The organism is Pseudarthrobacter woesei, assembly GCF_055412745.1.
Window position 1 is genome coordinate 1 of the sequence record NZ_JBVAYU010000010.1, and the last position, 57,671, is coordinate 57,671.

Sequence of the window (57,671 nt, forward strand, 5' to 3'; positions counted from 1 at the left end):
GGCTGGAGGAGGAGGCCATCGAGGCCGCCAACGAGGCCAGCCGCGAGCACCCCTGCCGGATCATCGTCCTGGCCGACGCCGGCGCCACGGCCCCGACCCGGCTCGACGCCCAGATCCGCGTGGGCGGCGATGCCGGAGCGTCCGAGGTCATCCTGCTCCGCGGCTACGGCGAGCTCGCGGAGGAAAGCGAGTCGCTCGTGGCGGCCCTGCTGCTGCCGGACGCGCCGATCGTGGCCTGGTGGCCGCACGGCGCCCCGAAGAACGCGTGTGAGACCTCGGTCGGCCGGATAGCGCACCGCCGGATCACGGACTCGGGCAACGAGGCCGACCCGCAGCGNGGCCCTGGACAATATCCGCCGCACCTACAAGGCCGGCGACACGGACCTGGCGTGGACCCGCCTGACGAACTGGCGGATCCAGCTGGCCGCGGTCCTGGACCAGCTGGACGACTCTCCGGTCACGGCCGTCGCCGTCGAAGGCGCCTCGGACTCCCCCAGCACCATCCTGCTCGCGGCCTGGCTCACACTGGCCCTGGACGCGCCAGTGACGATCGTGGAGGACCCGGCCGGCACCGGAATCCGGCGCGTGCGGCTTACCCGCACCGGCGGAGACGTGCAGCTGTTCCGGCCGGGCCTCACCGTCGCCGAGCTGACCCAGCCGGGCCAGCCCGCCCAGCGCATTTCTTTGCCGCGCCGGAGCCTCAAGGACTGTCTGGCCGAAGAACTGCGCCGGCTGGATCCTGACGAAGTATTTGGTGAAGTGATTACTATTGGACTGCCCCGTACCAACCTAAGGAGTGTCCGTCCCAGTGAGCGCTGACCCCAGAGTAAGCATCCATCCCGACTCGACCGTGCTTATGGCCGCCATCGCGGCACGCCTGATAACCAAACTTGTGGATATCCAGGACAAACACGGCGAGGCGACGGTGGTGCTGACCGGAGGCACGATGGGGATCGGATCGCTGAGGGCCGTCGCGGAGTCGCCGGCGGCACCTGCCGTCGACTGGTCCAGGGTCAACTTCTGGTGGGGTGACGAGCGCTTCGTCGCAGCCGACGACGCCGAACGCAACGCCCGGCAGGCACACGATGCGCTGCTTTCGCACATCGGCGCAGATCCGGGCCGCATCCACGTGCCCGGTTCCCCTGACGACTTCGGTACTCCGGAAGAGGCCGCCGCAGACTACGCTGCCCGGCTTGCCGAGGCGGCTGCGGCCGAGCACGCCGCCGACACGGCCGACGACCGGCCGGAGTCCCCGGGACGGCTGCCCCGCTTCGACATCGTCCTGCTGGGGGTCGGCCCCGACGCGCACGTGGCGTCGCTGTTCCCCGAGCAGGCCGGCATCCGCGAGAAGGAACTGACCGTGGTGGGTGTCCGCAACTCGCCCAAGCCCCCGCCGGGACGGGTGTCCCTTACACTGCCGGCGATCAACACGGCTTCGGAGATCTGGATGGTGGTGGCCGGCGAGGACAAGGCCGGTGCGGTGGGGCTGGCCCTGGCGGGCGCCAACCCGGTCCAGGTTCCGGCTGCCGGCCCGCGCGGCCGGAATGAAACTCTTTGGCTCATCGACGAAAACGCGGCGGCCCGGGTCCCGGCACAGCTGGTCCGGAAGAGTTAGTCCGGAAGGTTCCGCCCGGCCCGCAGCCGCTCAAGCGCTCCGGCCAGTACGTCTTCGGCGTCCTGGCTGGAGCGCCGTTCTTTTACGTATTCGAGGTGGCTCTTGTAGCCCTCCGGCGGGATGTCCTCGAGGGCGAACTGTGCCTCGTCCCGGGTGGCCGTGCCTCCGCAGCGGCGGCAGTCCCACACCCCGGGGATCTGGTCTTCGGGAAGCCGGGCGAACACCAGCGGCGTTTCGTGGCCCTTGGCGCACCGGTAGGAGACCCGGATGCGGGGCTGCCGTGCGCCGGCGCCGGCGAGGGGTTCCTGGCGGGGCGATGCCCCTTCGGTGGCTCCTACGCGGATGCCTTTGAATCCGGAAGCAGAATGCAGCATCGGGAGCTCCTGGCTACTCGGCGGACGGAATGCGCGTGCAATCAGCCACAGTGTAGTTCGGAGTTCCCGATGCCGGGAGGGCCACAAGGACCCCATATCCAGTTATTGCGAAGACGAGTTAGGAATCGGCGCCGGCGCTGAAGCGCATGATCAGGCCCAGGGCAATGATCACGATGCCCCAGGTGATGCCGAGGATGACGGTGAAACGGTTGAGGTTCCGTTCCGCCACGCCGGAGGAGCTGAGTCCGGAGCTCATGCCGCCACCGAACATATCGGACAGACCGCCTCCACGTCCTTTATGGAGCAGGATGAGCAGGGTCAGCAGGAGGCTGGTGATGCCCAGGAGTACCTGCAGAATGACATGAAGAACGTCCACGACGGCCTTTCAGAAGATTTGGATTGCGGGGGCCCAGCCTGTGTCCGGACTAATCCGTCAGCAGGTGACTCTCGAACCTCACAATATTAGCAAACTCGGCCGCATCCAGGCTGGCACCGCCGACGAGCAAGCCGTCCACGTCGCGTTCCTTGAGGATCGAGGCCGCATTGTTGGCCTTGACCGAGCCGCCGTAAAGCAGCCGGGTCTTGCCGGCGACGTCCGCTCCGAAGAGGGTGGCGAGCTCGGCACGGATGGCGGCGCACATTTCCTGCGCGTCGCCGGGACCGGCGACTTCGCCGGTTCCGATCGCCCAGACCGGCTCGTAGGCTACTACGAGTTCGGCAGCCTGCGCAGGGGTCAGGCCTTCGACGCCGGCGCGGAGCTGGGCGAGCGTGTGCGCCACGTGGGTGCCGGCCTGCCGGATGTCCAGGCCTTCGCCGACGCATAGGACGGGGGTGACGCCGTGGCGGAACGCGGCCAGGGTCTTGGCGTTGAGCACCGCGTCTGACTCGTGGTGGATGGTGCGGCGTTCGCTGTGGCCCACGAGGGCGTACCGGCAGCCGAGCTTCGATAGGAACTGGCCGGAGATGTCGCCGGTGTAGGCGCCGGAATCGAACTGGGACAGGTCCTGCCCGCCGTAGACGACCTTGAGTTCGTCGCCCTGAACGAGCGTCTGGACGCCGCGGAGATCCGTGAACGGAGGGAAGACGGCAACCTCCACCCGGCTGTAGTCGTGCTTGGCGTCGGACAGGGTCCAGGCCAGCTTCTGCAGGAGGGTGATGCCCTGGACATGGTCCATGTTCATCTTCCAGTTGCCTGCGATGAAGGGCGTGCGGTCGAATTTACCGTTGGTTGACGTTGTCACGTGATCTCCAAAAGATTCGTAGCAGTGGAACAGCCGGCAGGATGCCCACGATACTGGGCGCCCTGCCGGCTGGATGTTTTAGCGGTCCAGCACGCTCAAGCCGGGGAGTTCCTTGCCTTCAAGGTATTCAAGGCTGGCGCCGCCGCCGGTGGAAATGTGGCCGAACTGGTCATCGGCGAAGCCGAGGGTCCGGACCGCGGCGGCGGAGTCGCCGCCGCCCACGACGGTGAACGCTTCCGTCTCCGTGAGCGCCTGGGCGATGGCCCGGGTGCCGGCGGCGAACGCGGGGAACTCGAATACGCCCATCGGGCCGTTCCAGAACACCGTCCTGGCGCCCTTGATCCGTTCCGCGAAGGTTGCTGACGATTCGGGTCCGATGTCCAGGCCGATGCCCCCGGCGCCGAAGCTGCTGCCCTCTATGGCCTCGGCCCGGACCGTTTCGTGGTCCGCGTCGGCGGCGAACGCGCCGGCCACCACGACGTCGGTGGGAACCACGAATTCGGTTCCGGCGGCCGCGGCGCGCTTGAGGTACGCCTGGACGACCGGGATCTGGTCTTGTTCCAGCAGGCTGCCGGCCACCTTGTGGCCTGCGGCTGCGAGGAAGGTGAACAGCATGCCGCCGCCGACCAGGATGGTGTCCGCCTTGCCGATCAGGTTCTCGATCACGGCGAGCTTGTCCGAGACTTTGGAACCGCCGAGTACAACGACGTAGGGGCGCGGGGTGTCGGTGGTGAGCTTGCGCAGCACCTCGATCTCCGTGCGGACCAGATCGCCCTGGTAGGACGGCAGCCGGGTGGCGACGTCGAACACGCTGGCGTGCTTGCGGTGCACCGCACCGAAGGCATCGTCCACGAAGGCGCCGCTGGTTCCCGTGAGGGCCACCAGCTCATCCGCGAACGCGCCGCGTTCGGCGTCGTCCTTGCTCGTCTCGCGGGCGTCGAACCGCACGTTCTCCAGGACGAGTACTTCGCCGTCCGCCAGCGCGGCGGCGGACGCCTTCGCCGACGCCCCGACGGTGTCCTCCGCAAGGGAGACCGTGAACGGGGCAAGCTCGGCCAGCCGCGCCGCGGCGGGCTTGAGCGAGTACTTCGCGTCGGGGGCGCCCTTGGGGCGGCCGAGGTGTGCCGTGACCAGTACACGGGCACCGGCGTCCGTCAGCTTCGCCAGCACTGGCAGGGAGGCCTTGATCCGGCCGTCGTCAGTTACTGAAGAGCCGTCGAGCGGCACGTTCAGGTCACTTCTGACCAGAACGTACCGCCCGCGGACACCATCAGCGATCAGTTCGTCGAGGGTGTGGAATGTCATGAGTCTTACCCTAGCCCAGCTTGGCTGCGACAAGCTCCGTGAGGTCCACGAGTCGGTTGGAGTAGCCCCATTCGTTGTCATACCAGGCAACAACCTTGACCTGGTTGCCGATCACCTTGGTCAGGCCGGAGTCGAAGATGGAGGACGCCGGGTCCCCGACGATGTCCGAGGACACGATCGGCTCGTCGGTGTAGGTCAGCAATCCCTTGAGGGCTTCCGTCTCGGACGCTGCCTTCAGTACGGCATTGACTTCCCCGACGGTTGTCTCGCGGGACACAACGACGGTCAGGTCCGTGGCGGAGCCGGTCGGCACCGGGACGCGGATGGCGTAGCCGTCGAGTTTGCCCTTGAGTTCCGGCAGGACCAGGCCGATTGCCTTGGCCGCCCCCGTGGAGGTGGGGACCATGTTGATGGCGGCGGCGCGGGCACGGCGGAGGTCCTTGTGCGGGCCGTCCTGCAGGTTCTGGTCGGCGGTGTAGGCATGGATGGTGGTCATCAATCCGCGCTCGATGCCGAAGGCGTCGTTGACGACCTTGGCCAGCGGGCCGAGGCAGTTGGTGGTGCAGGAGGCATTGGAGATGATGTGATGCGCCGCCGGATCGTACAGCTCATGGTTGACACCCATCACGATCGTGATGTCCTCGTCGGAGGCGGGAGCGGAGATCAGGACCTTCTTGGCGCCGGCGTCGATGTGCTTCTGCGCGTCGGCGGCTTTGGTGAAGAAGCCGGTGGATTCAATCACGATGTCGACGCCGAGTTCACCCCAGGGCAGCTTCGCGGGATCGCGCTCGGCGAGGACCTTGACGGTCTTGCCGTCGACGATGAAGTTGCCGTCCTTGACCTCAATGGATTCCTTCAGGCGGCCGCCGACGGAGTCGTACTTAAAGAGGTGGGCCAGGGCCTCCGGGCTGGTGAGGTCGTTGACGGCAACGATCTCGAGGTCTGCGCCCTGGGCGAGTGCGGCGCGGAAGTAGTTGCGGCCAATACGGCCGAAGCCGTTAATACCAATACGGGTGGTCACGTTTTCAGTCTCCTTGGTGCTCTTGCAAGCACGACTAGTTGAGAAGGCGTTCAAGCCAACTAACAGATCCCGCACGCCATTGGGCAGAGATGATTAACAGATCGGAGGGCGACCAGCCACATTGCTGAAGGCTAACCGCCTTCCGTGATCTATCTTACGTTTAACTGGGTCTGCCCCCGCAAGTGCGGGGGCAGACCGTCCACGATTCGAGCCGAACGGCACGATATGTGCGCTTTGTTACAGCCGCGTGAACGGCTTCCGCGCAGTGGAACGGTTCTTAGAGCGTGATAAGGCCGGTGGCGTTCGTGCGGGCCGCCTCGAAGCGCTGCGCGACGTCGGCCCAGTTGACGATGTTCCAGAAGGCCTTGACGTAGTCGGCCTTGACGTTGACGTAGTCCAGGTAGAAGGCGTGCTCCCACATGTCCAGCATCAGCAGCGGGGTGGTACCCACGGCGACGTTGCCCTGCTGGTCGTAGAGCTGCTCGATAACCAGGTTGCCGCCGATCGGCTCGTAGGCCAGGAATGCCCAGCCGGAGCCCTGCAGGCCCAGGGCCGCCGCGCTGAAGTGGGCGCGGAAGGCGTCGAAGGAGCCGAACGCGTCGTCGATTGCGGCCGCGAGCTCGCCAACTGGTTTGTCGCCGCCGTCCGGGGAGAGGTTCTTCCAGAACACGGAGTGGTTGATGTGGCCGCCGGTGTGGAACGCGAGGTCCTTGGAAAGGCGGTTGATGTTGGCGAAGTCGCCCTTGTCGCGCGCCTCGGCGAGCTGCTTCAGGGCGTTGTTGGCGCCGGCCACGTAGGCAGCATGGTGCTTGCTGTGGTGCAGCTCCATGATCCGTGCGGAAATGTGCGGCTCCAGCGCTGCATAGTCATAGCTGAGGTCTGGCAGTACGTACTCGGTCACAAAATCCTCCAATGTCGTGGACTGGTTGTCCGTTTTGGTATCTCTCGGATTGTGCATCCGGATGTTGTGGCACCCGGAAGTCTCTGGATCGGAATCCAGTGGGCATAGCCTCCGGTCCCCCTGAGGTATTCCCGCCGTCCCGATCCGATTCTGCAGTTGTTTCCGGGCGGAGGCTACTCGTCCAGCATTTCGGGCGTCACATTGGCCTCCGTGCCGGGGATGCCGAGGTCCTGGGCGCGTTTGTCTGCCATGGCCAGGAGCCGGCGGATCCGGCCGGCGATGGCGTCCTTCGTCATTGCCGGATCCGCGAGCCGGCCAAGCTCATCGAGGCTGGCCTGCTTGTGCGCCACGCGGAGTTCGCCGGCGTACTTGAGGTGGTCCGGGACGTCGTCGCCAAGGATCTCCAGGGCACGGTCCACGCGGGCGCCTGCGGCGACGGCGGCCTGCGCGGAGCGGCGCAGGTTGGCGTCATCGAAGTTGGCGAGCCGGTTGGCGGTGGCGCGGACTTCCTTGCGCATGCGCCGTTCCTCCCAGACCATCAGCGCGTCGTGGGCGCCCATGCGGGTCAGGAGGGCGGCGATGGTGTCGCCGTCGCGGATCACAACGCGGTCCACTCCCCTGACCTCGCGGGCCTTGGCCTGGATGCCCAGGCGGCGGGCGGCGCCGACGAGGGCCAGGGCGGACTCGGGTCCCGGGCAGGTGACCTCCATGGCGGAGGACCGGCCCGGTTCGGTCAGCGAGCCGTGGGCCAGGAACGCGCCGCGCCAGACAGCCTCGGCGTCGGCGGCGGAGCCGTTCACCACCACTGACGGGAGGCCGCGGACCGGGCGCCCGCGGGCGTCCAGCAGGCCGGTCTGGCGGGCGAGGGCTTCGCCGTCGCGCACCACCCGGACCACGTAGCGGCTGCCGCGGCGCAGTCCCCCGCCGGAGACGACGATGATCTCGCTCTGGTGTCCGTAAACTTCGGCGATGGCCGCACGCAACCGCCGCGCGGTGGAAGCGAGGTCGACTTCGGCCTCGATCACGATCCGGCCGGAGATGATGTGCAGACCGCCGGCGAAGCGAAGCATGGCGGACACTTCAGCCTTGCGGACCGAGGACTTCTTGATGTCCAGCCGGGAAAGCTCTTCCTTGACTGATGCTGTCAGTGCCATGGCACCTTTCCTACCTGTTCCCGAAAATGTCGTGGTACGCCGTTGCCAGACGCAGCGGGTCGTGGATCGGCCGGCGGCTCGACGCCCCCACTTTACCCAACACCACCTCGGCACCGAGCATCCCGGCGGCCTGTTCGAAATCGGGGAGATCCGGCACGGACGCCGGATCGGCCAGGACGACGTCGATCGTGAAGTCCGGGGCGTACTCCCGCAGCACCCGCAGATGGTCCGCGGCTGACATGCCCAGGGTTTCCTTGGTGTCCGTCGCGAGGTTCATGGTGAGGCAGCGCCGGGCGGCCGTGTTGCAGAGCGCCTCCCGCATTTCCGGCAGCAGGAGGTGCGGCAGCACCGAGGTGTACCAGGATCCGGGGCCGAGGATCACCCAGTCGGCCAGTTCAATCGCGGTGAGCGCCTCGATGCAGGCGGGCGCGTTCTCCGGCAGCAGCCGGACCCGTTCCAGCGAGCCGGCGACGGCGCATTTCGCCTGGCCGCGGAGGGTCTGCAGTTCCGTGCTGCCGTCGGGCGCGGTGACGCGGATCTGCCCTTCGATGGTCAGTGGGATGCTGGACATGGGCAGGACCTCCCCGCGGGCGCCCAGCAGTGCCCCGGCCCATTTGAGCCCGGCGACGGTGTCGCCGAGCAATTCCCACAGGGTGACGATCAACAAGTTGCCCATGGCGTGTTCGTCGAGGGAGCCGCCGCGGCCCTTGCCGGGCTGGAAGCGGTGCTGCATCACGTCACGCCAGGTGCGGCCCCAGTCGGTGTCATCGCACAGCGCGGACAGCGCCATGCGCAGGTCTCCGGGCGGGAGGACGCCGTACTCCTCGCGCAGCCGGCCGGAGGAGCCGCCGTCGTCCGCGACTGTGACGATGGCGGTCAGTTCGGAGGTCAGCAGGCGCAGGGCGGACAGCGAGGCGGAGAGGCCGTGGCCGCCGCCGAGCGCGACGACGGAGGGACCCTTGTCCTGCTGGCTGGCGAAGGCCGCGCTGGCCGGCGGAACCAGGGGCAGCGGCCCGGTGAGGAGCGCCATTATTCCCGGCCCAGGTCCCGGTGCGTGGTGGTCACGGTGACGCGCGGGTACTGCGCCAGCCGGCGGGACAGTTCGACGGCGACCGCCACCGAGCGGTGCTTCCCGCCGGTGCAGCCGACGGCGATGGTTGCGTAGTGCTTGTTCTCGCGCCGGTAGCCGTCCAGGACCGGTTCGAGGGCCAGGACGTAGCGTTCCACGAAGTTGCTGACGCCCTGCGCCGCGAGCACGTAGTCGCTAACGTCCTTGTCCAGGCCGGTATGCGGCCGCAGCGCCGGGACCCAGTGCGGGTTTGGGATGAAGCGGGCGTCCGCGACGAAGTTCGCGTCCACGGGGAGGCCGTATTTGAAGCCGAAGCTCATGACGTTCAGCCGGAGGGCCACGGGCCCGGTCTCGCTGAACAGCTCGGTGATCGCGGTGGCGAGGCCGTGGACGTTCAGCGGGGAGGTGTCCAGGACGATGTCAGCGGAATTCCGGAGCTCGTGCAGCAGTTCACGCTCGGCGGCAATGCCGTCAAGAATGCGGCCGCCGCCCTGCAGCGGGTGGGGCCGCCGGCCCTGTTCGAAGCGGCGGACCAGGACGTCGTCGTTCGCGTCGAGGAACAGCACCCGGAAGGTGACACCGCTGGCCTCAAGGTTGCGGAGGGCGGCGCGGATGTCGGCGAAGAGGTCCTTGCTGCGGACATCCATGACGACGGCGAGCTTGGAAATGGATCCGGGCGAGTGGGACACAAGTTCGGCGAGGGTGCCGAGCATCTGTGGCGGCAAGTTTTCCACGACATACCAGCCGTGGTCCTCCAGGGCGTCGGACGCGGTACTGCGGCCTGCTCCTGACATGCCGGTCACCACGAGCAGTTCCGCCTCAACGGGTTTAACCGGCGTCATGCCGTCCGTATCCGGTCCGGATCCTGCCGTCGACTCTGCCATCAGTGAAGCCCCATTCTGCTGTGCGGTTCTGCTTTTATTCCTGCGTCTGTCCGTGCCGGGGCGCAGCCGCGCGCTGTCTTGCCCGCGCGGGCCGCTTCCCAAGTCCTTACCCTAGCTAAGATTGCCGGCGCTAGCTAAGTTTCGAGGATTTCGCCGGTGGCCATGTTGACGGCGCGCACCGTGGCCGCCCCGCCGGGGTCCTGGTCGAAGTGCCGGACGATCGCCGCGGCCAGCGACGGCCCGATCCCTTTGGCGCCGGTGAGCTCCTCCACAGAGGCAGCCTTGATGCTCTTGACCGAGCCGAACCGGGCCAGCAGCGCCTTGCGTTTGGATTCGCCGAGGCCGGGCACCCCGTCGAGCGCGGAGACGGTCATCGCCTTGCCGCGCTTCTGCCGGTGGAAGGAGATCGCGAAGCGGTGGGCCTCGTCGCGGATGCGCTGCAGCAGGTAGAGCCCGGCCGAGGCCCGGGGCAGGATTACCGGGAAGTCGCTGTCCGGCAGCCAGACCTCCTCGAGGCGTTTGGCGAGCCCGACGACGTAGACGTCCTCGATGCCCAGTTCGGCCAGGGCACGGGCCGCGGCGCTGACCTGGGGCTTGCCGCCGTCGACCACGACGAGGTTCGGCGGGTAGGCGAACCTGGTCCGGGGCGCCGGCGTCGTGGTGTCCGCGATCGAGACCGCCACGGCGGCCGCCAGGGCAGCCTGGTGGCCCGGTTTCCGCGCGGCTTCCGCCTGTTCGGCCTTCTCCTGGAGGTAGTTGCGGAAGCGCCGCGTCAGCACGTCATGCATGGCGGCGGTGTCGTCGTTCGCGGCGGGGCCGGTGACGGAGAACTTCCGGTAATCGGACTTCTTCGGCAGCCCGTCCTCGACCACCACCATGGACCCGACCACGTTGGTGCCCTGGACGTGCGAGATGTCAAAGCATTCGATCCGCAGCAGGGCCACGGGCAGGTCCAGCGCCTCCTGCAGTTCCTGGAGGGCCTGTGACCTCATGGTCAGGTCGCCCGCGCGCCGCGACTTGTGGAGCTTAAGGGCATGTTCGGCGTTGTCCCTGACGGTGGACAGGAGTGCGGCCTTGTCCCCGCGCTGCGGGACGCGGACGTCCACGCGGGCCCCACGCAGGCCGCCGAGCCATTCCGCGAGCTCGACGGCGTTGCTGGGTTCCGTGGGGACGAGGACCTCGCGGGGCAGCCGGCCCTGCACTCCTGCTTCCTCCCCGTAGACCTGCTGGAGGAGGTGCTCCACGAGGTCCGGGGTGGTGGAGTCCTCGACCTTTTCCACCACCCAGCCGCGCTGGCCGCGGATCCGGCCGCCGCGGACGTGGAAAACCTGGACGGCGGCCTCAAGCTCGTCCTCGTGCAGGGCGAAGACGTCGGCGTCGGTGCCCTCGGCGAGGACCACGGCGTTGCGCTCGAACACCTTCTTAAGCGCGACAATGTCGTCCCGGACGCGGGCCGCGCGCTCGTAGTCGAGTTCCGCGACGGCGGCGGCCATGTCCTTTTCCAGCCGGGTGACGAAGGGCTTGGCTTCGCCGCCCATGAAGGTGCAGAAGTCTTCGGCTAGGGTGCGGTGGTCCTCCGCCGAAATCCGGCCGACGCACGGGGCGGCGCACTTGTCGATATAGCCAAGCAGGCAGGGCCGGCCGCTGGCCTCGGCGCGTTTCAGGACGCCGGCGCTGCAGCTGCGGACTGGGAAGACCCGCAACAAGGTGTCCATGGTGTCCCGGATGGCGCCGGCGGTGTACGGACCGAAATAGCGGGTGCCCTTGCGGCGCTCCCCGCGCAGGACCTGGACGCGGGGGTACTTCTCCGCCATGGTGACGGCGAGGTAGGGATAGCTTTTGTCGTCCCGGAACATCACATTGAAGCGGGGCTTGAACTCTTTGATCCAGGTGTATTCGAGCTGCAGGGACTCCAGTTCACTCCCGACGACGGTCCATTCGACGCTGCTCGCCGTGTGGACCATCGCATAGGTTTTGGGCAGAAGACCGGCGGGGTTCGTGAAGTACGAGTTCAGCCGGGAACGGAGGCTCTTGGCCTTGCCGACATAGATGACGCGCCCGTGCGGGTCGCGGAAGCGGTACACGCCCGGATTGGTCGGAATTTCACCCGTCTGGGGTCGGTAACTCGCTGGATCTGCCACAGTCCAAGTCTACTGAGCCGGCAGCGGTGCCCCGGACGGGGGCGCCCCGGGTGGCCAGGCGCCGGCCAGGCGCTCCGCAGCACCGCAGGCGAAGCAGATGACCAAGCGGCGGGTGAAGCGGCGGGAACGGCCGGCGGTGCTGCCGCAGTCGATGTGGGAGCCGCCGCGAGAGTAGCGTCACCTTGCCCGGCGGCCAACGGCCGCGGACGTTCTCGCCTAGTTTGCCCGGCGCTGCCGGATCATTTGTCGCGGAACCGTCAATCCCTGAAGGCGTTCAGCCCGGCCTTTTTGTCGCTGCCTCGTTTTAGGCTGGGTGTATGGAAAGAAGGACAGTGTGGAGCGCGGACAGCAGGGCGGCCCTGGCGGCCGTCGCCGCGTCGGCTGCCGTGCTTGCTGGCCTCACCGGCGCCGCCGCTGACCACTCGGATCCGCCAGGCGCCGTCCCGCTGCGGGACACCGATCCGCCCGACGCCGATCCGCTGCGGGATCTGGCCGACAGTTGTCTGGACGGCCTCGCCGAGGTGGCCCGGCTGGAGGCCCGGACCGCCGCGCTGAAGGTGCGGCTCGCCGCGGACTACGTGCAGGCCACCAGGGCCCTGGCACCACCGGGAGCGTCCCCGCAGGAACACACCATGCAGGAGATGGCCCTGACCGCCGAGGTCGCCTGTGTCCTGACCGTCAGCGAACGAACCTCCCGAACCCTCCTGGCCGGCTGCCAGGCCCTGGTCACGGGACTGACGCTGACCCTGGGAGCCCTGCAGGCTGGGACGATCTCCTGGGCCCACGCCCGGATCATCATCGAGGAAACCAGCACCCTGGACGCGGCCGGGGCGGCCGCACTGGAAGCACACTTCCTGGACCCCGGAGCACCGGACCCCGCCCGCGGATGCCCGGCCGGGGACCTCGTCCCGTCCCGGTTCCGGGCCAAAGCACGCACCTGGCGCGAACGCCACCACCCGGCCAGCATCGAAGAACGCCACACCACAAGCACCGAAGACTGGCGGGTCGACTACACCCCGGACCGGGACGGCATGGCCTGGCTCTCGGCCTACCTCCCGGCCGATACCGCCGCAGGGATCTGGGACCGGACCACCGCCGCCGCCCGCGCCCTCCAAAACCCCCACGAGGCCCGCACCCTCACCCAACTCCGCGCCGACATCACCGCCATCTGGCTCCTCACCAGCGGAACGGCCGAGGACGGCATGGCCGGCGGCGGCAGATGCATGGCCGGCGGCGTAACCGGCATGGCCGGATGCGTCCCCTCCCCCAGGGCGCAGGTCCTGATCACCGTCCCGGTCCTGTCCCTCCTGCGCGCCACCGACGAACCGGCCGTCCTGGACGGATACGGGCCCATCCCGGCCTCCATGGCCCGCCGCCTGATCGCCGACGGCGCCGGCTCCTTCCACCGCGTCCTGACCGACCCCCGGGACGGCGCACCCCTGGAAATCGGACGCACCAGCTACCGCCTCACGAAAGCCCAGCGTCAATGGCTCCGCCTCCGCGACGGCAAATGCCCCTTCCCCGGCTGCAACAACCACTCCCTGGACAACGAAGCAGACCACCTCCTGGCCTGGGCCGACGGCGGCACCACCGGCATCTCCAACCTCGGCCAAACCTGCCCCAGACATCACCGGCTTAAACACGGCTCCGCCTGGACACCCACCGGAGCCAGCAAAGACCACCCGCCCGGGTGGACCTCACCGTCAGGACGGCACTACCCCAGCGAACACCAGGACTGGGAACCACCCCACTGGCCACACCACGTCCTGACCGCGGAGACATGCCCGGACCAAGGCCTGCCCCCGGACCCAGGACATCATCCGGACCAGGCACCCACCCGGCACCCCAGCCAGGAACCCCGCCCGGGTCCCGGTATGGGTCCCGGACCGGAGCTGCCCCCGGATCCCTTCCCGGACTGGCACCAGTTCACCACCGCGCATCCGTTGACCGCGGCGCACACGGACGATCCGGGCCGGCCAACGCCCCTCGACGACCCCTACCCGGAATGCCTCCTGCTCCACTGCGTCTGATCGACTAGTTGGAGGCCGTGTCAGCGCCGTAATCCGACCATGTTGGTGGCACACGGGCACCAGGCCGTGGAGTGTCTCTCACGTGGTTCGTGGCGGCGTTGGCATGCTGGAACCATGCCGCGCACTGGCGTCCTGGCGGATGCCAACTGGGGGCGGATTGGATCGTTAGTGCCAGTTCCGGCGGGGAGCCGTGGACGGCCGTTCAAAGACCACCGTCTGATCGTCAAGCGACGAAACGTCGTCGAACAATCCCTTCAATATCTTGAGGCAATTGCGCGGCCCCGCCACTGGATACGACAGGCTCACCCTGACCTACCCCGACCGGGTCGTTCTCCAAGCCATCACCACCTGGCTCAAGGAACCAGGAGACATGCCCTATTCGACGGTTTTGCTCTGGTTGTAGCTCGTAGACCGTTCCTGGCCGCTCAGCTCGGCGATAGCATCCATGATGCGGTCGGTGACCTGGCGGCGGGCGGGAAGCGAATGGTCCGGGCCGGTCTTGTCGAAGTACAGCGGTTCGCCAACCTTCATGGTGAAGTGCTGCGCTTTGACGAACTTGCTGTCCGCCGGTTGCAGGTTCTCGGTGCCGATCAGGCCCACCGGAATCACCGGGGCTCCGGTGGTCAGGGCAAGCCAGCCGACGCCGGTGCGGCCACGGTACAGGATGCCGTCGCGGGAACGGGTGCCCTCGGGGTAGATGCCGATGCCCTTGCCGGCGTCCAGGATCTCCAGCAGGGTCTTCAGCGCCTGAACGCTGGCCGCCTGCTCGCCCCGCTCGACAGGGATGGAGCCGACGGCCTCGAAGAAGGACTTCATAACCCTGCCCTTGACACCGCCGGTGGTGAAGTATTCGGCCTTCGCGAAGAACGCCACGGGGCGGGGCATCAGCGCCTGGACGATCACGCTGTCCAGGAACGAAAGGTGGTTCGGCGCCACGATGAACGGGCCCTCCTTGGGCACGTTTTCGAGTCCGATGACCGTGGGGCGGCACGTCGAGGTGACGAGCCCGCGCGTGGTCCAGCGGATAGCGTCAAACATTGCCATTGGTGGGAACCTCGTTCAGGGTCTGCAGGTCGTCGGTGTTGAGGGCAGCGGCCCGGATGGTGTCCAGCCTGACAATGGTCGTGTGGAGGGCCGCGGTGGTGTGCACAACCGTCACGGCGCCGGCCCCGCGGAGTTCGCCGTCGGGCGCAAAGCCCCAGCCTACCCCGATGCAGTCAAGGCCGTTGGCGGCAGCCCCGGCGACATCCTGCGCCCGGTCCCCCACCATGACGGCGTGTTCCATGCCCGGATCGGACAGGGTGTTCAAGTCAGCCAGCGCGGCGGCAACAATGCCGGCCTTGCCGGCCGGACCGGCCGCTGCTGCCTCGTCGGCGGCCGAACCCCGGATGGAGTGGAAGAGGCCGGCGATGCCGTGGTGCTCCAGCACGGTGCGGGCGAGGCCCTCGGGCTTCTGGGTGGCAACAGCGATTGGCCGGCCGGCGGCGACGAAGGCTTCCAGCAGGGCCAGGATGCCCGGGTAGAGCCGGCTTTGCGCGATGCCGGTCGCGAGGTAGTGCGCCCGGTAGATCCGGATGGCGTCGTCCAGCCGGGCGGCCGGCACCCCGGCGATCTCCGTCAGCGAATGGCTGAGTTTCGGGCCGATCATCGCATCCATCCGGGCCTTGTCGGGAACGCTGAGTCCGAGCGCCGTGAGGGCCGCCGCGATTCCGTCCGCTATGCCCCCGGCCGGATCGACAAGTGTGCCGTCCAGGTCAAAGATCACGGGCACTGTTGAATGGGTCACCGGCCTAGTTTCTCACGAGTGAACGGATGCCAGAAACTCGCATTCTCCAACTGGAATACATCCGTGGATTCCTGGGCGGGTACTTCCCGCAACGGACAGGGAGGCCGGCGGCGCCCGGTCCGGTACGGGCAATGACCGCGTTGAGCCTAGGCCAGGATGTCGGCCAGGAAGGCCGCCGTGTGGCTCTCCGTGGACTTGGCCACCTGCTCCGGGGTGCCGGAGGCGACGATGCGGCCGCCGCCGGATCCGCCGTCGGGCCCGAGATCCACCACCCAGTCCGCGCTCTTGATCACGTCGAGGTTGTGCTCGATCGTGATGACCGTGTTGCCCTTGTCCACAAGGCCCTGGAGCACCAGGAGCAGCTTGCGGATGTCCTCGAAGTGCAGGCCCGTGGTGGGTTCGTCCAGCACGTAGATGCTGCGCCCGTTGGAGCGCTTCTGCAGCTCTGCCGCAAGCTTCACGCGCTGGGCCTCGCCGCCGGAGAGCGTGGTGGCGGGCTGGCCCAGCCGGACATAACCGAGTCCGACGTCGACGAGGGTGCTGAGGTGACGGGCGATCGGCGAGAACGCCGCAAAGAACTCGGCGCCTTCCTCGATCGGCATGTTCAGGACATCGGCGATGGTCTTGCCCTTGTAGTGGACTTCCAGGGTTTCGCGGTTGTAGCGGGCGCCGTGGCACACCTCGCAGGGCACGTAGACGTCCGGCAGGAAGTTCATTTCGATCTTGAGGGTGCCGTCGCCGGAGCAGGCCTCGCAGCGGCCGCCCTTGACGTTGAACGAGAACCGGCCGGGCAGGTAGCCGCGGACCTTGGCCTCCGTGGTCTCGGCGAAGAGCTTGCGGATGTTGTCAAAGACACCCGTGTAGGTCGCCGGATTGGACCGCGGGGTGCGTCCGATGGGGCTCTGGTCGACGTGCACCACCTTGTCGAGGTGCTCGAGGCCCTGGATGGACTTGTGCCGTCCGGCCACCTGCTTGGCGCCGTTGAGCTTGTTGGCCAGCACCTTGTAGAGGATCTCGTTGACCAGGGTGGACTTGCCGGAGCCACTGACGCCGGTCACCGCGGTGAAGAGGCCCAGCGGGAAGGTGGCATCCACGTTCAGGAGGTTGTTCTCCTTGGCGCCGACGACCTTCAGCTCACGCTTCCTGTCGTATTTGCGCCGCTTCTTCGGGATCTCGATTCTCTTCCGCCCGGAGAGGTAGTCGCCGGTGAGGGACTCGGTGTTCTCCAGCAGTCCCTGATAGGAACCGGAGTGCACCACCATGCCGCCGTGTTCGCCGGCGCCCGGTCCGATGTCCACCACCCAGTCGGCCTCCTGGATGGTGTCCTCGTCGTGCTCCACCACGATCAGGGTGTTGCCGAGGTCCCGCAGCCGGGTGAGCGTCTCAATCAGGCGGCGGTTGTCCCGCTGGTGCAGCCCGATGGAAGGCTCGTCGAGGACGTAGAGCACGCCCACGAGGCCGGAGCCGATCTGGGTGGCCAGCCGGATGCGCTGGGCTTCGCCGCCGGACAGGGTGCCGGAGGGCCGTTCCAGGTTGAGGTACTCCAGGCCGACGTCGAGCAGGAATGTCAGCCGCGCCTGAATCTCCTTGAGGACCTGGTTGGCGATCTGGGCTTCGCGGCCGGTGAGGATGAGGTTGTCGAGGAAGTGCGCGCATTCGCGCATCGGCAAGGCCGCGACGGCGGCAATGGACTTCCCGTTGATGAGCACCGAGAGTGAGGCCGGGTTCAGCCGGGCGCCGTTGCAGGCCGGGCAGGGAATCTGCCGCATGTATTCCTCGTAGCGGTCCCGGGCCTTGTCGGAGTCGGTTTCGAGGTGTTTCCGGTGGACATACTGGATCACGCCTTCGAAGCCGGTGCTGTACTTGCGTTCCCGGCCGAAGCGGTTGCGGTATTGCACCACCACCTTGTGGTCCTTGCCGTGCAGCACCGTTTGGCGGGTGTCCTCCGTGAGCTTGTCCCACGGGGTCTTCATCGAGAATCCGAGTTCCTTGGCAAGTCCGCCGAGCAGCCGGTTCCAGTATTCCGTCGTCGCGGTGCCGAGCGACCACGGCGCTATGGCGCCTTCGGCGAGGGACAGTTCGCCGTTCGGAATGATGAGTTCCTCATCGACTTCGAGCTTCGTGCCGATGCCGCTGCAGGCGGAGCAGGCGCCGAAAGGGTTGTTGAAGGAGAAGGACCGGGGTTCAATCTCGTCGATGGCGAGGGGATGCTCATTGGGGCAGGCCAGGTGCTCGGAGAACGCCCTGATCCGTTCCGGGTCGTCTGCGTCCAGATCGACGAATTCGGCGAGGATCCGTCCCTCGGCCAGGCCGAGCGCGGTTTCTACTGAGTCGGTGAGCCGCTGGCTGATGCCTTCCTTGACCACGAGGCGGTCCACCACCACTTCGATGGTGTGTTTGAACTGCTTGCCGAGCTTGGGCGGGTCGCTCAGCTGGATCAGCTTGTCATCCACCCGGGCGCGTGAGTAGCCCTTGGCGGTCAGCTCCTTGAACAGCTCGACGAATTCGCCCTTGCGTCCGCGGACAACGGGGGCCAGCACCTGGAAACGGGTGCCCTCCGGCAGTTCCAGCAGCTGGTCCACGATCTGCTGGGGGGTCTGCTTCGCGACGGGCTCCCCACAGATGGGGCAGTGCGGGCGGCCGACACGGGCCCACAGCAGGCGCATATAGTCGTAGATTTCGGTGATGGTGCCCACCGTGGAGCGGGGATTCTTGCTCGTCGACTTCTGGTCGATGGACACCGCGGGCGAGAGGCCCTCGATGAAGTCGACGTCGGGCTTGTCCACCTGGCCAAGGAACTGCCGGGCGTAGGCAGAGAGCGATTCGACGTAGCGGCGCTGGCCCTCGGCGAAGATCGTGTCGAAGGCGAGGGACGACTTCCCGGAACCGGAGAGCCCGGTGAAGACAATCATGGAGTCGCGCGGCAGGTCGAGGTCCACGTTACGCAGGTTGTGCTCACGCGCGCCCTTGACGATAAGCCGGGACATGTCCGGACGCTTCACCTCGGGGCGGGATTCGATCGCACGGCCCGGTTTCGCGGAGCCCGTCGGAACCGCGCCCATCGGAACTGCGCTCTCCGGAACTGCGGGGGGTTGGGTATCAACGGCTGGATCTTCAGCTACGGCTTTAGGCACGCTACCAATGCTAATCGAAAACTTCTTCGAATATCCATTCCCTGCTGTGTCCCGGGCCGGGGAGACGGGCCCGGTGTGTTAATGGCTGCTATTCGCGGTCGTACGCGGCGGCGAGCAACTGCACGGCCTCCGCGAAGCTCGCGCCCCTGGCCTTCGCCGAGGCGGCGAACTCGGCCGCGGCGGCGGATAGCGAAATCCAGGCCTCGTCGCGGGCGCAGACAACCGTCCCGTTCCGGCCCCGGGTCACAACGACGCCGGCAGCCTCGAGTTCCTTGTAGGCGCGCGCCACTGTATGCGGGGCGACACCGAGCTCGCCGGCGAGGCTTCGCACCGCCGGGAGCTTGGTTCCGGGCGCCAACGTTCCGTTGTCCGCCCGTTCAATGATATTGAGCCTGAGCTGTTCAAAAAGGGGCACGGAGCTGGCCCCGCTGGGCCGCCAGGCACCGGGGAAAGGCTTCGTTGACGTTTCTGTGGGACTCACTGTTCCGGCTCTCCTGGACCTTGCGGCTGTTCGCGGCCGGCGAACTGTGCCTCGTACAATTTCGTGTAAAGCCCTCCGCGGGACCTCAGCTGCTGATGGGTCCCGTGTTCAACGATCCGTCCTTGATCCATGACCAGAATTAGATCAGCGTCACGCACGGTGGACAAGCGGTGGGCAATCACGAAGCTGGTCCGGCCCTGCCTCAGCCGCTGCATCGCCTGGCGGATTTGCACTTCGGTCCGGCTGTCAACGGAGCTGGTGGCCTCATCGAGGACCAGGATGCTGCGGCCCGCCAGCTGCGCCCGGGCGATCGAGATGAGCTGGCGCTGCCCGCGGCTCAGGGAATCGCCGTCGTTGCCGAGCATCGTGGCGTAGCCGGCCGGCAGGGACCGGACGAACTGGTCCACATGGCTGGCCTGTGCCGCGGCGACGATCTCGGCGTCGCTGGCGCCGGGCCGGCCGTACTCTATGTTTTCCCGGATGCTGCCGGTGAAGAGCCAGGCATCCTGCAGTACGGTGCCGAAGGCTGCCCGCAATTCATCCCGGGGCAGCCCGGCGATGTCCGCTCCGTCGACGGTGATCCGGCCGGAATCAAGCTCGTAGAACCGCATCAGGAGGTTCACGACGGTGGTCTTGCCGGCCCCGGTCTGGCCGACAATCGCGACGGTCTGCCCGGGCTCCACGGTGAACGAGAGGTCCTGGACAACGGGGGTGCCGGGGCTGTAGCCGAAAGTGGCATGCTCAAAGGTGACACGGCCCTCGGACCCGGCGCCGCGCATTGGCCCTGGCACCGGGACCTGCGCCGTAACGCTGGCCGGGACGCTCCCGCGGACCGAGGCGGGGTGCTCGGCCGGGATCTCCGGAGCGTCGAGCAGGGCGAAGACTCGCCCGGCGGAGACCAGGCAGGACTGCAGGAGGGCCAGCATGCCGCCGATCTGCCCCATCGGCTGGCTAAAGAGCCTGCTGAACTGGATGAACGCCTGGATGCCGCCGATCGTCATGGCCCCGGCGGTGATCTGGAGGGCACCGACCACTGCGACGGCGATGTAGTTGAGGTTGGAGACGAAGACCATCAGCGGCTGCACGACCCCGGACATGTACTGGGCGCGGGCGCTGGCCCGGCTGAGCTTGTCGTTGCAGTCTTTGAAGCTGGCGGCGGACGCTTCCTGCCGCCCGAAGGCCTTGATCACTTCATGGCCGGTGAAGATTTCTTCCAGCTGGGCATGCAGTTCCCCGGTGCTCCCCCACTGCTCGGTGAAGTGCGCCTGCGATTTCCGGGCCACGAGCACCGTGATCAGGGTCGAAACCGGGACTGACACCAGCGCGATCACGGCCAGGACCGGTGAAATCCACAGCATCATGGCGAGTGCACCGGAGAGCATCAGGACGGACATGATCAGCTGGTTGAGCAGTTGGCTGAGCGCCTGCGAGATGTTGTCGACGTCGTTGGTCGCGCGGCTCAGCACTTCGCCGCGGTGCTGCTCGTCGAAGTGGCTGGACGGGAGCACATGCAGCTTTTCCTCGACGGCGGCCCGGAGATCGTAGCTGAGGCGCTGCACGGCCCTGGCCGTCAGGGCACCCTGGATCCAGCTGAAGAGGGAGGCGGCGAGGTACATCAGGGAGACTGCCGCCAGCAGTGCCGCGAGTTTCGCCTGGTTGAAGGTGCCGCCAACGACGCCGTCGACAACGACGTCGGTGGCGTCACCCAGCACCTTGGGTGCCGCCACGTTCAGCGTCACAAAAGCGCAGGTGGCCGCCATAACGCCGGCCATCCGCCATTTCGAGGGGCGTAGCAGGCCGAGCAGCCGGCCGGTGGTGCCCAACCTGGACGGTGCCCTGCCCCCGGCCCTGCCCCCGGCCCTGCCCCCGGCCCCGCCCCCGGCCCGGGTCCGGTCCGGTCCGTTCGCCGTACCCATGCTGACGTCCCGGGACCCGGCCCGGACGGCGGTGTCAGCCTCGGCCACCGAGGCGGTCCAGGCGTCGAGGGCCGGTTTCCGGCTCACGGGGTGTCCTCCAGGACGAGCTGGGAGGCGGCAATCTCCTGATAGCTCGGGGAGGAATCCATCAGTTCCTGATGCGTGCCCTGTGCCACCAGGCGGCCGTTGTCCAGCACCACGATCAGGCCGGCGTCCACGATCGTGGATACCCGCTCGGCCACAATCAGCACGGTCGCCGATCCCAGCAGGGGCACCAAGGACTTCCGGAGCCGGTGGTCGGTGCCGTAGTCCAGTGCGGAGAAGCTGTCGTCAAAGAGGTAGACGGGGGCCTTGCGGAGCAGCGCGCGGGCGATGCACAGCCGCTGCCGCTGGCCGCCGGAGAAATTGGTGCCGCCCTGGCTCACGGGTGAGTTCAACCCCTGCGGGAGCCCGCGGACGAACTCCTCGGCCTGCGCTGTTCCCAGCACCTGCCAGAGCTCCGCTTCGGTGGCGTCCGGCGCCCCCATTCGCAGGTTTTCCGCGAGGGTCCCGGAGAACAGGTAGGAATGCTGCGGCACGACGGCGATGTGGCCGCGGAGCGCCGCCAGCGGAAAATCGCGGATGTTGCGGCCGCCGACGCGGATCTCGCCCCCGGTGGCGTCCAGGAAGCGGGGCAGCAGATTCAGCAGCGTAGTCTTTCCGCTGCCGGTGGCGCCGATTATCGCCGTCGTGGTGCCCGGCACCGCCGTGAACGTCACGCCGTCGAGCACGGGCGCCTCGGCACCGGGATAGGCGAAGGTGACGCGGCGGAACTCCACGTTGTTGTTGGCGGGGCCGGTATCCGGGCCCGGTCCGGGGCCGTCCGCGATGGCGGGGGCCGTGTCCAGCACGGCCTGGATGCGTTCTGCGCAGGCGGCGGCACGCGGTGCCGTCATAAAGACGTACATGGCCATCATGATTGCAATCAGGATCTGCAGGATGTAGGCGATGAACGCCGTGAGGGCGCCGAGCCGCATCTCGCCGGACTGGATCCGGAATCCGCCGAACCAGACCACGCCGACGGAGGACAGATTGACCACCAGCATGATCAGCGGCATCATCCCGGCGACGATCAGCGCCGACTGCAGGTTGTTTCCGGTGAGGTCCCTGTTGGCACCATCGAAGCGGCGGATCTCGTGACTCTGGCGGACAAAACCGCGGATGACGTTGGCGCCGACAATCTGCTCCCGCAGGATCCGGCTGATCCGGTCCAGAAGTTCCTGGCCCTGCCGGTAGAGCGGAATGAGGCGGCGCACGATCACGGCCATAATGACGGCCAGCACCGGCACAACCGCCGCCACAAGGCCGGAGAGGGCAATGTCCTGGTGCACGGCCAGCGCTATGCCGCCGAGGAAGATGGCCGGCGCCGCGATGAGCATGGTGAACACGAGGACCGCGAGGTTCTGGATCTGCGAGACGTCGTTGGTGGCCCGGGTAACCAGGCTCGGTGCGCCGAAGGCCCCGACTTCCTGGGAGGACAGGGACTGCACCGTGTCGAACAGTTCCTCCCGTAATTTCCGGCCAACTTCCATGGCCACGACGGCGCCCAGATAACCGGCCGCGACGGCGGCCAGGACCTGGACCGCGGCGATGCAGGCCATCCAGGAACCGAGTCTTAGGATCTCCGCAGTATCGCCGCCGACGATTCCGTCATCGATGATGGCCGCGTTCAGGGTGGGAAGGAGCAGGTTGGCGGTGGTCTGCACGAGCTGCAGCAGGACAATGGCCAGCACCGTCACCTTATGGGCGGATAACAACCGCCCCATCAGGCCAATTAGCACCGAACCTCCATCACTAGGCAGGGGCCCGGCTCCGGAATCGCGAGGCGGCCGCCCCACGCCGCCCCGTCATTCTAAGCCCCGCCACAGGCCGATTTGTTGTCACACGGCTCCCGGGTTTGTCCCCGGCACCGAATGCCCTCCGCGCTGCTCAGCCCCGTTTCCGGGCGACGGCAAAAATCCGGCGGAAGGGAAACACCGTTCCGTGCGCTGCGGCCGGGTATGCCTCGTCCAGCCGGGCAGCGTATTCGGCTTCGAACTCGCGGGCGTCCCCGGCGGACAGGGCCGCAAGGACTGGCCGTAGCCCCGTGCCGCGGACCCACTCCAGCACGGGGTTCTCCCCCGGCAGCAGCTGCTGGTAGGTGGTCTCCCAGGCGTCTGCGTCACAGCCGGCGTCCAGCATGATGTTGAGGTAGTCGGCAGCCTCCCCCACGACGTCCTCGTGGCGGAGCACCCCGGCGAGCCGGCCGGACCAAGCCTCGGACTCGGCCAGCCCGCGCATCAGGGTGTGCGAGGGGGAGGCAAAGTTCCCGGGAACCTGCAGGGCGAACCAGGCGCCGGGCTTGAGCGCGGCAAGCCAGCGCGGCAGCAGCTGCCGGTGGCCGGGAACCCATTGCAGGGCGGCATTCGTCACCACGACGTCGGTCCCGTCGGGCGGGGTCCACCCGACGATGTCGGCGAGGCTGAACGACAGATTGGCCGCCGCCCCGGCGTAGGCACCGGACTTGGCCAGCATCTCCGGCGAGGAGTCCAGGCCCACGATTTCGGCCTTGGGCCAGCGCACCGCGAGGGTGGCTGTCAGGTTGCCGGGCCCGCAGCCGAGGTCGACGACGTGCCGCGGGGCGTCCGCGTGAATCCGGCCCGTCAGGTCAAAGTAGGGCCTGTCCCGGTAATCGCCGAACTGCACATATTTGGCGGGATCCCATTTCATGTCTTCCTCCAGTCACCGGCACGCACGCAACCCTCGTAGCCTAACCCCGGCCGGAGGCCGGTCCAAGGAGGCACACCCGGACCGCCGGCACGGCTCTCGGGCCGGGCCTCACATTCGGGCGGCCGCGGGCGGTGCCCGGCGGGGCGTCCCGGCGGGGCGGCGGCCACTAAGCTGGAGAGTAATGAAACTCGTTGATCAGCTCCCCGCCCCGGCCGCCCGCGTCCAAGGCCGGACCGGCCTTGATCCGGACGAGCTGTACACCCGCTTCGTCGAATGGACGGAGAGCCGCGGCCTGGCCCTCTACACCGCCCAGGACGAAGCCATCATGGAGCTAGCTTCCGGCGCCAACGTCATCCTGGCGACCCCCACCGGCTCCGGAAAGTCGCTCGTCGCGATCGCGCTGCACTTCCAGGCCATGGCCCGCGGACAGCGCAGCTACTACACCGCGCCGATCAAGGCGCTCGTGTCCGAGAAGTTCTTTGCCCTGTGCGAGATCTTCGGGGCCGAGAACGTCGGGATGATCACCGGGGACTCCGGCGTCAACCAGGACGCCCCGATCATCTGCTGCACCGCCGAAATCCTCGCCAACACCGCCCTCCGCGAAGGCGCCGCCGCCGAGCTTGGCGCCGTCGTCATGGACGAGTTCCACTTCTACTCCGACCCGCAGCGAGGCTGGGCCTGGCAGGTCCCGCTGCTGGAGCTCCCGCAGGCCCAGTTTCTGCTGATGTCCGCGACGCTCGGCGATGTCAGCCGCTTCGAATCCGGCATCAGCGAGCTGACCGGACGCCCGACGACGACCGTCAGCTCCGTGGAGCGCCCCATCCCGCTGCACTACTACTACGAGCAGACCCCCGTGCATGAGACCCTCGAGGAACTGCTCGCCACGAAGCAGGTCCCGGTCTACGTGGTGCACTTCAGCCAGGCCGAGGCCATCGAGCGGGCCCAGAACCTCATGAGCATCAACGTCTGCACCCGCGAGGAAAAGGACAAAATCGGCGAGTTAATCGCCGGCTTCCGGTTTGCGGCCGGGTTTGGCAAGACCCTGAACCGGCTCGTCCGGCACGGCATCGGCGTCCACCACGCCGGCATGCTGCCGAAATACCGCCGGCTCGTCGAGCAGTTGGCCCAGGCCGGCCTACTCAAGGTCATCTGCGGCACGGACACCCTCGGGGTGGGCATCAACGTGCCCATCCGCACCGTGCTGTTCACGGCTTTGAGCAAATACGACGGCGTCCGCACCCGGCTGCTGAACTCCCGTGAATTCCACCAGATTGCCGGCCGGGCCGGGCGCGCCGGGTATGACACCGCCGGCACCGTGGTGGTCCAGGCGCCGGAGCATGTCACCGAGAATGTCAAGGCGATGGCGAAGGCCACGGCGAAGTTCGGCGACGACCAGAAGAAGCTGCGCCAGGTGGTCCGGAAGAAGCCGCCCGAGGGCTTTGTATCGTGGGGCGAGCCGACGTACACGCGCCTGGTGGAGTCCGTCCCGGACCCGCTGACGTCCAGCTTCGCCGTGACCCACTCGATGCTGATGAACCTGATGGAACGGCCGGGCGACCCGTTCACGGCCGCCCGCAGGCTGCTCACCGAGAACCACGAGCCGCGCTCCTCCCAGCTGCAGCTGATGAAGAGGGCCCTCGGCATCTACCGGGAGCTCCTGGCCGCCGGCGTCGTGGAGCGGATCCCGCTTCACGAGCAGGGCCGGGACGGCCGCACCGTCCGGCTGACGGTCCACCTGCAGGCCAACTTCGCACTGAACCAGCCGCTCTCCCCCTTCGCCCTCGCGGCGCTCGACCTGCTGGATCCGGAGTCGCCGTCGTATGCCCTGGACGTGGTGTCCGTGATCGAGTCCACCCTGGAGAAGCCGCGGCAGATCCTCTCCGCGCAGCAGAAGAAGGCCCGCGGCGAGGCGATCGCGGCGATGAAGTCCGACGGGATCGACTACGACCAGCGCATGGCCATGCTCGAGGACGTCACGTATCCGATGCCGCTCGCGGAGATCCTGGGCGAGGCGTTCGAGGTCTACCGCAAGGCCGCCCCGTGGATCGGTGACTTTGAACTCGCGCCCAAGTCCGTGATCCGGGACATGTACGAGCGCGCCATGAACTTCGGCGAGTTTGTCCAGTTCTATGGACTGGCCCGCTCCGAAGGCATCGTGCTGCGCTACCTCGCGGACGGCTTCAAGGCCCTGCGCCAGACCGTGCCGCAGGACGCCCTCCGCGAGGACCTCGAGGACCTCATCGCCTGGCTCGGCGAACTGGTCCGCCAGGTGGACTCGAGCCTGCTCGATGAATGGGAGGAGCTCACCTCCGGTGCGGCGCCGACCCCGCACGACGCCCCGCCGCCCCCGCCGCCGTCGCTGACCTCCAACGTCCGCGCGTTCCGGGTGATGGTGCGCAACGAGATGTTCCGCCGCGTGGAGCTCTTCGCGGATGAGGCCGCCACGGCCCTGGGCGAGCTCGACGGCGGGTCCGGCTGGGACGCCGGGCGCTGGGAAGACGTCCTGGATGACTACTTCGACGAACACGACGACATCGGCACCGGACCGGACGCCCGCGGCCCCGGCCTGCTGATGATCACCGAGGAGCCCGGGGCATGGAAGGTGCGGCAGATCTTCGAGGACCCGGCCGGCAACCACGACTGGGGCATCTCCGCGGAGGTGGACCTCGCAGCCTCGGACGAGACCGGCACCGCCGTCGTACGGGTGACGGACGTCAACCGGCTGTAGCCCCTAGTAAACTCGAACCATGAGTGTAATCCGGCCCGCGACGGCCACCGATGTCCCCGCAATCCTGCAGATGATCCATGACCTGGCCATCTATGAGAAGGAACCCGACGCCGTCCGGAACACCCCGGCGATGCTCACCGCGGCGCTCTTCGGCGATAACCCGCGCGTGTTCGCCGCGATGGCCGAGAACGAGGCAGGCCAGGTCCGCGGCTTCGCCCTCTGGTTCCTGAACTACTCCACGTGGGAAGGCGTCCACGGCATCTACCTCGAGGACCTTTACGTGCGGCCGGAGGCCCGCGGCGAGGGCCACGGCAAGGCTCTCCTGCAGCACCTTGCGGCGACCGCCGTCGAGCGCGGCTATGCGCGCGTCGAATGGAGCGTCCTGGACTGGAACGAACCCTCCATCAATTTCTACAAGAAGCTCGGCGCCGGCGCGATGGAGGAGTGGTCCACCTTCCGCCTCGCCGGCGGGGCGCTGGAAGCGTTCGGCACCGCCGGCAAAGCCCAGACCCGTGGCTGACGGCACCGTGGCTGACCGGTCGGTGGCCGACCTGCCGATGACCGGATCCGGCGCCGCGGATCTGCTGGCAGCGGACAGCAGAGTCCGCCACACCATCAAGGCGCGGCACGAATACCGCGGCATGCGCACCGCGGAACACTGCTTCGAGGTGCCGCTGGACCACTTCGCCGACCCGTCCGGCGAGACGATCACGGTGTTCGCCCGCGAGTATGTCTCCACGGACCACAGCGAGGAACAGGCCGCGCAGCTGCCCTGGCTGCTGTACCTGCAGGGCGGACCCGGCGGGCGCGGCAACCGGCTCCCCGCCCTGGCCGGCTGGAGCAAGGCCGCCGCCAAGGACTTCCGCATCCTCATGCTGGACCAGCGCGGTACCGGCCTGTCCGCCCCGATCGACCGCAACACCCTGCCGCTCCGCGGGAACGACGCCGGCCAGGTGGAGTACCTCTCCTGCTTCCGGGCGGACTCCATCGTCGCCGACGCCGAGGCCGTCCGGCATGCCCTGGGTTCCGGGCCGTGGACCATCTACGGCCAGAGCTACGGCGGTTTCTGCGCGCTCAGCTATCTCTCCTTTGCCCCCGAGGGCCTGCGCGAGGTGCTGGTCACCGGCGGGCTGGCCCCGCTGGCCGGCCCTGCGGACCGGGTCTACCAGTCCACCTTCCGGCGCGTCGCGGCCCGCAATGCCGAGTACTTCCGCTGGTATCCCGAAGACCGCGAAACGGTCACCCGGATCGCGAGGCACCTTCGGGAGACCGACGAGTTCCTGCCCGACGGCGTCCGGCTCACCGTGGAGCGCTTCCAGATGGTGGGGTCCTTCCTGGGCGGCAACACCCGGGTGGATGGCCTGCACCACCTGCTGGAGGACGCCTTCGTCGGCACGCCCGACGGCGACCGCCTCTCGGATTCCTTCCTGGAACAGGTCCGCGGGCTGGCCTCCCGGTCCGCCAACCCGCTCTACGCGCTGATGCACGAATCCATCTACGGGCAGGGCGAGTCCACCGGCTGGGCCGCCCGGCGCGTACTCCAGGATTTCCCGGAGTTCCACCCGGACGCCCCTGAGCCGCTGCTTACCGGGGAAATGGTCTTCCCCTGGTACTTCGAACAGGACCCGGCGCTCCGCCCGCTGCGGAACGTCGCCCAACTGCTGGCCGAAAAGAAGGACTGGGCGCCGCTTTACCACCCGGAGCGGCTGGCCCTCAACACCGTCCCGGTCGCCGCCGCCGTGTACACCGACGACATTTACGTGGACCGGGAACTTTCCCTGGAGACCGCCGCGGCCGTCCGCGGGCTGCAGGTGTGGGAATCCGCGGATTTCCACCACGACGGCATCGCGGACGACGGCGAAGGGATTTTCGCCCGGCTGCTCGGCATGGCCCGTTCCGTCCGCGGCTGAACGAAAGCGGTTCAATCCGCCGGCTACGCGGCCGCCGGCACGGTGCGGCCGCGGGCGGCAGCGCGCAGTGCGACGGCGAACACCACGGCGGCGACGGCGGCGACGGCCATGTTGAGGCCCTGATAGCCCACCCCGCTCATCACGAGTCCGGAGAACCCCGCCCCGACGGCGCCGGCGACCCCCATCATGGTGTCCGAGACGCCCTGGACCAGGACGCGGTCGTCGGCGCCGACACTTTCGGCGAGCAGGGTGGAACCGGCGATGGTGGCCGCCGACCAGCCCAGCCCGAGCAGCACCAGTCCGGCCGTCACCAGGACGGGCTCTGCCTGGCCGAAGCCGGCTACGAGGACTGAGAGCAGGATCAGGCCGTGGCCCAGGAGGATGACCGGGAGCCGGCCTGCCTTGTCCGTCAGCCAGCCCATCACCGGCGAGAGCGCGTACATCCCGGCGATGTGCAGCGAGATGGTGAATCCGATCAGGACCAGCACGTCGGTGCTGGCGGCGTGGACGTGGCCGGCCGGCAGGTCGGCCAGGGGCCCCTCTGTCAGTAATTGCAGGTGCAGCGGTGTCATCGACATAACGGCGGCCATACAGCCGTGCGCCGCGATGACCGCGAAGAGGGCCAGCCCGGCCCGCGGCGAGGCCCGGATGGCGCGCACGCCGTGACGGAGCCCGTGCCGCCGTCGGACGCCGTTTGTGCCTCCGACGGCGGCCCGGGCGGCGCTGCCGGCGGCGCCGGGCGTCCGCCCGTCGGAACGGAGCCACGCGGCCAGCAGCAGTGGATCCGGCCGCAGTCCGATGATCAGGAGAAGCGCGGCCAGCGCCAGTCCCGCCGTGGAGAACACGAACGGGCCGGCCAGTGCCGGCAGGCCGAGGGCCTCCCCCACGACCGCGCCGGGACGGATCAGGTTGGGACCGGCGACGGCGCCGATGGTCACGGCCCACACCACGATCGCCAGGGAACGGCCGCGGTGTTCCGGCTCAGCAAGGTCGACGGCGGCGAAACGGGCCTGCAGATTGGCGGCTGTGCCGAGTCCCAGCAGGGCCGCGGCCAGCAGCAGCACCGGGAAGCTTTCCGTCACCGTGGAGACGATCACCAGCAGCGCCCCGGCCATGGCGGCGAGCAAGCCGGTGACAAGGGAGGCCCGCCGGCCGCGTCGTCCGGCCAGTCCTGCTAGGGGCAGGGCGGCCGCCGCAGCGCCGAGCGTCATGGTGGTGGTGACCGACCCCGCCCAGGCGTTCGAGCCGGAGAGCTGGACGGCCAGCAGGGACCCGACGGACAGGCTGGCGCCGCTGCCCACCCCGCTGAGGAGCTGGGCGGTGCTCAATACCCAAACGGTACGGCGCTGGACCCGTTGCGGGTCCAGTGCCGTACCGGTTACTGCTGTCGCGTCAAAGATTTTCACGGTCCGAGCTTAGCCGGACCGCGGGGTCAGCCGAAGTCGCTGAGGCTTTTGCGGGAGTCCTCTTCGAGGCGGGCGTCCAGCCACGAAGACGATCAGCATCGGGGTGAAGACCTTCTTGCCGTCGACCACGGTGCGCAGCTTGCCGCCGTCGAACTTCTCGGACATCGGCCGGACCTTCCGGATCCGTGCGACGAGCGGGTTTTCCTTGTCTTCCTCGTCGCCGCCCTCGTCCTGCGCCTGCTTCCAGGCGGTCCAGAGCAGGAAGGCGCCGAAGATGTAGAAGACCCAGCTGAACTGTTCGATCACGATGGCACCGAGCAGGATAAAGATGCCGCGGAGGATGAGCGCGATGATGATGCCCACCATCAGCACTTCCTGCTGGTACTTACGCGGTACGGAGAAGCGGGCCATGATGATGAAAACGAACAAGTTGTCGATGCTGAGGCTGTACTCCGTCACCCAGCCGGCGAGGAACTGCCCGCCGTACTCCGGGCCGGTAAAGGCGAACATGAGGCCGGCCAATACCAGGGCCAGGGCCACATAAAAGGAAACCCACAGCCCGGCCTCCTTCATGGAGGGCTCGTGCGGGCGCTTGAGGACCAGGAGCAGGTCGATGGCGAGGATGATGCCCAGAACGGCTAAGGAGCCGATCTCGAACCAAAGGGGAAGTTCAGGCACGAAGATACCTTTCGCAGGGTACAACCAAGCGGTGTAAGTCTCTCCGACCGCCCGGAATGTCCGGTACTACGCACCTGCTATTGTCTGGCTGCCCGCTACGCCCGGCAAGGCATCGGTGCCGTGCGTGTTGACGATCGTAGCGTTTGGGATACTCCCCTACGTTTGAACCACGTTACTTTAGGCGTGCCCGGCGGACTGCATCTGGCGCAGTTCCTTCTTCAGTTCCCCCACCTCGTCGCGGAGCCGCGCGGCAAGCTCGAACTGGAGCTCTCCGGCGGCCGAATGCATCTGTTCGGTCAATTGTTCGATCAGTCCGACAAGATCCTCCGCCGGAGCAGCGGCAAGCCCGTCGGCCCGGATCTTCGACGCGCCCTTGCCCTTGCCGCGCGCCTTGACGGCGTTGGCCAGCAGTTCGCGGGTGTCCGCGTCCTCCTTGGCGATCTGGTCCGTGATGTCGGCGATCTTCTTCCGCAGCGGCTGTGGATCGATTCCGCGCTCGGTGTTGTACGCCACTTGGATCTCGCGGCGCCGGTTGGTCTCATCGATGGCCTTCGCCATCGAGTCGGTGATGCGGTCAGCGTACATGTGGACCTCGCCGGAAACGTTTCGGGCGGCACGGCCTACTGTCTGGATCAGCGAGGTCGCCGAGCGCAGGAAGCCTTCCTTGTCCGCGTCCAGGATACTCACGAGCGAGACCTCCGGCAGGTCCAGGCCCTCGCGGAGCAGGTTGATACCCACCAGCACGTCGAAGACGCCCATCCGGAGTTCCCGGAGCAGCTCCACCCGGCGCAGGGTGTCCACGTCCGAGTGGAGGTACTCCACCTTCACACCGTGGCCCAGCAGGTAATCGGTGAGATCCTCGGCCATCCGCTTGGTCAGGGTGGTGACCAGGATGCGCTCGTTCTTGGCGGTGCGGATCTTGATTTCGCCCAGCAGGTCATCAATCTGGCCCTTGGTTGGCTTGACGACGATCTCAGGATCGATCAGTCCGGTGGGCCGGATGATCTGCTGGACGAAGCCGTCGGCCTTGCCGAGCTCGTACTTGCCCGGTGTGGCGGACAGGTACACCGTCTGGCCCACCCGGTTCTGGAACTCATCCCACTTCAGCGGGCGGTTGTCCATCGCCGAGGGCAGCCGGAAGCCGTGGTCCACTAGGTTCCGCTTGCGGGACATGTCCCCCTCGTACATGGCGCCGATCTGCGGCACTGTCACGTGGGATTCATCAATCACCAGGAGGAAGTCGTCCGGGAAGTAGTCGATGAGGCAGTGCGGTGCGGTCCCGCGGGCGCGGCCGTCGATGTGCCCGGAGTAGTTCTCGATGCCGTTGCAGAAGCCCATCTGCTGCATCATTTCCAGGTCATAGGTGGTGCGCATCCGGAGCCGCTGGGCCTCCACGAGCTTGTTCTGGCTCTCCAGGACCTGCAGGCGCTCGGCCAGTTCGTCTTCGATCCGCGTGATCGCCCGGCCCATGCGTTCCGGTCCGGCCACGTAGTGCGAGGCCGGGAAGACGTACATCTCGGTCTCATCCCGGATGATCTCCCCGGTGAGCGGGTGCAGGGTGTAGATGTTCTCGATCTCGTCGCCGAAGAACTCGACCCGGATCGCCAGCTCCTCGTACATCGGGATGATTTCCACGGTGTCCCCGCGGACACGGAAGGTGCCGCGGTGGAAATCCATGTCGTTGCGGGCGTACTGCATGGACACGAATTTCCTGAGCAGGTCATCGCGGTTCATCTGGGCGCCCTTGCGGAGCGTCACCATGCCGGCGATGTACTCCTCCGGGGTGCCGAGGCCGTAGATGCAGGACACGGTGGCCACCACGATCACGTCGCGGCGGGTCAGCAGCGCATTGGTGGCGGAGTGCCGGAGCCGTTCGACTTCCTCGTTGACGGAGGAGTCTTTCTCGATGAACGTATCTGTCTGGGCCACGTAGGCCTCGGGCTGGTAGTAGTCGTAGTACGAGACGAAATACTCGACGGCGTTGTTGGGGAGCAGCTCGCGGAATTCGTTGACCAGCTGCGCGGCGAGGGTCTTGTTTTGAACCATCACGAGGGTTGGCCGCTGGACCTGCTCGATCAGCCACGCCGTCGTCGCGCTCTTACCGGTACCGGTGGCGCCGAGGAGCACCACGTCCTTCTCGCCGTTCCTGATGCGTTCGGTCAGTTCGGCGATCGCGGCCGGCTGGTCACCCGCCGGCTGGAAATCGCTGATGACCTCGAAGGGCGCCACGACACGGTTAATCTCCTGGGCAAGACTCATACCACTAATCTACCGCCGGGCACCGACAGGAAAACCGTGATTCAGCTTTCGGCGGTGCCGGTCCCGGTCCCGGCTGCCCCGTCGGAAGTGTACGGCGGCGTACGCCAGCCGGTGCGCCGGACCCAGGCCTCCATCCGCGGGGCGGCATGGTCGGTGAACCAGCCTTCCTTATCCGCGGCGTAGCCAGCGGTGGACCTGTCCACGCCGTGCCGCCGCGCCACCCGCCGCTTCTCGGCAAGGTAGTCCGCGCGGGCGGCGGCGTCGTCGCGGAGCCAGTCCCGGAAACACAGTGCAAAGCGCCAGCCCGGCGAGCCCGCGGCGCGGATGTGGAGGTTCACGGCGCGGCCGGGGTCCGCGTTGCCGTGCAGCCGTTTGCCCCAGCTGGCGGGATCCGGATGTGAGGGCTTGGGGTTGTCGGAGAAGATGCCGGGCCAGCGCGGGAACCCGGCGTCGGCCAGCAGCGGCTCGAGCCTGTCCGCGGCGGCCAGGTCCGTGACCGTGAGCTGGAGATCCAGCACGTCCTTGGCGTCGAGGCCGGGGACGGCGGTGGAACCGATATGGTCCACGGCGAGGACCTGCTGTGGAGCTGCCACCTGCAGGCGGGCAATCAGCCGGGCCGCCTGGGCAGGCCAGTCAGGATTGGCGGCGTTGAGCACCGGGCCGCCGGTGCGCGGGGCCATGCGGTGTTTGGCCAGGTTCTCCGCGAACGGTGCCAGCCGGTGCTGCCAGAGCCGATCCGCCGCGTCGCGGAGTTCGTCCTTTGAACCGGAGTTCTCCAGCACGACGTCGGCCGCCGCCAGCCGCTCCTCCCGCGTGGCCTGGGCAGCCATCCGGGCGCGGGCGTCCTCCTCTGTCATCTGCCGGTACTTCAGCATCCGCTGCAGCCGGACGGCGTCCGGGGCATCCACGACCACCACGAGGTGGAAGTTGGCACCCTGGCCCGTCTCGACCAAGAGCGGGATGTCCTGAACCACGACGGCGCCCTTCGGAGCGCCGGCGGCCAGCGCGGCGGCGCGCTCCCGGACCAGCGGGTGGATGATGCCGTTCAGCACGGCCAGGCGTTCCGGGTTGCCGAATACGAGGGCCCCGAGCCTGGGCCGGTCCAGACCACCGTCGGGCGCCAGAACAGCGGCGCTGAACGCCTCCACCACCCGCGCCAGTCCCGGCGTGCCGGGTTCCACCGCCTCGCGGGCAAGCGCGTCGGCGTCGACCACCACGGCGCCGAGCTCGCGCAGGCGCGCGGCAACCACTGACTTCCCTGAGGCGATGCCGCCCGTCAACCCGATCTTCAGCACCCCACCAGACTAAACTGATCCGGTGGCAGAAGACGTGGTTTCCCCGGAGAGCAGGGCCACGGTCTACACGACGCTGGCCGCCGCGCCGGAGTTCCGGCACGAACTCGAGGTGAAACGCTCCCGGTTCATCACCGTCCTGCACCGCACCGGGGATGAGGACAGCGCCCGTGCCGTGGTGTCCGGGCTGCGCAAGGAATTCCACGACGCCCGGCACCACTGTTCGGCCTTCGTTTTGAGTCCGGACCGGGATGTGCAACGCTCCAACGACGACGGCGAACCTTCCGGCACAGCGGGGATCCCGATGCTGGAGGCGCTGCTGAAGCGCGAGACGGCACCCGGGGTGACGGACCTCAGTGACGTGACCGTCGTCGTCGTCCGCTATTTCGGCGGCATCCTGCTGGGTGCGGGCGGGCTGGTCCGGGCGTACTCCGAATCGGTCTCCGGCGCCTTGGACCGTGCTCCGCTGGTGCAGCGGCGCCGGCTGCGGATTTGCGCCGTGAATGTGCAGCATACGGCGGCGGGCCGGCTGGAAAACGACCTGCGCGCCGCGGGCTACGTGATGGCGGAAACCAGCTACGAGGCGCACGCCACTGTCCTCAGGATTGCCCTGCCGGATGATCCGTCCGGGCTGGCCGCGGCGGCAGATCGTCTTGCCGCCTTGTCGGCCGGACGTGCCGTGCTGCTGCCCGGAGAAACGGAGTGGATCGATGTCCCCATCAGCTGAGGCACCTGTTGTGGTTGCGCTGCTCGACGTGAGCGAGGACGTCCTGGAGCAGCTCCTCACCGTGGCGATCCAGGGCGCAGACGCCGACGAGGTCACTCCGCCGCTGGGCAGCGCGACGGGCTGGAACTCCGAGCGGATCAGCTGGTTCCGGGAATACCACCGGGCCGCGTCGGCCGGGCTGGACGGGCCGGCGCGGCAGCGGAGCTGGGCCATCAGCTGCGACGGTGAGCTGGCCGGGTCCATCCGGCTCAAGCGGCTTGGCCCCGGCACCCTTGAAACGGGGATCTGGCTGGCCCGGGACTTCCGCGGCCGGGGTGTGGGCCGCGCGGCGCTGCGGCTGGTGACGGCCCAAGCCGCCGATTCGGGGGCGACGGTTCTTGAGGCCGACACAACAGCCGGCAACCACGGTGCCCTGGCGCTCCTGCGGTCGGCGGGGGCCGACCTCTGGACCGGAGCGGCATCAGCGTCTGCCGCGGCCCCGGTCAAGGCCAGGATCACGCTGCCCTGACCCCGCCCGCGGGACATGCCCCACGTTCCCCGCGGCCATCGGACATATTCCCATTGTGTCCACTCCCCGGGCCCAGGACTGGACATGTCCCCCTGGATCGATCCTGGGCACTGGACATGCCCCCTCAGATGTTTGCTCAGGACTGGACATGCCCCACGTTCCCCGCGGCCATCGGACATATTCCCAATGTGTCCACTCCCCGCGCCCAGGACTGGACATGTCCCCCTGGATTGATCCTGGGCACTGGACATGCCCCCTCAGATGTTTGCTCAGGACTGGACATGCCCCACGTTCCCCGCGGCCATCGGACATATTCCCAATGTGTCCACTCCCCGCGCCCAGGACTGGACATGTCCCCCTGCCGGGCCCTTGGGCGCCGTCGGGTCTGAGCTNCCGGGCCCTTGGGCGCCGTCGGGTCTGAGCTACCGGGCAATCTCCCAGATGTGGCCGGCCGGATCGCGGAAACTGGCGGTGCGGATCCCCCAGGGCCTGTCCATCGGGCCGTTCAGCAGTTCTACGCCGCGGCCCGCAAGTTCGTCGCACATGGCGTCGACATCGTCCACTTCGATGGTGAACTGCATCCGGACCCCGTCCGCGGGGGCAGCGACTGTCGCCGGCTGGATCAGTTCCGGTGCGGCGCTAGTCTTCAACAGGTTGATCATGGTGTCCCCGAATCTAAACACGGCTGATGCGTCGTCTTCAAAGGCGACGGGCAGCCCGAAGACCTCCTGGTAGAAGACCTTGGTGGCGTCCAGCTCCTCGACGAACAAGGTGACGGCGCCGATCCCCCTCGGCCACGGCACCGCTCCCGGCCCGGCGTCGTGCGCGTCAAGTCCTGAAACTTCGGCCATGGATGTTCCCCTTGTCGAGGCGTGCAATTTTTGCCTTGCACAGTGTGGACCCGGGACGCTGGAACGTCAAGGACGGGGGGCCCGGCCATCTTCCTCCCGCGGACATGCCCCGGCACAGGGCTTGGGACTGGACATAATACCCGCATGACCGCGCCCCGGGCCCAGGACTGGGCATGTCCCCCTGGATTCCTCACGGGCACTGGACATGTCCTCCCGGGCGTCCCACCGCGGGGCATGTCCTTAACGAAAGGTGGCCGCCCCTAAGGGGACGGCCACCTTCACGGTGCTACTTCAAGCTACCGCCTGCCAAGGCCCAGGGAGCGGACTCCCGGGGAACCAAAGGCAATTAGTTGCCGGTCAGCTTCTCACGCAGTGCGGCAAGAGCCTCGTCGGAAGCAAGCGTGCCGCCACCGGTGTTGGCCTCGGCCGCAGCCGGCTCCGAGGAGTAGCTCGTGGTGCCGGAGTCGCTCTCGCCGGACGTTGCAGCTGCAGCGTCGTCGGCAGCGTGCTGGACAACCTGCTTCTTGTGGGCTTCCCAGCGGGTCTGGGCGTCAGCGTACTGCTGCTCCCAGGCGGCGCGCTGCGTCTCGTAGCCTTCAAGCCACTCGTTGGACTCCGGATCGAAGCCCTCCGGGTACTTGTAGTTGCCCTCTTCGTCGTACTCAGCGGCCATGCCGTAGAGAGCCGGATCGAATTCGGTGGACTCGGCGTCGACGCCCTCGTTGGCCTGCTTGAGGGACAGCGAGATGCGGCGGCGCTCGAGGTCGATGTCGATGACCTTGACGAACAGTTCGTCGCCAACGGAGACAACCTGCTCGGCCAGCTCTACGTGGCGGACGGCGAGCTCGGAGATGTGGACCAGGCCTTCGATGCCGTCTTCCACGCGAACGAACGCGCCGAACGGAACCAGCTTGGTGACCTTACCCGGAACAACCTGCCCGAGGGCGTGGGTGCGGGCGAAGGTCTGCCACGGATCTTCCTGCGTGGCCTTGAGCGACAGGGAAACACGCTCGCGGTCCAGGTCGACCTCGAGGACCTCGACGGTGACTTCCTGGCCGACTTCGACAACCTCGGACGGGTGGTCGATGTGCTTCCAGGACAGCTCGGAAACGTGAACCAGGCCGTCTACGCCGCCCAGGTCCACGAAGGCACCGAAGTTGACGATGGAGGAAACGACGCCGGGACGGACCTGGCCCTTTTCCAGCTTGTTGAGGAACGTGGAGCGGACCTCGGACTGGGTCTGCTCGAGCCATGCACGGCGGGACAGCACAACGTTGTTGCGGTTCTTGTCCAGCTCGATGATTTTGGCTTCGATCTTCTGACCGATGTACGGAGCGAGGTCGCGCACACGGCGCATCTCGACGAGGGATGCGGGCAGGAAGCCGCGCAGACCGATGTCGAGGATAAGACCACCCTTGACAACCTCGATGACGGTACCGGTGACGACACCGTCTTCTTCCTTGACCTTCTCGATGTCGCCCCAGGCCCGCTCGTACTGAGCGCGCTTCTTGGAGAGGATCAGGCGGCCTTCTTTGTCTTCCTTGGTGAGCACCAGGGCTTCGACGAGATCGCCAACGGAGACAACGTCTCCGGGATCAACGTCGTGCTTGATGGACAGCTCGCGGGAGGGAATGACACCTTCGGTTTTGTAACCGATGTCGAGCAGAACTTCGTCGCGGTCGACCTTGACGACGGTACCTTCGACGAGGTCTCCGTCGTTGAAGTACTTGATGGTGGCGTCGACTGCTGCGAGGAAGTCCTCAGCGGTACCGATGTCGTTAATCGCGACTACGGGGGTACCGGGCTTCTCGGTGGAGGTGATGGTCATGTAGTAGGGGCTCCGTTGTGGATAGTAAGTCGGTCAGGCAAACCGCTTCGCCCGCACTATGGAATGCAGGCGAAGAACACGGCGTCTCAACTGCGATCAGCCGGGTCATCCTGATTTGTGGATTGTAGATGCGCGCACGTAGTACACGCCCGATTAGTCTAGTCGTTTACGTCAACGCCGGTCAAAGCGCAACGGTCAGGCCGGGCCGGGTTGCGGCCACCGTTGCCTAGAAGTGCGTGAGGCAGTGCGGGGCGCGTTCGACGGCGAACATCAGCCGCGCTTTCAGCGCAGCCCCCGGGTGGTTCTCGGTGATCCGCCCGGCCGCCGTCAGGGTCACGGGGCAGACGGCGCCCAGGTAGATCGAACCCAGTTCGGCGACGTCGAGGACGAGCTCCGGCTCGGCACCCGCCGGAGCGTCCGTGACGGTGGCTTCGCCGCCGCTCACTGCCAGGGTGAACGTGCCGGCAGCGAAGCCCAGGGTGTCGGTAACGCGCAGGACCAGGCTGCCGTCGGCAGAGTAGCGCCTCGCACCGAGCGCCATGGCTGTGTCCAGGACCCGGAGCCAGAGCATGTCGCCATGCTCGGCGGAATCGATGCAGCGCAGGTCCTCGAGCGCCCAGGCCAGCGGATCGTCCACGGGCGCTTCGGCCCAGGTGACGCGCTGGATCAGGTCGAGGCTGCCGAGGAACTGCCAGAGTTCCAGGTAGCCGGAGTCGGTCGCCGCCACGAGATCAATGATCTCCATGGCGTGCGGTTTGGTGTCCCAGCCGGAGAACTTGTAGGAGACGTAGCCGTCCACTGTCCCGGCAGCGTCGTAGTGCAGGGCGCACCTGATCGAGTCGTCCTCGGCACCGTCCCGCCCGAGGGTTCCCGAGCTGCGCTGCCGGTACGCGTCCTGCCGCACCAGGGATCCCGGTGTGGCCCGGTGGACGCGGTCGAACACGGCCGGGGCCAGTTCCAGCAGGACTTTCCGGTCGGCGATTTCCACCGTCCCGGCCGGCACGTGCCGCACGCGGAACCGCGGCCCGGTGTCCACCTTGATGCTGCGTTCGAAGGTGGCCACGCCGAAGCCGAACCGGCCGTAGATCGATGCTTCCGACGCCGTCAGGGCAGCCATCGCCAGGCCGTCGGCCCTGGCGGCGCTGAGGTCCTCGGTCATCATCCGGCGCAGGAGCCCTTGGCGGCGGTGGGTTCCGCGGACGGTCACGGCAGTGATCAGCTGCGCTTCGAGCTGCCTGCCGTAGCCCACGTTCAGGTCTTTGCGCAAGGTCCCGAAGGTTGCCACCGGAGTATCGGCGGCCAGGGAGTGGGCGGCGACGGAACCGGTCTGGTAGATGCCCGTCATCTCACGGTTGTCCACCCGGTACATGGCCATGACCTTGTCCACGAACTCGTCCTTGTGCCGCTCGTCGTAGAACCCGACGCCGACGCCGCGCAGCCAGGAAACCCCCAGCGCATAGTCCGGTTCACCCTTTTCGGCCGCACGGAACCGCCGGAGCTCGTACTTTTCTGCCACGTGTTTTCCCCTTGTGAATCTTTCGGTGCCGGGGACCCCGGAAACCGGTGTTGGCTGCCTGCCTAGTGCCCGGCCTCGAACCAGCTGGAGCCGATGCCGATCTGGACGTCGAGCGGGACTGTCAGCTCGGCCGCCGATCCCATCTGTTCCGTCACGAGCTTCTCCACGGCTTCACGCTCGCCGTGGGCCACTTCGAGGACAAGTTCATCATGGACCTGCAGCAGCATCCGCGACTTCAGGCCCTGCTCGGCCAGCGCGCCGGAGACGCCCAGCATGGCGCGCTTGATGATATCCGCCGCCGATCCCTGGATCGGAGAGTTCAGTGCGACGCGCTCGGCGATTTCCCGCAGCTGCCGGTCGGTGCTGGTCAGGTCCGGGAGGTAGCGGCGCCGGCCCTCGATCGTGGCCGTGTAGCCGTCGATCCGGGCCTGGTCCACCACACCGCGCAGATAGTCGCGGACGGCACCGAAGCGTTCGAAGTATTCCTTCATCAGTGTCCTGGCCTCGTCCACGGAAATCTCGAGCTGCTTGGACAGCCCGAAGGATGTCAGCCCGTAGGCAAGGCCGTAGGACATCGCCTTGACCTTGGACCGCATGGCGCTGGTGACCTCGGCCGGCGGCACATGGAAGACGTGCGAGCCCACGTAACGGTGCAGGTCTTCGCCTTCCAGATAGGCCTGGATCAGTCCGGGGTCACCGGAGAGGTGCGCCATGATCCGCATTTCAATCTGCGAGTAGTCCGCGGAGAGGAGGCACTCGTAGCCCTCGCTGACCACGAAGATGCTGCGCACGCGCCGGCCCTCCTCGCTGCGGACCGGGATGTTCTGCAGGTTGGGGTTGTTGGAGGAGATACGCCCCGTGGCAGCCACGTTCTGCGCGTAGGTCGTGTGGATCCGGCCGTCCTCGGCCACGGACTTCTTGAGCGACTCCACCATTTGCCGAAGCTTCGCGGATTCCCGGTGGGCCATCAGCTGGACCAGGAATTCGTGGCCGGTCTTCTCCAGCAGCGTCTTGAGCGACGCGGCGTCGGTGGTGTAGCCGGACTTGATCTTCTTGGTTTTGGGCAGCCCCAGTTCCTCGAACAGGACCGCCTGCAGCTGCTTGGGAGAACCAAGGTTCACTTCGTGGCCGATCGCGGCGAAGGCGAGCTCTTGGGCGTTGTCGATCACCTTGGAGAGGTCCGCCAGCTGCTCGTTCATCCGTTCCATCGACACCGCGATGCCGTCCAGCTCCATCCGGGCCAGGACCCGGCTGATGGGCAGCTCCAGGCTGGTCAGCAACTCCTGTGCCTCACGGACCTTCAATTCCGTCTCGAAGTGGTGGCTCAGGGTGAGCACGACGGCGGCCTGCTGGACGAGCGCGCCGGCGGCGGCGCCGTCGTCCTCCCCGCTGAAGGCCAGCTCCAGCTGGCCGGTCTTGGCCGCCTCAGCGGAGATGTTCATTTTCAGGTGGTGCTGGGCGAGCTCGGCGAGCTCGTAGCTGCGGCGGTCCGGCTGGATCAGGTAGCCGGAGATCGAGGTGTCGTCAACGACCCCGTCGAGGCCGAGTCCGCGGGCGGTGAAGGCCTTCAGTGCGGCCTTGAAGCCGTGCGTGACCTTGGCTGCGGACGGGTCCGCAAGCCAGCCGGCGAGCACCGCCTCGGCCCCGGCGTCCAGGGCGGTGAGGTCGATGTACGCGGCGGCGTCGTGGCGGAGCACCGCAATGGCTGGCGCGTCGTCGACGATCCTGCCGGGAGCGAAATCGACGGCGAGGGCCGAGCGTCGGCCCTGACCGGCGGCGAAGAACGCCACCAGGCCAGCGGCATCGCTGAGCGTGGCGAACTCCGGGACTTCGACGCTGTCGTGGTCCGGCTCGGCGGTGTCGTTGCCGTAGAGCGCGAAGAGCCGGGTTCGGAGCGTCTTGAATTCGAGCCGGTCAAAGATTTCCTCGACCGCGTCATGGTCCGGGCGTGGCTCTTCCAGTTCCTGGAGCGAGACCGGCAGTTCCAGGTCCGTCAGGAGCCGGTTCAGCCGGCGGTTGCGCTTGACCGAGTCGATGTGCTCGCGGAGGGCATCCCCGACCTTGCCGCCGATCGAGTCGAGGTTCGCCAGGATGCCTTCGAGGCCGCCGTACTGGTTGATCCATTTAGCGGCGGTTTTGGGCCCGACGCCGGGGACACCGGGGAGGTTGTCCGCGGTCTCCCCCACGAGGGCCGCGAGATCTGAATACTGCGGCGGCGTGACGAAGTACTTGGTCTCGATGGCCTCGGCGTCCATCCGCGGAATGTTGCTGACACCGGTCTTGGGGTAGAGCACGAAGACGTTGTCGGTGATGAGCTGGAAGGTGTCGCGGTCGCCGGAGACCAGCAGTACCTCGAAGCCGGCGGCATCGCCCTGGGCGGCGAGGGTGGCGAGGATATCGTCCGCCTCGAAGCCGGGCATGCTGATGGTCCTGATGCCCCAGGCCGCCATAACCTTTTCGATCAGGTCGATCTGTCCGCTGAATTCCCGGGGCGTCTCATTCCGGCCGCCCTTGTAGCCGTCGTATTCGGCCTTACGGAAGGTGGTGTCGTCCGAGACGTCGAAGGCGACGGCAACGTGGGTGGGCTTCTGCTCCTTGATGAGGTTGATCAGCATCGAGGTGAAGCCGTGGACGGCATTGGTGTGCTGGCCGGACGAGGTGGCGAAGTTTTCGGCCGGCAGGGCGTAGAAGGCCCGGAACGCCATGGAGTGGCCGTCCAGCACCATCAGCCGGGGCTGGTCTGTGAGGGGAACCACCGGCGCCTCGGTGGCGGAAACCGCCGGGGCCGGCGCCTTCGCGACGGCGCGGCGCGGCTTCTTGGCGGGCTCGGCCACCAGAATTGAGGAAGTGTCTGCCGGAACGGAGTCCGTAGCTGAAGGGGAAAGGGCCGGTTTGGTAGTTTCGCTCACAGGTGCCAGCCTAGTTCCCATGATGGACAATTTCACGCCCGGCCCGTACGCGGCCGAACTGGCGGCTGCCGGAGTTCCCGAGGAAATGCATGATTGGCTCGGTCGGTACGGTGTGGGCGCCTTGGTGGTCAGGATGGGGATCCAGTTCCTGGAGATGAGCCCCGAGCGGATGGTCGCCACCATGCCGGTGGAGGGGAACACCCAGGTCGCCGGCATCCTGCACGGCGGGGCACACGTGGTCCTCGCCGAAACGCTGGGCTCGTTCGCCGCCGGCATGCACGCCGGCCCGGCACGGCATGCCCTCGGCATCGAGGTCGGGGCGACGCATCACCGGTCCGTCTCCGGCGGCATCGTGACCGGAACGTGCACGGCCATCCACCTAGGCCGGACCCTGACCACGCATGAGATCGTGATGACGGATGGGCAGGGCCGCCGGCTCTCCACCGCCCGGATCACGAACCTGATCCGGGACAACGCCGAATAGCGCCGGTTCGCCCGCCGGTCCCGCCGGTCGTGTCAGCCGCGCCGGCCGGAAAACCGGTACCGCAGCTCCATGATGCCGCGGCCCATGGTGTGGGACGAGACTAACTCCAGCGGCGCCGTCGGGCGTGCCATCGGAAGCACTGCCTTGCCGCTGCCCAGCACCACGGGAATGATCGAGATGATGAGCTCATCCAGCAGGCCTGCGTCCGCGAACTGGGCCGCCAGGACTCCCCCGCCGACGATCCAGACGTTCCGGCCGGCAGCGTTGTCCCTGAGATCCTGGACGAATTCGCTCACCGGTCCGCGGACGAAGGTCACATTGGATCCCTTCGGCGCCGGGAGCTCGTGGTGCGTGAAGACCCAGCACGGCGTATCGGGGTAGGGCCAGTTGCCGGGTTCGTGCTCCATCAGCCAGGCGTACGTTTCCCCGCCCATCACGATGCACCCGACGTCGGCCATGAAAGCGTCGTAGCTTTCCTTGCCGCCGGCAAAGCCGTCGAACTGGAGCAGCCAGTCCAGCTGGTCTTCGGCAGTGGCAATGAATCCGTCGAGGGACGATGCCACGAAGTACTGGAGGGTAGACATGGCCCCAGCCTAACCACTCCGGGCCGGGCTGCCCATCCGCTGGCTGCGTGCGGGTTCTGCATGCGGGTTCTGCGTGCCGCGGGCCGTGCGGGGGCTGTGCGCTGGGGCTACTTGCTGAAGTAGGGAATGATCAGGTACAGCCCGTACATCACGGCCATGCCGCACAGGCCGAAACAGACGATCGCGAGCGGCCGGACCCAGGCCGGCTTGCGTTCCCGGACGTCACCGGCGATCGCCGTGAGCCGGACGCCCAGGGAATACAGGACCACGACCGTAACGGCTGCGACGAGGGTCGCGCCTGCCACCTGAACAAGTTCCAGCCACTTCATGACAGCCCGCCCTTCGGCGTATTGTTGGCGCGGCCGACGGCGGCCGCCTTCTTCTTGCGGAACCGCACGGCCTGGCCGGCTTCCTCGACCTCGACGGCGTTGTGGTGGCCCACATGTGACTTACGCGAGTGGAGGAACATATACAGCACGGCGGCGGTGCCTGCTACGGCAGCGGTGGCGATGCCCAGGACGCCGGTGCCGACCAACATTGCCGTGAGGGCGCCCATGATGCCCGCGGCAGGGAGGGTGAAGAGCCAGCCGACGGCGATCCTGCCGGCGGTGCCCCAGCGGACGGACGTGCCGCGGCGGCCCAGCCCGGAGCCGATGACGGAGCCGGAGGCCACCTGGGTGGTGGACAAGGCGAAGCCGAGGTGGGAGGAGGCAAGGATTGCGGAGGCCGTGCTGCTTTCGGCCGCGAAGCCCTGGGCCGGCTTAACATCCGTGAGTCCGGAACCCATGGTGCGGATGATCCGCCAGCCCCCGGCGTAGGTGCCGATCGCGATGGCGAGGGCGCAGGCGGCGATGACCCAGAACTGCGGGCCGGAACCGGCCTGCTGGGTGCCGGCGGCGATCAGGACGAGGGTGATGATGCCCATGGTCTTCTGCGCGTCGTTGGTGCCGTGGGCGAGGGCAACGAGGCTGGACGTGAAGATCTGGCCGGTGCGGAAGCCTCCGCGTTTCTGGGTGAGCTTGCTCCCGGTCTCCGGATCGTGCCGTGAGGTCAGCGCGTAGGCGATCTTCGTGCAGAGGTACGCGACGCCAGCGGCGATGACCGGGGCGAAGAGGGCCGGGAGGATGACCTTTTGGAGGAGGGACTCGAAGTTCACCGAGTGAATGCCGATGCCGGCGATCGCGGCGCCGATCAGTCCGCCGAAGAGCGCATGCGAGGAACTCGACGGCAGGCCCTTCAGCCAGGTGATCATGTTCCAGAGGATGGCGCCCATCAGGCCGGCGAAGATGATCTCCGGGGTGATCTGGACGCCGTCCGTGCCTTCCTTGATGATGCCGCCGGAGACGGTCTTGGCCACTTCCGTGGAAAGAAACGCCCCCACCAGGTTCAGCACCGCCGCCAGGGCAACTGCCGTCTTCGGTTTGATGGCACCGGTGGCGATGGGCGTGGCCATCGCGTTCGCGGTGTCATGAAATCCGTTGGTGAAGTCGAAGAACAGCGCCAGCGATATGACTAGCGCCACCATTACGGTGATTTCCACCTGTTGCCCAATCTGCAGAGTCGACGGTCAGCAGTTCCAATCCCCGTTACCGCTTCGTCCCGCAAAGTTCACCCAATGCTTCACCTGGACGACTTGTGGCGTTCAACAAAGCAGCTTGAAACCCCATAGATCGTACGCGGAATTGATGGCCCGGCAAAACATCCCCGGAGACGAGGACTGCCGGACACCGCAGGGGTGCCGGGCAGTCGGCGCTGGGGTGTTGCGCGGGTCGCAGCAACCCAGGCAGGAGCCTCGGGGTGCCGGCGGTGCGGCTGCGCGGTCAGGCCGCGGGCGCCTCGGCTGGTCCATGGGCTCCTGGAGGACCTCGGCGCCGGAGCCTCGGACGGTCTCGAGTCCGGGCTGCGCATCGCTGCCGAGGGTGACCGCCCGAGGCCACGCCGTTACTCACCCGGAGGCCCAAAGCGTCGGCGTGGAATGCGATCGACTCGTCGACGTCGTTGACGGTGATATTGCAGGACTGACGCACCCATGGCGCTCACACCCGCCCGCAGCAACGCCATCGCGCGCGCTCGATCCTGCGGGCCATCCGGTAGTTGTACGGCGTCCCGCCGTACGCCATGCGGAACCGGCGCGAGAAATGTGCGGGCGACATGGGCGCCCTGCGGGCCAGGGCCGGAACGTCGAGCGGTTTCGCGTACTAACGGTCCATCAGGTCCCGGGCACGTCGCAGGCACGCGAGGCTCGCGAGCTCCTGTTGGGTCATGAGCCCACGGTAGTATTCGGCGCGGCGGGCGGCGGATGACGCTGATCAGCCGTACTGGTGCCCCGGCGCCGGCCCGGCGTCGAGCATCCCGGCGATCTTCTCCTCCAGCGCGGCCAGGGTGGATTCGGGCAACACGATCAGCCCGTCCAGTTCCCGCCGTGCACGCCTGTACGCCGTCTGCCGCTCGGCCGGCGTTGCAGCGGAGTCGGAGGCGATCCGGAGCAGCTTCCGGGCCGTCGCGAGCCGCCCGCGTTCCGGGCCGGTGAAGTTGCTGTCCCTGATGCGCTGCGCTTCCCGCTCGGCAACGTCGAAGGACAGCTCGAATCCACGCACCGCCGAGCGGTACTCCCCCAGCCGGGCGGCCGTCGTGATGTCAGCGGGCGCGGCGGGACGCAGCCCGTCGGCCTCCCGCTTGGCCCGCAGGAACGCGACCGTCAGCGGTTCCCGGACATCCGTCATGACCGGGAAGTCGATGAGCTTTCCCACGTCCAGTTCATAGTCCAGCCAGCGCCGGTTCACGGCGTCGTGGCTCGACATCAGGGCCTGTACTTCCGAGCGGCTGGCCTGCTCCACCTCTGCCGCCCGGTTTTTCAGCTTGTAGAGCTCTACCCGTCGCCGGTGCCGGCGTTCAGCGGCTTTGGACCAGGTCCGTGCCCAGCCGCCGAACAGTCCGCTCAGCGGAAAGATGAGCCACCAGTAGTGGCCGACGAAATCGAAGAAGGGCTCCACGGCATCATCCTCCCACCCGCGGACGGCAGCGAAAAGCCCCCGTTATGGAGGCTTCCCGCTGTCCCGGGCCGGGCCTGGCCGGGGCGGCGCTGGTGGAGTCAGTCTTGGTCGTGTTTGACCTTGTGCACCCGGGCGACGATGGTGGGGCACGGCACGTTCAGCAGCACGGCGTGCGCCGTGGAGCCGAGCACCGTCCGGGAAAGGCCTCCGCGCCCGCGGCTGCCGATCACCAGCAGCCGGGCCTCCGAGGCGATGTCCACGAGGGCCTTCGCCGGGTCGGTATCGGTTTCAAGGCGCTGATGGACCACGAGGTCCGGGTATTTGTCGCCGAGTCCGGCCACCGACTCGGCGAGCACGATCCGGTCCTCTTCGACAATGCTTTCGGCGAGCCCGCTGGCCGGGAGCTGGTGCTCGACCCACCGGGCCGGACTCCGGAACGCCAGCACGACCGTCAACTCATCCCCGCCCAGGTCCGCTTCGGCCGCTGCGAATGCGACGGCCTGGAGGGACTCTTCGGAGCCGTCCACGCCGACCACAACACCGCTGCCTCTTGTTCCCTGCTTTTCCGGGACGACGGCGGCCGGGCTGTCCGAGGCGGCGACAATCTGGAGGGCACGGTCCGTGAGGGGGCCGCCGTCGAGCCAGTGCTTGTCGTGGGCGCCGACGACCACCATCGACGCTTCCTTGGAGGCCTCACGGAGGGCCCGGCCGGCGCTGCCGTGCCGGAGCTGCACCTCGACCTCAACGCCGGGTGCCTGTTCGCTGGCACTGGCCTTCGCCCTCCCGAGCAGCTCCATCCCCGATTCCCTGATGAGCTCGTGGTACTGGAAATCCGGGGACATCCAGCGGTCGTCAACCGCGTGGATGACTATCACCGGAAGCTTGTGCCTGGCGGCCCGCCGGAGCGCCCACGTCAGTGCGGCCGCGCTGCCGGCCGACCCGTTGAATCCGACGACGATTGGTTTGTGCATTCTGAATCCTGCTCTTTTCCATGGCGTGACCGCGTCGACACCGTACGATCCGACCGGCCGTACCAATAGTCCGCTGACAGTTCAGTGTGCCCTGTCCGCACTGCCCGGGTTAGGGCCTTAAGCCCCTCACCGCGCTCCGGCGCCGCGCGTAGCGTCAAGCCATGGAGCAGCCCTCTTCCGCTGACGTTGCGACGCGCTTTCCCCGCGGACGTCCGGCCGCCTCCCCCCGGTCTGAGACCCCGTCCGGCGTGGTCCTTCCCGGACTCTTCGCGGCGGAACGGGTCCCGGCGGACGCGTTCCTGCCCGCTATCGAATGGCTGGCAGCATCCGAAGAGCCGGCCGTCCGCCGGGCGGTGCACCTCGAATTCCTTGGCACCGCGTGGACGGGGACCTCCGTCCGTAACGGCAGGATCGTCTCGTCCTTGCTTTCCGGCCAGCAGGCCGACGGCGGATTCGGCGTCCACCCCTACAGCAAATGGACCGGAGCGCACTGGCGGCTGATCTCCCTCGTGGACCTTGACGTGACGGCGGCAGAGGCTCCGCTGCTCCTTGACGCAGCCGCCACAGTGCTGGACTGGTTGCGCGGGGCGCACCATCGGAGCCGGATCCGGACCATCGACGGCCTCTTCCGGCATTGCGCATCGCAGGAAGGGAACGCCCTGTACGTGTGCTGCCGGCTGGGCATGGCCGCGGATCCCCGCGTCGCGCAACTGGCGTCGGACCTGATGCTCTGGCAGTGGCCCGACGGCGGCTGGAACTGCGACGTCGACGCGAGCGGCCGGCGTTCCTCGTTCCATGAGACGCTGCCCGCCGCGAAGGGCCTGCAGGAATACTGGGCGGCGAGCGGGGACCGGGCAGCACGCGTCAGCGCGGAGCGGGCGGCGGAACTGCTGCTGGAGCACCGCCTCTTCCGGTCCTCCTCCACGGGCCGTCCGATTGACCCGCGGTGGCTGAAGCTGCGCTACCCGGAGTTCTGGCACTACGGGATCCTTCCCGCCCTGTTGCTCCTGCGCCGGATGGGTCTGTCCGGCGACGCGCGGGCTGAGGACGCGGAGGACGTGTTGCGGGCCAAGATGCTGCCCGACGGGTGCTGGCCCGTCGAGGGAGCCTGGTGGCATCCGCCCGGGACCAAGGGGCAGACCGATGTGACCGACTGGGGCCGGCATGGGCCGAACGAGTTCGTCACCCTGAACGCCTTGCGGATCCTTTGCCCGGGTCTCGTGCCCCAGGCCGTGACGGCTGGCATCGGCGGAGCCAGCCCGGCCGCGGCCGGCCCCGCTCTTGATGCCTGACAACGGTTTCCTGCTGCGCTGGTGGCGGTGGGTGACCCTGGCGGAGAGCCTCGGCTTCCTGGCCCCCGCAGCGGTCGCGGCCTCCGTGGCTTTGCCCCATCCGGAGCTGTCAATGGTCTCTCTCGCGGCTGCGGGCGTGGTGGAAGGCGCCGTGTTGGGGTTCGCCCAGGCGCGCCTGCTGAAGCGGCGGCTGCCCGGGCTCTCTGTCCGCAACTGGACCGTCCGGACCGCAGTGGCGGCTCCGATCGCCTGGCTCATCGGCCTGGCCCCGAGCGAGTTCTCCGCGGTGTGGCGTCCCTGGCCGCCGGCCCTCCAGATCGCGGTGGGCATCACCTGCGCGCTGCTGCTGCTGTGTTCGCTGGGCCTCGCGCAGTGGCCCGAGCTCCGGCGGCACGTAGCGGGCAGCGCCTGGTGGATCGCCGGCAGCGCCGCGGCCTGGTGCGTGGGGCTGGGGGTCTTCTTCGCCGTCGCAACTCCGCTGTGGAACGAGGGCCAGTCGCGGGCGCTCATTGTGGGCATCGGTGCCGCTGCGGGAATCCTCATGGCCGCCAGCGCTGCGCTTGTCAGTGGGCTCGTGATGGCCCGGCTGTTGAACACCCGGAACGGTTCCCGCGGCTAAAAGCCGGTGGGCTCCGTCTCGAACTCCGGCTCACGGGGCGGCCCTTCAAGGTGCAGGGGGCGCAGCGCGGCCGTGTGTTCGAGCCAGATCAGGGCGTCGTAGCGTTCCCCCATAAGGGTAGGCACGTAGTTTCCGTGCTCCCGCCCGGGGTGGTAGACCACCCCGATCGCCCGGTGGCCGAGCCACGTCGAGAGCCACGGCCCCGTCCGGTCCCCGCCGAATTCCAGCACCGCCGGCACACCAAGGGCCTCATGGAGGAAATCCTCGTGGCTCCCCGGCCGGGCCGGCGGCACCGGCAATCATATGGGAAACTCGACGGATATTTCCTCGAGGTGCTCGGGGACCCTGGCCCGCCATCCCAGTTCGCGCTTGATCCGAATGCGCAGGCCGTCGGACGATTCGGGCTCGCCGTGGGTGATGTAGGTCATGCGGGGTGCCTGTTCGGCGGCCTTCATCCAGGCCATCAGCCCATCGGTGTCTGCATGGGCGGAGAGGCTTTCCATCTGGATGACTTCGGCGCGGATCTGCACGTCCTCGCCGTAGATGCGCAGCTCACGATCGCCGGCGGCCAGCATGGCGCCGCGGGTGCCGCCGGCCTGGTAGCCGCTGAGGATGATGGCGTTCTTCGGGTCCGGCCCATAGGAGGCTAGGTGGTGCAGGATCCGGCCCCCGGTGAGCATACCGCTCGCGGAGATGATGATCATCGGGCCGCCCCGCAGGTTCAGGAGCTTGGACTCATCGACCGAGCGTGTCAGCCTGGCCAGTTTGTACATGCCCTCGAAGTCCTCCTGCGTGAGCCGGTGTTCCTCGGGGTGCCGCTGGTACATGCCGGACGCGTCGATCGCCATCGGGCTGTTCAGGTAGACCGGGATGTCCGGGATCAGGTTCTTGCGCCGGAGGCGGGAGAGATGAAGCATCAGGGTCTCCGCCCGGCCGACGGCGAACGCTGCGAACATCACCACGCCGTTCCGCTTCGCCACCCGGTTGATGATGTCTCCCAGTTGCTTTTCAGGGTCGACCGTCGAGTGTTTCCGGTTCCCGTAGGTGGATTCCGTGACCAGCACGTCGACGTTGCCCAGGTGCCGGGGCGGATACATCAGCGGGTCGTCGCTCCGGCCCAGGTCCCCGGTGAAATGCACGCAGCGTGAGCCGATCCTGACATGGATCTGGGCCGCTCCCAGGATGTGGCCGGCGGGCAGGAACGTCACTGCCATACCCCCGCCAAGATCCAGCGGCTCGTCGAAGTCCTGGACCCTGAAGCTGTTGAGGGACTTGACGGCGTCGGACGCCGTATAGAGCGGCAGCGCCGGGCTGTGCGCGGACGACCCGCGGTGCGTGGCGTAGCGGGCCTCTTCCTCCTGCAGGTAGCCGCTGTCCGGAAGGAGAAGTTTGCACAGATCGGTGGTGCCGTCGGTGGCGTAGATGGGACCGCGGAAGCCGTCCCGGACCAGCGCCGGTATGTAACCTGTGTGGTCCAGATGCGCATGCGTCAGGACTACGGCGTCAATGGAGGGCGGCGGCACCGGAAAGGGCGTGCGGTTTCGTTCGCGGCTTCGTTTGTAGCCCTGGAAGAGCCCGCAGTCCACCAGCACCCGCTTGCCACCGGCTTCCAGCAGATAGCGGGACCCGGTGACGGTGTCGGTGGCTCCCATGAAGCGGAGGGTCGGCTGCTGGTGCTTCATGGCGCTCCCGTTCCGGCATGGACAACGACGCGACAGGACAGCGAATCGCTAGATATCCCCAAGGTTCCGCCGATGCCGGTTCCGCACCTAGGGCCGAAAGTCACGAACGCCGCCCGCTCCGGCCGCGTCCGGCCCTTCGCGTGAGCACCCACGGCCGCACCGGTAGGATTTTCCTGCAGGCTTCTTAGGGCGCCAACCGTGCTCGGCGCATTCCAGTGGCAAGGACAAACGATGAACAAGAAATTCCAGCGGACGGCCAACAACCCAGCGCAGACCCTGGACCGGCCGTGGACGGCGGCCTACGGAACGGGCGTCCCCGCGGATCTCAAGTTGCCAAAGGGAACACTCGTGGATCTCGTGGAGTCATCGGTCCGGCGCTACGGGTCCAAGACGGCACTGGAGTTCTTCGGCGCCCGCACCAGCTACCGGGAACTTGGCGTGCTGATCAGCCGGGCCGCCGCCGGCCTCCAGAAACTCGGGGTCACGGCCGGTGACAGGGTGGCACTGGTGCTGCCGAACTGCCCGCAGCACATTGTTGCGTTCCATGCCGTGCTGCGCCTCGGCGCTGTCGTGGTGGAACACAACCCCCTGTACACGGACCGGGAGCTGCGCCACCAGTTCGAGGACCACGGCGCCACGGTGGCGATCGTCTGGGACAAGGCGGTGGAACGGGTCCGCCAGCTGCCCGCCGACGTCGGGCTGCGCCATATCGTCTCGGTGGAGCTGATCCCGGCGATGCCGCTGCTGCAGCGGCTCGCGCTGCGGCTTCCGGTTCCGGCCGCCCGCAAGGCCCGCGCCGCGCTTTCCGTGGCCAAGCACCAGCCCAAGGGCCGGCCGGCTCCCGCCGTACGGCCGGTGCTGCCGTGGCGGGAGCTCCTCGACGCCGGGGAACTGAAGAAGAAGCACCCCCGCCCGGCCGCCCGAGACCTCGCAGTCCTGCAGTATACGTCCGGCACCACTGGCCTGCCGAAGGGTGCCATGCTCACCCACGCCAACCTGCAGGCCAACGCCGCCCAGGGCCGCGCCTGGGTGCCGGGGCTCAAGGAGGGAAGGGAAACCGTGTACGCGGTGCTGCCCATGTTCCACGCCTACGGACTGACATTGTGCATGACCTTTGCCCTGGGCATCGGCGCGAAACTGGTACTGTTCCCCAAGTTCGACGTCGATCTGGTGCTGAAGGCGCTCAAGAAGTCACCGGCCACCTTCCTGCCGGCCGTCCCCCCGATCTACGACCGGATCGCCGCCGCGGCGGCGGACCGGGGCATCGGGCTGGGGAGCATCCGCTTCTCGATCTCCGGGGCGATGAACCTGCCGACGGCGACCGTGGAGACCTGGGAGAAGGCGACCGGCGGCTACCTGATCGAGGGCTACGGCCTGACGGAGACCTCCCCGATCGCCATCGGCAACCCCTTCGGCCCCAGCCGCAAGCCGGGCACGGTCGGAGTGCCGTTCCCGTTGACCGACATCAGGGTGGTGGACCCGAAGAACGTCGCGCTGGACCGTGCCCCGGGCGAGGAAGGGGAACTCCTCATCCGCGGCCCCCAGGTGTTCGCCGGCTACTGGAACCGGCCGGAGGAAACGGAGGAGGCGCTGTTGGAAGGCGGCTGGTTCCGCACCGGCGACATCGTCTCGGTGGACAAGGACTACTTCGTCACGATCCGGGACCGGATTAAGGAACTGATCATCACGGGCGGATTCAACGTCTCACCCAGCGAGGTTGAAGACGTCCTCGCGACTTTCCCCGGCATCACCGAAGTCTCCGTGGTCGGGTTGCCCCGCTCCGGCGGCGGGGAAGACGTGGTGGCCGCGGTGGTGCCGATTCCGGGGACCACCATCGATCCCGACGAGCTTCAGGCTTTTGCGCGCAAGCACCTGACCGCCTACAAGGTGCCGCGCCGGGTGGTTGTGCTCGATTCGTTGCCCCGCTCGCTGATCGGCAAAGTCCTGCGCCGCGAGATCCGGGACACCCTGATGGCCGGCCAGTAGGACCCTGCGTTCGGGTCTTTCCGGCCGGCCACCCGCGTCCCTGTCGCTCCGGGCTAATGCCCGGAAGCGTCGTTCCCGGAGTCTTCGTTCCCGGCCCTGTCGTGCCCCGAGTCATCCACCTCTTCGGGCACCGGTTCCCGGGACAGGTCCACACCGTCCCCGCTCGTTGAGCGCGCCGCAAGCCCGACCTCGCCGGGGTCCTTGCCGGCGCTGCGGGCCATGGCGTCCCGGACCGACTCCACCAGCGCGTCGCTGAGCAGCGGGCCCGTGTAGCCAATGGTCAGGGCGCCCCCCTCCAACGACTCCTCGTAGTTGCCGAGCGCGTCTGAAAGGATCCCCTCCGCCGCAATCGATTCCGCCAAAGCCGCCGGGTCATCTGCGGCGAGCGTGAATTGAAGGTCATGGACGATCGCCTCGCCCACATGGACATGCTCCACCCAGGGATCGCTGCCAGCGGGGCCGTAGGCGATCTCGGAGAGGGATTCGGCGTCGTCGCGGCTGCTGCCGGGCGGCAAGGCCGCGATGACCTCCGGGACGATGTGCTCCAGGATCACCGCGTCGAGCACTGTCGGGGAAATGTCGGTCAACCCCAGGCCCTTGGCTGCGGCTGCCCCGTCGAGCCAGCGGCGCAATTCGCCCGGATCCGCACCCTCGGCAGGGTGGACGGCGATGACGATCCGCCGCCGCACCATCAGCCCGTCGTGGCTGCTGGCAGGCCGGCCGTTGCCGACGTCCGCCCCGGCCCTGGCGGCCACCGGTCCGCCGGGTGCCGACGCCTCCGGCGCCGCCGCGACGGCGTCCTGGTCTCCGGCTGAGACTGCCGGAGCCTGCGCCAAAGGCTCCGGCACCCCGCCGGTGCAGGCTCCCAGTGCCAGCACCAGCAGGCCTGCCGCCGTTGTCCTTGCTATCCGGCCCATCTCAAGTTCCCTGCGGGAGGCCCGGCCTGTAGACCGGCAGATAGGATCCTAGCGAGGTCGTGTCCCAGAGGGGCCGGTCAGAAGTCACCGGATCGTTATTGGTCAGGTCGCCGACTGAGAATTGCACCATCATGTCGTGATCTTCGTGTACGAGGTTATGGCAGTGGACCATGTACCTGCCGCCGGCGTGGGCCCCGGTATCGAATTGCATCAGCACCGTGATGGACTCGTTTTCGCCTGCGTAGAAGACGTCCTTCGGCCCGGTTTCCCAGGCGAAGGGCTTGCCCCCGTTGGTGTTCCGGGCAATGATCTTGCCGTCAACCAGGTGGACGTGGACAGGATGGAACCAGCCTCCGGAGGCGTTCGTAATGGTCCATTCCTCGACCTGATAGGGCTGGGGGTTGCCAAACAACCGTGTGAAGCCCGATTTTTCCACATCCGCCCAGGTGACCCCGTTGATCGTCCATTCGCCGTTCGCGCGGACTACCCGCAGGCTCCGCTTGGCCACCGCCATGTCCCTTGTCAGCTTCATTGTGGGGATCCCGCCGCGGGCTGCATTGGGGGCTCCGCCGTCGTCGAGCGTTGCGGGGATACTCGTGAAGCTTGCCGCGGGGCCGGAATCCTCTATGACCTGGAAGCGCATGATCTTGTTCGTATTCGCGAAGTTCACGTTGTTCTTATTGCTCAGGTTGAGGAGCTCAACCTTCTGCCCCGGCCGGTACTTTCGGAAGTCGATCAAGACCTCATACCGCTCGGCAGTTCCTTGCCGCCAGGATTTAACCGGCTGGACCACCGGCACCATGCCGGCATCAGTGCCCACGACGTATAGTGGCTCACCGGTGGAGAGGGTGGGGCGGTACGAACGCGAGATTGAACCGACCAGGACCCGGAACCGGTAGATCCGGGGCTTGACTTTCATGGTCGGCCAGGGCACCCCGTTGACCATGATGATGTCCCCCCAAAGGCCGGAGTGGCCGTTGTCGTTGTAGCCGAGGGAACCGTCGGCCTTAAACATCGCATCCGAAATCAGCAGCGGGACGTCGTATTCCCCCTGTGGCAGCTGCGCCCGCTCGTAGGCGTCGGACAAGGGGTACATTCCCGCCAGACCCGAGTACACCCCCTGGGCCGTAACCATGTGGTTGTGGTCGTGGTACCACAGCGTCCGGGCCGGTTGCCAGTTGGGATAATGGTAGTTCTTGAACTCCCCGGGTTTCGTGGAGTCATTGGCATAGCCGTCGTACTGCGGCAGCGACGCCGAACCATGAAGGTGGGTGACGGTCTTGAAAGCGCCCGGATGGAGAAACGACGTCGCAGGCAGGGCATTGCGAATCCGCACCTCGGTCCTGGTCCCCTGGCTGACCCGGATGGTGGGGCCCGGAAAGATGCCGTTGTAACCCGCCACGGCGGTACTCAGCCCGGGCACGAACTGCGCCTGGCCGAGTTTCTGGGTGAGCGCGTACCGCTCATATGGCCGTGTCGGGTCGCCGTCGTCGAAGCCCGACTCAAACGGCGCTAGCTCCGGCGGGCGCCGGAACACTCCCGCGTATGGGACCGGCGTGTTGGCCGGGGCCAGCAGGCTCGACGTCATGAGGGGCGTCGCCGGCGCGATGTCGTCGTCCCCCTTCTTCATCCCCGCCAGTCCAAGGGCGCCTACGGCGCCCAGCTTCAGAATTTCTCGTCGTGTTGTCATAGCCCCTCCAAAGTGGGCAGTGGGACTGAATATTGTGCCGAAGAACAAACCTTCGGGTAACCGGGAGCGCCGGCTGGCGGTCCGTGCGGACCTACCAGCCGGCGATCTCGTGGTGGTGCTAGAGCACTGAGCCCGTGGTGAAGGTCCACGTACGGGTGGTCAGCGGGTTACCGGCCAGGTCCCGGACTCCAGTGGTGCCACCGGTGATGGTGACCCGGTACTGGGTGTTCGAGAGAAGGGTACTGCCGGGGTTGATCGTCAGCACCCGGGTGGTGGTGTTGAACGACACCACGGAGCTGACGTCGGCGCCGGTGGAGACCCGCTGGATGCGGACCTTGCCGGCCACCGCGAAGCCGGTGATGGCCTCACTGAAGGTGGCCGTCACGTTGGCGTTCCGGCGCACTGCCGTGGCTCCCGAGGCGGGAGTCTGAGCGGTGATAGTTGGGTTCGGACCCGTGGTGAATGACCACGTAGTCGTCGCCATGATGTTGCCGGCAGCGTCCCGGACTCCCGTCAGGCTGGCCGTGTACACACGGTCGGCCGTCAGGGTCACGCTCGGGTTCAGTGTGGCAACCCTCGTGAGCGCGTTGTACGAGACAACCGCGGGAACCAGTGTGGCTCCCAGCCGGAGCTGGAAGTTGGTTCCGCTGAGTCCCGTGACCGATTCGTTGAACGTTGCCGTCAGGTTGGCCGTCTGGCTAACCGAGAAGGCCCCGGTTGCGGGTGTCCGAGCCGTCACCGTGGGAGCCACGGTGTCAGACGCTACGGGGGTTATAGCCGCAGAGCGGGCCGAGGCTGCCCCCGTCCCCACAGCGTTGATTGCGGCCACGTCGAACGTGTACGCAGTCCCGTTGGTGAGTCCCGTTACAACGACGGTTCCCACGTTTCCGGTGACGGCCTGGGTGCGCGCCAGGGTAGTCCCGGCGAAGGCCTGCACGGTGTAGCCCGTGATGACCGATCCGCCGTTGGAGGCGGGAGCGGTCCACGTCAGGGTTGCCGAAGCGTCCCCGGCGGTAGCCGTCCCGATGGTCGGTGCACCTGGAGCGGTCGTTGCCGGAACCGGGGTCACAGCGTTGGAGATAGCCGAGAACGGGCTGTCTCCGAGGGCGCTGGTCGCCTGGACCTGGAAGCGGTACGCGGAACCGTTGCTCAGGCCGGTGACCACCAGGCTGGTGGCACCGGCAGGAGCGGGACGGAGTGCCCCCACCTGCGCGCCGGCCGCATCAAGCACCCTTACGTTGAACCCGCTGGCAATGCCAATAGTCGGAGCCGCGAAGTTGACTGTTGCCTGCGCATCGCCTGCGGTTGCGACGCCGATGACGGGTGCGTTGGGGGCGACGGTGTCGGAGAACTGAAGGAATTCGATGTTGCGGAGGGTGTCCGTGCCATCGATGCCTGCCCCGTTGTGGACTACCGTGGTGACGGATCCGGGCGAGCCCAGGGTGCCGTCTCCACCGGTCGTGGTGACAGTGTAGTTCGCCTGCACATCGGAGAAGACTGCCTTGTCGATTCCGCCTGAACCGGTCAGGATCTCACGGACGGCCACGATGTTTCCGGGGTCGACGTTGCCAGCGAAGACGGCTTCCTGAAGTGTCGGTCCGGTAAGCGCACCCGCGCCGTCACGAAGGTACTTCGTGGTCATTCCTGTTGCACTGCCAATCTCGGTCGCCGCGACGGCGGCGTCCGTCCGAACACTCAAGCGGACGTTGAAGTAGGCGTCACCGTCAATGATGTCGTCGGCGCCTCGGCCCTCGATCAGGTCGCTGCCACCGCCGCCCAGGAGGATGTTGCCATCGCCCCAGACATTCGGACCGCTCAGAAGCGGGCAGTCCTTCGATGCCGACGCCGCAACTACGGAAGCCAGCGGAGTGTTCAACGGCGGCACCAGTGCGTCGAGACCGGCAACCCGGTCAAGGCCCGCCTGGTCCAGCACATCGCACCCGATGAACCCGGCGCCACCCACGGCGCTGGGAACCACGTTGTCACCACGGAGCGTGTCGTTGAAATCCCAACCGGACAGCGACTCGACTTCGTTGAACTT

The 57,671-nt window shown here is 67.4% G+C and carries 46 protein-coding genes and 2 pseudogenes (1 of these 48 running past the window's edge); 12 read left to right on the forward strand and 36 right to left on the reverse strand.

What is annotated here, in order from left to right:
- Positions 1–819, forward strand: a pseudogene (locus ACZYZE_RS14255) (glucose-6-phosphate dehydrogenase assembly protein OpcA); the annotation flags it as partial.
- Positions 809–1,615 carry a 6-phosphogluconolactonase gene (pgl, locus tag ACZYZE_RS14260; protein WP_459317975.1) on the forward strand — a complete coding sequence of 269 codons (807 nt, stop codon included), beginning with the start codon at positions 809–811 and terminating at the stop codon, positions 1,613–1,615. The pseudogene ACZYZE_RS14255 and the gene pgl, both read left to right, overlap by 11 nt.
- Here pgl and ACZYZE_RS14265 read toward each other — a convergent pair.
- From ACZYZE_RS14265 to uvrC, 10 genes are all read right to left on the reverse strand, one after another.
- Positions 1,612–1,989, reverse strand: coding sequence for an RNA polymerase-binding protein RbpA (locus tag ACZYZE_RS14265; RefSeq protein WP_463908348.1), 378 nt, complete (start codon positions 1,987–1,989; stop codon positions 1,612–1,614). The two genes, pgl and ACZYZE_RS14265, sit on opposite strands and share 4 nt — an antisense overlap.
- Before the next feature lie 118 nt (positions 1,990–2,107).
- Complete coding sequence (secG, locus tag ACZYZE_RS14270; protein ID WP_459317977.1) at positions 2,108–2,365, reverse strand: preprotein translocase subunit SecG; 258 nt, start codon at positions 2,363–2,365, stop codon at positions 2,108–2,110.
- Between the two features lie 49 nt (positions 2,366–2,414).
- A complete protein-coding gene (gene tpiA, locus ACZYZE_RS14275; protein WP_463908350.1) occupies positions 2,415–3,230 on the reverse strand; it encodes a triose-phosphate isomerase in 816 nt (271 codons plus the stop codon).
- A 78-nt stretch (positions 3,231–3,308) separates the two neighbouring features.
- A complete protein-coding gene (locus ACZYZE_RS14280; protein WP_463908352.1) occupies positions 3,309–4,535 on the reverse strand; it encodes a phosphoglycerate kinase in 1,227 nt (408 codons plus the stop codon).
- 10 nt (positions 4,536–4,545) lie between these two features.
- Complete coding sequence (gene gap / locus ACZYZE_RS14285) at positions 4,546–5,556, reverse strand: type I glyceraldehyde-3-phosphate dehydrogenase (RefSeq protein ID WP_463908354.1); 1,011 nt, start codon at positions 5,554–5,556, stop codon at positions 4,546–4,548.
- A 277-nt stretch (positions 5,557–5,833) separates the two neighbouring features.
- A complete protein-coding gene (locus tag ACZYZE_RS14290; protein ID WP_459317981.1) occupies positions 5,834–6,457 on the reverse strand; it encodes a superoxide dismutase in 624 nt (207 codons plus the stop codon).
- Positions 6,458–6,630: 173 nt separating this feature from the next.
- Positions 6,631–7,611 (reverse strand): DNA-binding protein WhiA, encoded by a 981-nt coding sequence (gene whiA / locus ACZYZE_RS14295; protein WP_459317982.1) that lies wholly within the window; start codon positions 7,609–7,611, stop codon positions 6,631–6,633.
- A 10-nt stretch (positions 7,612–7,621) separates the two neighbouring features.
- Entirely contained in the window at positions 7,622–8,641 is a 1,020-nt protein-coding gene (locus tag ACZYZE_RS14300; RefSeq protein ID WP_459317983.1) for a gluconeogenesis factor YvcK family protein, read from the reverse strand.
- Complete coding sequence (rapZ, locus tag ACZYZE_RS14305; protein WP_463908356.1) at positions 8,641–9,564, reverse strand: RNase adapter RapZ; 924 nt, start codon at positions 9,562–9,564, stop codon at positions 8,641–8,643. Before rapZ ends, ACZYZE_RS14300 begins: the two co-directional genes overlap by 1 nt.
- A gap of 134 nt (positions 9,565–9,698) precedes the next feature.
- Complete coding sequence (gene uvrC, locus ACZYZE_RS14310) at positions 9,699–11,705, reverse strand: excinuclease ABC subunit UvrC (RefSeq protein ID WP_463908358.1); 2,007 nt, start codon at positions 11,703–11,705, stop codon at positions 9,699–9,701.
- Between the two features lie 317 nt (positions 11,706–12,022).
- On the opposite strand from uvrC, the gene ACZYZE_RS14315 reads away from it, so the two are divergent.
- Complete coding sequence (locus tag ACZYZE_RS14315; RefSeq protein WP_463908360.1) at positions 12,023–13,735, forward strand: HNH endonuclease signature motif containing protein; 1,713 nt, start codon at positions 12,023–12,025, stop codon at positions 13,733–13,735.
- 375 nt (positions 13,736–14,110) lie between these two features.
- On the opposite strand, the gene ACZYZE_RS14320 is transcribed toward ACZYZE_RS14315, so the two are convergent.
- The 7 genes from ACZYZE_RS14320 to ACZYZE_RS14350 all read right to left on the reverse strand — a co-directional run bounded on the left by ACZYZE_RS14320 (position 14,111) and on the right by ACZYZE_RS14350 (position 23,800).
- Positions 14,111–14,779, reverse strand: coding sequence for a lysophospholipid acyltransferase family protein (locus ACZYZE_RS14320; protein ID WP_459317987.1), 669 nt, complete (start codon positions 14,777–14,779; stop codon positions 14,111–14,113).
- Positions 14,766–15,521: an HAD hydrolase-like protein gene (locus ACZYZE_RS14325; RefSeq protein ID WP_463908362.1), complete on the reverse strand. Its 756-nt coding sequence runs from the start codon at positions 15,519–15,521 to the stop codon at positions 14,766–14,768. The genes ACZYZE_RS14320 and ACZYZE_RS14325 overlap by 14 nt, the downstream gene beginning before the upstream one ends.
- Before the next feature lie 146 nt (positions 15,522–15,667).
- Positions 15,668–18,655, reverse strand: coding sequence for an excinuclease ABC subunit UvrA (uvrA, locus tag ACZYZE_RS14330; RefSeq protein ID WP_459317989.1), 2,988 nt, complete (start codon positions 18,653–18,655; stop codon positions 15,668–15,670).
- 88 nt (positions 18,656–18,743) lie between these two features.
- Positions 18,744–19,136: a GntR family transcriptional regulator gene (locus tag ACZYZE_RS14335; RefSeq protein WP_463908365.1), complete on the reverse strand. Its 393-nt coding sequence runs from the start codon at positions 19,134–19,136 to the stop codon at positions 18,744–18,746.
- Complete coding sequence (locus tag ACZYZE_RS14340; RefSeq protein ID WP_463908502.1) at positions 19,133–20,908, reverse strand: ABC transporter ATP-binding protein; 1,776 nt, start codon at positions 20,906–20,908, stop codon at positions 19,133–19,135. The genes ACZYZE_RS14335 and ACZYZE_RS14340 overlap by 4 nt, the downstream gene beginning before the upstream one ends.
- A gap of 227 nt (positions 20,909–21,135) precedes the next feature.
- Positions 21,136–22,872 (reverse strand): ABC transporter ATP-binding protein, encoded by a 1,737-nt coding sequence (locus ACZYZE_RS14345; RefSeq protein ID WP_463908367.1) that lies wholly within the window; start codon positions 22,870–22,872, stop codon positions 21,136–21,138.
- Positions 22,873–23,020: 148 nt separating this feature from the next.
- Positions 23,021–23,800, reverse strand: a complete 780-nt coding sequence (locus ACZYZE_RS14350) for a trans-aconitate 2-methyltransferase (protein WP_463908369.1) — start codon at positions 23,798–23,800, stop codon at positions 23,021–23,023.
- A 181-nt stretch (positions 23,801–23,981) separates the two neighbouring features.
- On the opposite strand from ACZYZE_RS14350, the gene ACZYZE_RS14355 reads away from it, so the two are divergent.
- Genes ACZYZE_RS14355 through ACZYZE_RS14365 form a run of 3 tightly spaced genes read left to right on the forward strand, consistent with a single transcriptional unit; the run spans position 23,982 to position 28,438 of the window.
- On the forward strand, positions 23,982–26,528 hold the full coding sequence (locus tag ACZYZE_RS14355; RefSeq protein WP_463908371.1) for a DEAD/DEAH box helicase: 2,547 nt from the start codon (positions 23,982–23,984) through the stop codon (positions 26,526–26,528).
- A gap of 19 nt (positions 26,529–26,547) precedes the next feature.
- Positions 26,548–27,048, forward strand: a complete 501-nt coding sequence (locus tag ACZYZE_RS14360; RefSeq protein WP_463908373.1) for a GNAT family N-acetyltransferase — start codon at positions 26,548–26,550, stop codon at positions 27,046–27,048.
- Positions 27,049–27,085: 37 nt separating this feature from the next.
- Complete coding sequence (locus tag ACZYZE_RS14365) at positions 27,086–28,438, forward strand: alpha/beta fold hydrolase (protein ID WP_459318091.1); 1,353 nt, start codon at positions 27,086–27,088, stop codon at positions 28,436–28,438.
- Positions 28,439–28,461: 23 nt separating this feature from the next.
- On the opposite strand, the gene ACZYZE_RS14370 is transcribed toward ACZYZE_RS14365, so the two are convergent.
- The 4 genes and pseudogenes from ACZYZE_RS14370 to coaE form a co-directional block, all read right to left on the reverse strand.
- On the reverse strand, positions 28,462–29,844 hold the full coding sequence (locus tag ACZYZE_RS14370; RefSeq protein WP_463908374.1) for an MFS transporter: 1,383 nt from the start codon (positions 29,842–29,844) through the stop codon (positions 28,462–28,464).
- An 81-nt stretch (positions 29,845–29,925) separates the two neighbouring features.
- Positions 29,926–30,522: pseudogene (locus tag ACZYZE_RS14375) on the reverse strand (TerC family protein); the annotation flags it as partial.
- A 177-nt stretch (positions 30,523–30,699) separates the two neighbouring features.
- Positions 30,700–32,781 carry an excinuclease ABC subunit UvrB gene (gene uvrB / locus ACZYZE_RS14380; protein ID WP_463908376.1) on the reverse strand — a complete coding sequence of 694 codons (2,082 nt, stop codon included), beginning with the start codon at positions 32,779–32,781 and terminating at the stop codon, positions 30,700–30,702.
- Between the two features lie 41 nt (positions 32,782–32,822).
- Positions 32,823–34,076, reverse strand: a complete 1,254-nt coding sequence (coaE, locus tag ACZYZE_RS14385; protein ID WP_463908378.1) for a dephospho-CoA kinase — start codon at positions 34,074–34,076, stop codon at positions 32,823–32,825.
- Between the two features lie 22 nt (positions 34,077–34,098).
- Here coaE and ACZYZE_RS14390 point away from each other — a divergent pair, with 22 nt between their 5' ends.
- Both ACZYZE_RS14390 and ACZYZE_RS14395 read left to right on the forward strand, forming a co-directional pair.
- A complete protein-coding gene (locus ACZYZE_RS14390; protein ID WP_463908380.1) occupies positions 34,099–34,800 on the forward strand; it encodes an IMPACT family protein in 702 nt (233 codons plus the stop codon).
- Positions 34,784–35,308: a GNAT family N-acetyltransferase gene (locus ACZYZE_RS14395; RefSeq protein WP_459318000.1), complete on the forward strand. Its 525-nt coding sequence runs from the start codon at positions 34,784–34,786 to the stop codon at positions 35,306–35,308. Before ACZYZE_RS14390 ends, ACZYZE_RS14395 begins: the two co-directional genes overlap by 17 nt.
- Before the next feature lie 422 nt (positions 35,309–35,730).
- Here the strand turns inward: ACZYZE_RS14395 and ACZYZE_RS14400 are convergent, their stop codons facing one another.
- The 4 genes from ACZYZE_RS14400 to polA all read right to left on the reverse strand — a co-directional run bounded on the left by ACZYZE_RS14400 (position 35,731) and on the right by polA (position 42,208).
- A complete protein-coding gene (locus ACZYZE_RS14400; RefSeq protein ID WP_463908381.1) occupies positions 35,731–36,159 on the reverse strand; it encodes a VOC family protein in 429 nt (142 codons plus the stop codon).
- Positions 36,160–36,505: 346 nt separating this feature from the next.
- Positions 36,506–37,987: a 30S ribosomal protein S1 gene (rpsA, locus tag ACZYZE_RS14405; RefSeq protein ID WP_459318002.1), complete on the reverse strand. Its 1,482-nt coding sequence runs from the start codon at positions 37,985–37,987 to the stop codon at positions 36,506–36,508.
- 226 nt (positions 37,988–38,213) lie between these two features.
- Positions 38,214–39,503, reverse strand: coding sequence for a GNAT family N-acetyltransferase (locus tag ACZYZE_RS14410; RefSeq protein WP_463908382.1), 1,290 nt, complete (start codon positions 39,501–39,503; stop codon positions 38,214–38,216).
- 62 nt (positions 39,504–39,565) lie between these two features.
- Positions 39,566–42,208 (reverse strand): DNA polymerase I, encoded by a 2,643-nt coding sequence (gene polA / locus ACZYZE_RS14415; RefSeq protein ID WP_459318092.1) that lies wholly within the window; start codon positions 42,206–42,208, stop codon positions 39,566–39,568.
- A gap of 223 nt (positions 42,209–42,431) precedes the next feature.
- Here polA and ACZYZE_RS14420 point away from each other — a divergent pair, with 223 nt between their 5' ends.
- Positions 42,432–42,896 carry a hotdog fold thioesterase gene (locus ACZYZE_RS14420; protein WP_459318004.1) on the forward strand — a complete coding sequence of 155 codons (465 nt, stop codon included), beginning with the start codon at positions 42,432–42,434 and terminating at the stop codon, positions 42,894–42,896.
- A 32-nt stretch (positions 42,897–42,928) separates the two neighbouring features.
- Here ACZYZE_RS14420 and ACZYZE_RS14425 read toward each other — a convergent pair whose 3' ends face one another.
- The 6 genes from ACZYZE_RS14425 to ACZYZE_RS14450 all read right to left on the reverse strand — a co-directional run bounded on the left by ACZYZE_RS14425 (position 42,929) and on the right by ACZYZE_RS14450 (position 47,444).
- Positions 42,929–43,480, reverse strand: coding sequence for a dihydrofolate reductase family protein (locus ACZYZE_RS14425; protein ID WP_459318005.1), 552 nt, complete (start codon positions 43,478–43,480; stop codon positions 42,929–42,931).
- Between the two features lie 107 nt (positions 43,481–43,587).
- On the reverse strand, positions 43,588–43,809 hold the full coding sequence (locus ACZYZE_RS14430; RefSeq protein ID WP_459318006.1) for a hypothetical protein: 222 nt from the start codon (positions 43,807–43,809) through the stop codon (positions 43,588–43,590).
- Positions 43,806–45,020: an inorganic phosphate transporter gene (locus ACZYZE_RS14435; RefSeq protein WP_459318007.1), complete on the reverse strand. Its 1,215-nt coding sequence runs from the start codon at positions 45,018–45,020 to the stop codon at positions 43,806–43,808. The genes ACZYZE_RS14430 and ACZYZE_RS14435 overlap by 4 nt, the downstream gene beginning before the upstream one ends.
- A 496-nt stretch (positions 45,021–45,516) precedes the next feature.
- Complete coding sequence (locus ACZYZE_RS14440; protein WP_459318008.1) at positions 45,517–45,633, reverse strand: helix-turn-helix transcriptional regulator; 117 nt, start codon at positions 45,631–45,633, stop codon at positions 45,517–45,519.
- 156 nt (positions 45,634–45,789) lie between these two features.
- Positions 45,790–46,473 carry a hypothetical protein gene (locus ACZYZE_RS14445; protein ID WP_459318009.1) on the reverse strand — a complete coding sequence of 228 codons (684 nt, stop codon included), beginning with the start codon at positions 46,471–46,473 and terminating at the stop codon, positions 45,790–45,792.
- Between the two features lie 98 nt (positions 46,474–46,571).
- Positions 46,572–47,444 (reverse strand): universal stress protein, encoded by an 873-nt coding sequence (locus tag ACZYZE_RS14450; protein ID WP_459318010.1) that lies wholly within the window; start codon positions 47,442–47,444, stop codon positions 46,572–46,574.
- Between the two features lie 161 nt (positions 47,445–47,605).
- On the opposite strand from ACZYZE_RS14450, the gene ACZYZE_RS14455 reads away from it, so the two are divergent.
- Both ACZYZE_RS14455 and ACZYZE_RS14460 read left to right on the forward strand, forming a co-directional pair.
- On the forward strand, positions 47,606–48,736 hold the full coding sequence (locus ACZYZE_RS14455) for a hypothetical protein (protein WP_463908383.1): 1,131 nt from the start codon (positions 47,606–47,608) through the stop codon (positions 48,734–48,736).
- Entirely contained in the window at positions 48,729–49,355 is a 627-nt protein-coding gene (locus ACZYZE_RS14460; RefSeq protein ID WP_463908385.1) for a hypothetical protein, read from the forward strand. The genes ACZYZE_RS14455 and ACZYZE_RS14460 overlap by 8 nt, the downstream gene beginning before the upstream one ends.
- Here ACZYZE_RS14460 and ACZYZE_RS14465 read toward each other — a convergent pair.
- Positions 49,352–49,648: an erythromycin esterase family protein gene (locus ACZYZE_RS14465; RefSeq protein ID WP_463908387.1), complete on the reverse strand. Its 297-nt coding sequence runs from the start codon at positions 49,646–49,648 to the stop codon at positions 49,352–49,354. The genes ACZYZE_RS14460 and ACZYZE_RS14465 overlap by 4 nt on opposite strands.
- A gap of 6 nt (positions 49,649–49,654) precedes the next feature.
- Positions 49,655–51,037, reverse strand: coding sequence for an MBL fold metallo-hydrolase RNA specificity domain-containing protein (locus tag ACZYZE_RS14470; RefSeq protein WP_463908389.1), 1,383 nt, complete (start codon positions 51,035–51,037; stop codon positions 49,655–49,657).
- Between the two features lie 231 nt (positions 51,038–51,268).
- Here ACZYZE_RS14470 and ACZYZE_RS14475 point away from each other — a divergent pair, with 231 nt between their 5' ends.
- The gene (locus tag ACZYZE_RS14475; protein WP_463908391.1) at positions 51,269–53,023 is read left to right on the forward strand and encodes a long-chain-fatty-acid--CoA ligase; all 1,755 of its coding nucleotides are present in this window, start codon (positions 51,269–51,271) and stop codon (positions 53,021–53,023) included.
- 53 nt (positions 53,024–53,076) lie between these two features.
- Here the strand turns inward: ACZYZE_RS14475 and ACZYZE_RS14480 are convergent, their stop codons facing one another.
- The 3 genes from ACZYZE_RS14480 to ACZYZE_RS14490 all read right to left on the reverse strand — a co-directional run.
- Positions 53,077–53,940 (reverse strand): hypothetical protein, encoded by an 864-nt coding sequence (locus ACZYZE_RS14480; protein WP_463908394.1) that lies wholly within the window; start codon positions 53,938–53,940, stop codon positions 53,077–53,079.
- Between the two features lies 1 nt (position 53,941).
- A complete protein-coding gene (locus tag ACZYZE_RS14485; RefSeq protein WP_463908396.1) occupies positions 53,942–55,630 on the reverse strand; it encodes a multicopper oxidase family protein in 1,689 nt (562 codons plus the stop codon).
- A gap of 118 nt (positions 55,631–55,748) precedes the next feature.
- Positions 55,749–57,671, reverse strand: partial view of a peroxidase family protein gene (locus ACZYZE_RS14490; protein ID WP_463908398.1) — the end only. The gene runs 3,585 nt beyond the window's last position; the window shows 1,923 of its 5,508 coding nt (coding positions 3,586–5,508); its start codon lies off the right edge, out of view; it ends in the stop codon at positions 55,749–55,751.

Bases quoted from the DNA above. Each gene is read 5' to 3' on its own strand.
- ACZYZE_RS14265 (WP_463908348.1), bottom strand. From the start codon at position 1,989: ATGCTGCATTCTGCTTCCGGATTCAAAGGCATCCGCGTAGGAGCCACC.
- ACZYZE_RS14280 (WP_463908352.1), bottom strand. From the start codon at position 4,535: ATGACATTCCACACCCTCGACGAACTGATCGCTGATGGTGTCCGCGGG.
- whiA (WP_459317982.1), bottom strand. From the start codon at position 7,611: ATGGCACTGACAGCATCAGTCAAGGAAGAGCTTTCCCGGCTGGACATC.
- ACZYZE_RS14300 (WP_459317983.1), bottom strand. From the start codon at position 8,641: ATGGCGCTCCTCACCGGGCCGCTGCCCCTGGTTCCGCCGGCCAGCGCG.
- rapZ (WP_463908356.1), bottom strand. From the start codon at position 9,564: ATGGCAGAGTCGACGGCAGGATCCGGACCGGATACGGACGGCATGACG.
- ACZYZE_RS14315 (WP_463908360.1), top strand. From the start codon at position 12,023: ATGGAAAGAAGGACAGTGTGGAGCGCGGACAGCAGGGCGGCCCTGGCG.
- ACZYZE_RS14320 (WP_459317987.1), bottom strand. From the start codon at position 14,779: ATGGCAATGTTTGACGCTATCCGCTGGACCACGCGCGGGCTCGTCACC.
- ACZYZE_RS14340 (WP_463908502.1), bottom strand. From the start codon at position 20,908: ATGGCCGGCGTTATGGCGGCCACCTGCGCTTTTGTGACGCTGAACGTG.
- ACZYZE_RS14350 (WP_463908369.1), bottom strand. From the start codon at position 23,800: ATGAAATGGGATCCCGCCAAATATGTGCAGTTCGGCGATTACCGGGAC.
- ACZYZE_RS14355 (WP_463908371.1), top strand. From the start codon at position 23,982: ATGAAACTCGTTGATCAGCTCCCCGCCCCGGCCGCCCGCGTCCAAGGC.
- ACZYZE_RS14360 (WP_463908373.1), top strand. From the start codon at position 26,548: ATGAGTGTAATCCGGCCCGCGACGGCCACCGATGTCCCCGCAATCCTG.
- ACZYZE_RS14365 (WP_459318091.1), top strand. From the start codon at position 27,086: ATGACCGGATCCGGCGCCGCGGATCTGCTGGCAGCGGACAGCAGAGTC.
- uvrB (WP_463908376.1), bottom strand. From the start codon at position 32,781: ATGAGTCTTGCCCAGGAGATTAACCGTGTCGTGGCGCCCTTCGAGGTC.
- ACZYZE_RS14395 (WP_459318000.1), top strand. From the start codon at position 34,784: ATGTCCCCATCAGCTGAGGCACCTGTTGTGGTTGCGCTGCTCGACGTG.
- ACZYZE_RS14400 (WP_463908381.1), bottom strand. From the start codon at position 36,159: ATGGCCGAAGTTTCAGGACTTGACGCGCACGACGCCGGGCCGGGAGCG.
- rpsA (WP_459318002.1), bottom strand. From the start codon at position 37,987: ATGACCATCACCTCCACCGAGAAGCCCGGTACCCCCGTAGTCGCGATT.
- polA (WP_459318092.1), bottom strand. From the start codon at position 42,208: ATGGCGTTCCGGGCCTTCTACGCCCTGCCGGCCGAAAACTTCGCCACC.
- ACZYZE_RS14420 (WP_459318004.1), top strand. From the start codon at position 42,432: ATGATGGACAATTTCACGCCCGGCCCGTACGCGGCCGAACTGGCGGCT.
- ACZYZE_RS14425 (WP_459318005.1), bottom strand. From the start codon at position 43,480: ATGTCTACCCTCCAGTACTTCGTGGCATCGTCCCTCGACGGATTCATT.
- ACZYZE_RS14430 (WP_459318006.1), bottom strand. From the start codon at position 43,809: ATGAAGTGGCTGGAACTTGTTCAGGTGGCAGGCGCGACCCTCGTCGCA.
- ACZYZE_RS14440 (WP_459318008.1), bottom strand. From the start codon at position 45,633: ATGTCGCCCGCACATTTCTCGCGCCGGTTCCGCATGGCGTACGGCGGG.
- ACZYZE_RS14450 (WP_459318010.1), bottom strand. From the start codon at position 47,444: ATGCACAAACCAATCGTCGTCGGATTCAACGGGTCGGCCGGCAGCGCG.
- ACZYZE_RS14455 (WP_463908383.1), top strand. From the start codon at position 47,606: ATGGAGCAGCCCTCTTCCGCTGACGTTGCGACGCGCTTTCCCCGCGGA.
- ACZYZE_RS14460 (WP_463908385.1), top strand. From the start codon at position 48,729: ATGCCTGACAACGGTTTCCTGCTGCGCTGGTGGCGGTGGGTGACCCTG.
- ACZYZE_RS14470 (WP_463908389.1), bottom strand. From the start codon at position 51,037: ATGAAGCACCAGCAGCCGACCCTCCGCTTCATGGGAGCCACCGACACC.
- ACZYZE_RS14475 (WP_463908391.1), top strand. From the start codon at position 51,269: ATGAACAAGAAATTCCAGCGGACGGCCAACAACCCAGCGCAGACCCTG.
- ACZYZE_RS14480 (WP_463908394.1), bottom strand. From the start codon at position 53,940: ATGGGCCGGATAGCAAGGACAACGGCGGCAGGCCTGCTGGTGCTGGCA.
- ACZYZE_RS14485 (WP_463908396.1), bottom strand. From the start codon at position 55,630: ATGACAACACGACGAGAAATTCTGAAGCTGGGCGCCGTAGGCGCCCTT.